Genomic DNA, 55,580 nt, shown 5'->3' on the forward strand with positions numbered 1-55,580 from the left:
ACGCTCTCGATCGAACCCGGTTGCACCGCTTCTCCCGCGGAACGCTCATAATCGCGTTTGCGACGAATCCGATGGTTCTGTTCCGCGATGTTGACCAGTTGAAAATAGATTGCGAATGCCCGAATAACCTGATGCCTAATATCAGGCTCCAAAGTTTTAACGGTGTTAATGAATCCTTCGTACAATTCAGGCAAATATTCGGCTCTGAGAGCCTTGCTCATTTCCCGAATTTTCTCAACATGTTCTAATAGTTCCCGACCACCCTGATGCACGAGCACTTCACCAAGAATATTACCTAGAAAGCGCACATCTCTACGCAGCAGATGATTGGAAGGAGAACGTTGTCCACTTGCCATTTCCGTCATCTCTTTCACCCCAAACAATGCATTTCAACAAAAAGCCCTTCTTTCTATGATACTACAACGAACGTTGAAAATCTTCTTTTTCTTCATCATTTAGTCATAAATCTTAGGTTTCATTATGCTGGCAGTTTGTGTAAGTCATTAATAAATCCGTTATTTCCATTGTTCACGGTCCATAAACTTATTAAAGGAGTGAAACGAAATGAACAGCAAATCGTTCCCCCTTAAAGAGTATCTGGTTATTCTTTCGTTAGCCGCGATCGTAAAAAAAGAACGTGAAAACAACAAAAAAAGCCTTCATGATAAAGGCTTTTACCGTTTGTCTAGTGGAGCGGGTGATGGGAATCGAACCCACGCTATCAGCTTGGAAGGCTGAAGTTCTACCATTGAACTACACCCGCGTGCGGTGCAATAGTGGTCGGGACGACACGATTCGAACATGCGACCCCCTGGTCCCAAACCAGGTGCTCTACCAAGCTGAGCTACGTCCCGACAGTATTGAAGTTAATCCCTTAAAAAAAAGCCCTAAGGCTTAAGAGATTCATTATGGAGCGGGTGATGGGAATCGAACCCACGCTATCAGCTTGGAAGGCTGAAGTTCTACCATTGAACTACACCCGCACGGTGTAAATAGGTGGTCGGGACGACACGATTCGAACATGCGACCCCCTGGTCCCAAACCAGGTGCTCTACCAAGCTGAGCTACGTCCCGACAGTGAATATGAAGTTGAAGATGGCGCGCCCTGAGAGATTCGAACTCCCGGCCTTTTGATTCGTAGTCAAACGCTCTATCCAGCTGAGCTAAGGGCGCAAATCATGGAGCGGAAAACGGGGCTCGAACCCGCGACCTTCTCGTTGGCAACGAGATGCTCTACCACTGAGCTATTTCCGCAACCTGTGGTAATAATGGTGCGCGTAGAGGGACTTGAACCCCCACGGTCGCCCGCCAGATCCTAAGTCTGGTGCGTCTGCCAATTCCGCCATACGCGCATAATAACAAGTGTACCATTCGTGAAAATGGTGAGCCATGAAGGACTCGAACCTTCGACACCCTGATTAAAAGTCAGGTGCTCTACCAACTGAGCTAATGGCTCAGAAATGGCTGGGGATCTAGGATTCGAACCTAGGAGTGACGGAGTCAAAGTCCGTTGCCTTACCGCTTGGCTAATCCCCAACGGTAAGCCAATCTTAAAGATTATGGTGGAGGCTGACGGGATCGAACCGCCGACCCTCTGCTTGTAAGGCAGATGCTCTCCCAGCTGAGCTAAGCCTCCATATGATGGTGACCCCTAGGGGATTCGAACCCCTGTTACCTCCGTGAAAGGGAGGTGTCTTAACCGCTTGACCAAGGGGCCGTGAATGGTATTGGATCTGGAGCTCTCAACCGGGATCGAACCGGTGACCTCATCCTTACCATGGATGCACTCTACCTACTGAGCTATGAGAGCATGGTCCCTATACCTATACACAGCGATAGAGATTAAAGCTTCCGGCCTGGCAACGTCCTACTCTCCCAGGACCCTGCGGTCCAAGTACCATTGGCGCTGGAGGGCTTAACGGTCGTGTTCGGGATGGGTACGCGTGGAACCCCTCCGCCATTATTACCAGACCGGATCTTAAACTCAAGGCTTACACCTTGAAAACTGGATGCGAACCCGTGCGACGAAGTCGTCACGGCCCCGTATACTTGCAGGCAGCAATGCTGTGCATTGCGGTGCAGGTATACGAAACAAAGCATGTAGGAAGAAGGTGAGTGTATCATTTGCCTTACTATGTCAATTCGTTTAGGATAAGCCCTCGACCGATTAGTACTCGTCAGCTCCACACGTTGCCGCGCTTCCACCCCGAGCCTATCAACCTGGTGTTCTTCCAGGGGTCTTACGAATTGGGAAATCTCATCTTGAGGCAGGCTTCGCGCTTAGATGCTTTCAGCGCTTATCCCTTCCGCACTTGGCTACCCAGCGGTGCTCCTGGCGGAACAACTGGTACACCAGCGGTGCGTCCATCCCGGTCCTCTCGTACTAAGGACAGCCCCTCTCAAATTTCCTACGCCCGCGACAGATAGGGACCGAACTGTCTCACGACGTTCTGAACCCAGCTCGCGTACCGCTTTAATGGGCGAACAGCCCAACCCTTGGGACCTACTTCAGCCCCAGGATGCGATGAGCCGACATCGAGGTGCCAAACCTCCCCGTCGATGTGGACTCTTGGGGGAGATAAGCCTGTTATCCCCAGGGTAGCTTTTATCCGTTGAGCGATGGCCCTTCCATTCGGTACCACCGGATCACTAAGTCCGACTTTCGTCCCTGCTCGACTTGTAGGTCTCGCAGTCAAGCTCCCTTATGCCTTTGCACTCTGCGCGCGATTTCCAACCGCGCTGAGGGAACCTTAGAGCGCCTCCGTTACTTTTTAGGAGGCGACCGCCCCAGTCAAACTGTCCGCCTGACACGGTCCTCCTACCCGGTAAGGGTAGTGAGTTAGAACTCCGATACGATCAGGGTGGTATCCCAACGGCGCCTCCACAGAAGCTTGCGCTCCTGCTTCATAGGCTCCCACCTATCCTGTACAGACCGTACCAAAGTTCAATATCAAGCTACAGTAAAGCTCCATGGGGTCTTTCCGTCACGTCGCGGGTAACCTGCATCTTCACAGGTACTAAAATTTCACCGGATCTCTCGTTGAGACAGCGCCCAAGTCGTTACGCCATTCGTGCGGGTCAGAATTTACCTGACAAGGAATTTCGCTACCTTAGGACCGTTATAGTTACGGCCGCCGTTTACTGGGGCTTCAATTCATAGCTTCGGGTTGCCCCTAACCACTCCTCTTAACCTTCCAGCACCGGGCAGGCGTCAGCCCGTATACTTCGCCTTGCGGCTTCGCACAGACCTGTGTTTTTGCTAAACAGTCGCTTGGGCCTCTTCACTGCGGCCCCCTCGTGCTATTCACACTACCGGGGCACCCCTTCTCCCGAAGTTACGGGGTCATTTTGCCGAGTTCCTTAACGAGAGTTCTTCCGCGCGCCTTAGAATTCTCATCTCGCCCACCTGTGTCGGTTTACGGTACGGGCACCTTCTCCTGGCTAGAGGCTTTTCTTGGCAGCGTGGGTACATGACCTTCGGTACTATGATTTTCCCTCCCCATCACAGCTTGAGGTTACAGTGTGCGGATTTGCCTACACACACCTCTCACTGCTTGGACGAGCATATCCATCAGCTCGCGTCGTTCCCCTCCTGCGTCCCCCCATCGCTCATAACGGATTACGGTGGTACAGGAATTTCAACCTGTTGTCCATCGACTACGCCTTTCGGCCTCGCCTTAGGTCCCGACTTACCCTGGGCGGACGAACCTACCCCAGGAACCCTTAGGCTTTCGGCGGACAGGATTCTCACCTGTCTTTTCGTTACTCATACCGGCATTCTCACTTGAATGCAGTCCACCAGTCCTTCCGGTCTGACTTCAACCCGCATTCAACGCTCCCCTACCCAAGTACCCTAAGGTACATGCCATAGCTTCGGTGGTGTGTTTAGCCCCGTTACATTTTCGGCGCAGAGTCACTCGACCAGTGAGCTATTACGCACTCTTTAAATGGTGGCTGCTTCTAAGCCAACATCCTGGTTGTCTTCGCAACTCCACATCCTTTCCCACTTAACACACACTTGGGGACCTTAGCTGATGATCTGGGCTCTTTCCCTCTTGACGACGGATCTTAGCACTCGCCGTCTGACTCCCGAGTATACATGCATGGCATTCGGAGTTTGACTGGACTTGGTAACCCTTGGCGGGCCCCGCACCCAATCAGTGCTCTACCTCCATGATGCTTCACCTCGAGGCTAGCCCTAAAGCTATTTCGGGGAGAACCAGCTATCTCCGAGTTCGATTGGAATTTCTCCCCTACCCCCACGTCATCCCAGAGCTTTTCAACGCTCACGAGTTCGGGCCTCCAGTGAGTGTTACCTCACCTTCACCCTGCACAGGGGTAGATCACACGGTTTCGGGTCTACGACCACGTACTTATTCGCCCTATTCAGACTCGGTTTCCCTTCGGCTCCGCCTCATCAGCTTAACCTTGCACGTGAACGTAACTCGCCGGTTCATTCTACAAAAGGCACGCCATCACCCCTAGATCGGGCTCTGACTTCTTGTAAGCGCACGGTTTCAGGTTCTTTTTCACTCCGCTCCCGCGGTGCTTTTCACCTTTCCCTCACGGTACTGCTTCACTATCGGTCGCCAGGTAGTATTTAGCCTTGGCAGATGGTCCTGCCGGATTCCCACGGGGTTTCTCGTGTCCCGCGGTACTCGGGATCCGTCTCGGAGAGAGAAGACTTTCGGCTACAGGGTTGTTACCTTCTGTGACGGGCCTTTCCAGACCTCTTCGCCTAACCTTCTCTTTTTTTACTCCATGTGAGACGTCCCACAACCCCAAGGAGCAAGCTCCTTGGTTTGGGCTTCTCCGCTTTCGCTCGCCGCTACTGACGGAATCACTATTGTTTTCTGTTCCTCAGGGTACTTAGATGTTTCAGTTCCCCTGGTGTGCCTCCAACGAGCTATGTATTCACTCGAGGGTAACTATCCATTACGATAGCTGGGTTTCCCCATTCGGAAATCTCCGGATCAAAGCTCACTTACAGCTCCCCGAAGCATATCGCTGTTCGTCGCGTCCTTCATCGGCTCCTGGCGCCTAGGCATCCTCCGTGCGCACTTATTAGCTTAACCAATGCTACGATGTATTACTTCTGATTCTCCGATGCGCGTTCGTTACCAGGCTCCCATCAGAGATGGGCGACAGTATCGCTCGTGCATGAGTCGAACATAAGCAACACATCTCCGCAGCATACAATTGATGACACTAGTAAGGCAGAGATGATACTCTTCTTCTTTCGCGCTTTGTTTCGCTATCCAGTTTTCAAGGTACAAGATATTACATATGAAAGGCTTAACCGCAAAGCGGTAATTGCTCTTTCAAAACTGAACCCGAGCGTAAGAAACGGTTTGCCACTTCGCTTGCGCGACCGTGGTCTTTTATAGCTCCGAAGAGCTCCTTAGAAAGGAGGTGATCCAGCCGCACCTTCCGATACGGCTACCTTGTTACGACTTCACCCCAATCATCTACCCCACCTTCGGCGGCTGGCTCCCTTGCGGGTTACCCCACCGACTTCGGGTGTTGTAAACTCTCGTGGTGTGACGGGCGGTGTGTACAAGACCCGGGAACGTATTCACCGCGGCATGCTGATCCGCGATTACTAGCAATTCCGACTTCATGCAGGCGAGTTGCAGCCTGCAATCCGAACTGAGACCGGCTTTGTTGGGATTGGCTCCACCTCGCGGTTTCGCAGCCCGTTGTACCGGCCATTGTAGTACGTGTGTAGCCCAGGTCATAAGGGGCATGATGATTTGACGTCATCCCCGCCTTCCTCCGGTTTGTCACCGGCAGTCAACCTAGAGTGCCCACCTTAACGTGCTGGCAACTAAGTTTAGGGGTTGCGCTCGTTGCGGGACTTAACCCAACATCTCACGACACGAGCTGACGACAACCATGCACCACCTGTCTCCTCTGTCCCGAAGGCCGCCTCTATCTCTAGAGGATTCAGAGGGATGTCAAGACCTGGTAAGGTTCTTCGCGTTGCTTCGAATTAAACCACATACTCCACTGCTTGTGCGGGTCCCCGTCAATTCCTTTGAGTTTCAGTCTTGCGACCGTACTCCCCAGGCGGAGTGCTTAATGTGTTAACTTCGGCACCGAGGGCATGATACCCCCAACACCTAGCACTCATCGTTTACAGCGTGGACTACCAGGGTATCTAATCCTGTTTGCTCCCCACGCTTTCGCGCCTCAGCGTCAGTTACAGTCCAGAGAGCCGCCTTCGCCACTGGTGTTCCTCCACATCTCTACGCATTTCACCGCTACACGTGGAATTCCGCTCTCCTCTTCTGCACTCAAGTTCCCCAGTTTCCAGTGCATCACGGGGTTGAGCCCCGCACTTAGACACCAGACTTAAAGAACCGCCTGCGCGCGCTTTACGCCCAATAATTCCGGACAACGCTTGCCCCCTACGTATTACCGCGGCTGCTGGCACGTAGTTAGCCGGGGCTTTCTTCTCAGGTACCGTCATCGGGCTAGCAGTTAACTAGCCCTTATTCTTCCCTGGCAACAGAGCTTTACGACCCGAAAGCCTTCCTCACTCACGCGGCGTTGCTCCATCAGGCTTTCGCCCATTGTGGAAGATTCCCTACTGCTGCCTCCCGTAGGAGTCTGGGCCGTGTCTCAGTCCCAGTGTGGCCGTTCACCCTCTCAGGTCGGCTACGCATCGTCGCCTTGGTGAGCCGTTACCCCACCAACTAGCTAATGCGCCGCAGGCCCATCCGCAAGCCACAGATTGCTCCGTGTTTCCCAAGCTCGCCATGCGGCTAGCTTGCGTATCCGGTCTTAGCATCCGTTTCCGAATGTTATCCCGATCTTGCAGGCAGGTTGCCTACGTGTTACTCACCCGTCCGCCACTAACCTCTTCGGGAGCAAGCTCCCTCAGAGATTCGTTCGACTTGCATGTATTAGGCACGCCGCCAGCGTTCGTCCTGAGCCAGGATCAAACTCTCCATAATAGTGAAGCCGAAGCTTCTTATTAAAGAGCCTTTGAGGCTCAATCTGTATTGCTGGTTTGCCTTCCGACGACCGAAGCCGTCTTCCGACGTTTGTTTGTTTCTTACGCTCGATGTTCAGTTTTCAAAGAACAATTGATGTTTCGTTTGTTGTCGTCCGCGCTAACGGCGACTTTTATAATATACCACAGCTGACTAGTACTTGGCAACAGGTATTTTTTGGTTACCGTTGTTGTTCCTTATTTCCTTCGTCCGCTCGTCCCCTCTAAAAGTGGGGCGAAAAATAATTTACCACAAAGATAGGCTATAGGTCAAGCATTTATTTAAACTTTTATCTCTGCGATTTTAAACCCATCGCATAACGGGACAATTCCCGGGGCGGCGCAATACGCGCATACATGCGAAAGATGATCTTGTACCGCTTGGAGATCGCTTCTTTGACCGGACCATCCAACCTGCGATCGCTCATATCCAGCAACATCTCGTCCATCTCTTTGCGCAATAAATAGTCGAATTCCTTGCATTCCTTTTCCGTAAACATCATACCGAGCATAGAGTGCGGATCCTCCTATGGACAAGCAGCGTTTACCGTCAGCTCCGCGTCAGGCAGGAACTCATCCGGTATGTTCTACTGTTATGCTCTTTTTTGATCCCGTTTATGACAGATCCGCCCTCTTGCGCGCAACTTTAACTCATCAACCAGAATGTAACCGTGCTTTCGACAACGCCTGCTACTAATAGCAGCACCAAAACAAGAATAACGGCGGGAACCGCTCCGATCGCCGTTCTTACGAACGGCTGCCACGCCTGCGATTTGCCGAAGGCAGAGCCGAATACCCCTTTAATCAAGGTCATCCCGAAACGCATTCCGAATGCGGCCGCCAAGAACACGGCGGACAGCTCGAAGATTCCATGCGGCAAAATTCCTTTTATTACGGAAGCCCATAAGTTATGGCCTTGCTCTGCCGCCTCTCCCAGCACGTAACCGATAACCATGCCGTTGGACACCAAGCTTATTACCGGCATAATGCCGGCTACGATCCCGAATGCCATGATCATTACCGCGGCGAAGACATTATTCAACGTGATTCGAACAAACGCGGTAAGTTCGGGATTATTCGACTGATTGATATCGTTCATGATCGATTCCAAGCCTTTAATCTGTTGTTCCAAGTATTGTTGAGGCGCGTTCGGAGATCCTCCGATAACGACTCCCGCAAAAAACAATATAATCGAAAAAATGAAATACGGACGAATCTCTTTCCACGATAACAGTAGCCCTGCGCGCGAAAACATATGCCTGCTCCCCTCATAACCATCCGAATAATATCATCTTTTTGTTTGCAGCCAGACCATATGAATAACTCTATGGGCCAAGCATACATTGATAGTATCCAAGCAACGTCCTGTCCATCCTTAGGAAGGGATAGGCGTAAAATCCCTACTCTGGAAGGAGCAGATTAATCCAATGAACCATTTTTTCGTATTTAACGGGCGGCGCATTAAGAAAATCTTTTTCCTCTCGGTAGCGGCAATTCTGTCTGTAGCCGTTATCTGGGTCGAGAAGAACAATCTCAGCGTGTTCGCCCCGCACCCGCCGGCTGCCGTTTACAGCGTGCCCACCGAGCGCAAAGTCGTCGCTCTCACCTTCGATATTAGCTGGGGAGAGAAGCGAGCCGAGCCTATACTCGAAATACTTAAAGCCAAGAACGTGAACAACGTCACTTTCTTCTTGTCCTCGCCGTGGAGCAAGACTCATCCGGATATCGTCAAGAAAATCACGGATTCCGGGTATGAAGTCGGCAGCCATGGCCACAAACACGATAACTATAGCCAATACAGCGACGAGGAGATTCGTAAGCAAATTACGGTAGCGGACGGCATCTTAAGAGATATGACCGGCAAATCGCCGAATCTGATACGGATGCCGAACGGAGACTTCGACAAAAGAGTGCTCAGAATCGCGGAAGATCTCAATTACAAGGTGATTCAGTGGGATACGGATTCGTTGGATTGGAAAAATCCAGGGGTCGACACCATCGTTAATCGCGTAGTAAACAAAGCCCATCCGGGAGATATTATTCTTCTGCACGCCAGCGATTCCTGCAAACAAACCCATGAAGCTCTGCCCGCTATCATCGATCAGTTGAGAGCCAAAGGATATGAGTTCGTGACGGTATCCCAAATGATCAACCAAACCGAAACGAACGGCAAAACCGTCGAGGACCGTTCCGCATGGAACGAATTGGCCTCTCCCTATTTTATTTAGCAGCCGCGACCGTAGGCGAGGCTTCCGCTGGCTTTCCTAGAATTTTATGCAATTGCATGATCTGATAAGCATTACAGATAAATAACGGGATCAATTGGTACAGAAGCGATGAAATATCCCCGGTCTTGAATACCGGCACGGATTCCATCGTCGTAATGGCTACCAGGAAGAAAATCGTCGGGATCCATGCTCCTGAGTTCGTTTGACTGACTTTCATCCACGCTACGGCTACGGAACCGATAACAAGCGCCGCCGGAACTCCCCAAAAGGTATGAGCAGGGAAATTCGTGTCGTAAGTCCAATATGCGATTTCCGCTAGGACGAACAACGCGATGAACCCTTGAATGGCCACCCAGGAATAAGGTCTTTTGAATATGCTTCGGGCGATATAATTCAACATCATATAGGCGAAGAAGCCCATATGGGAAAAAGCGCCGAACGTCATGCCGATCAGAGCCATCATCAGTATGTACGACAGCCATCCGCTTGCTTCGACGTTTCTGAAATCCGGGTTGAACAATTGGATCGTAACGCTGCCGATTACGGTAACGATGGCCCCGATTAATATGGTCGTGCCGAATAATTTCATCCATTTGCGTAAATTCAATTCCAGTAACCTCCTCATCTTGATCACCATTCATTTTACCATGATCCAGCTAAAAAGCCATGAACAAGCCCTTATATTCACAAGGTTGTCGAAGCATACTACAGCCATAACCCTACAGAAAGGGAGCTGATCGGTATGCTTCGTCGATTGCGGTGGTATGGGGGCTTATTGAGTATGTCATTGTTGCTCGCATCATGCGGACAAGAATCCGGGAGCAGCAGCGGCGGAGGGCAAATGAGCTATAAAGAAGTCAAATCGATGGTTATCGACATTCTTGGTTCGGAAGAAGCCCAAAAAGCAATGGAAAAAGCCTCTACTGCCCAATATGGAGAGAGTACCTTGCAAATGAAGAGCATGACGCCTTCAGACCAAGCTCAAGTCAGAATTGCCGTCAAAGACGTTCTTACGGCACCGGAATATTCAACCGTGCTGGAGAAAATCATGAAAGACCCGAAGTTCGCCGGAGAATTCGCCAAAGCTGTCAGCAAGGATAATAAGCAAATTCACAAGGACTTGATGAAAGATCCCGGATACCAAAAAGAACTTGTGGACATGTTCAAAACCCCGGAAATGGCCAAAATTATGTCGGACTCCATGAAGACTGCGGACGTTCGCAAAGTAATCATGAGCTCGGTGACGGAATCGATGCAAAATCCTCTCTTCAAGCTGGAGATCATGAAATTGCTTCAATCCGTCGTTAAAGACGAACTAACGCCGGAGCCGGAGAAGAAAAAAGAAGAGAAAAAAGAAGGCGGCGAGGATAAAGGCGGAGCGAAAGAAAGCGGACAGAGCAGTCCGGAGAGCAGTCCGACAAGCAGCGGCGAAAGCTCCGGTTAACAACAAAGCGGTTGAACGCGTGAGTCGCCTCACGTTCGTTCAACCGCTTTTATTTACCGATCACAATTAACAAACCTATTTCCCGCAACGATCGATTACCGCTTGCGCCAGCGCCAAATATTCTTTGCCTATTTCGGAATCGGCTTTGTACACCGAGGGAGAGTAATCCGGCTCGGACGGATGGTTGTCCGGTGCGCCTAGAGGGAACTGCGCCAGCAGCTCGGTGTTTAGCGTCTCGGCAAGCTTGCCTCCGCCTCCGCGTCCGAATACATACTCGCGAGCGCCTGTTTCCTTGCTCTCGAAATAGGACATATTCTCGACGACGCCGAGAATCTCATGGTTCGTCTTGATCGCCATCGCTCCGGCTCGCGCCGCAACGAACGCAGCCGTCGCATGAGGAGTAGTGACGATAATTTCTTTGCTTTGGGGAATCATCTGATGGACGTCAAGCGCCACGTCGCCCGTTCCCGGCGGAAGATCCAGCAGTAAATAATCCAACTCTCCCCACTCGATCTCGGCGAAGAAATTGCGAAGCATTTTGCCAAGCATCGGTCCGCGCCATACGATCGGACTATTATCTTCAACAAAGAAGCCCATGGAGATCACTTTAACGCCGAAACGTTCGACCGGTTTGATTTTGTTCCCGACTTGCTCCGGGCGCTCTTCGATGCCCATCATATCGGGCACGCTGAAGCCGTAGATGTCGCTGTCGATCAATCCGACCCGTTTGCCTTGGCGAGCCAACGCCGCGGCCAGATTAACGGTAACGGTAGACTTTCCTACTCCGCCTTTGCCGCTGGCGATCGCAATAAACTCTACGCCGCTCTCCGGATGAAGAATCGTATGCGACTCCAGCCCTTCTCCATGGCCTTTGATCGGAGCCGCTTTCTCGTCGCCTTGCGACGCAGGCCGCAATTTCGATATCGCATCCGCCTTCTCCGAATCCGTCATCGCGCGGAAACGGAAATGAGGATTAACCGCTTCAATGCCGCTCAACGCTTGAGATAAAACTCGTTCCAATAGCCCTGTTTGCTCCATGCTTTCCGGGTGAAGAACAATCGACATAGATACCGCGTTTTCCTTAACGACAACATCCCGGACCAATCCGAGGTCGGTCAGGCTATGCTTGAGCGTAGGCTCGTGTACAGATTGTAGCGTGTTTAGAACAGATTCCCTGGTGACCATAAATTCGACCCCCATCATCAGATTTACATTTTATCTATTATAGCACAGGCTTTTCCGATTCACCGGACGTATATCTCAATACTCCCCTGTAGATAGAGGCGGCAACCTTGCGTTGGTACTCTTCGTCCGCAAGCAGACTGGCTTCCTCCGGATGTGACAGAAATCCGACTTCTACAAGAGCGGTCGGCATATTCAATGTTTTGAGCAAATATATGGTATCGGCTTTCTTTGCTATCCGCTGCGTATTGCCCAGCATATCCCTCAATTCGGCTTGAATAATCGAGGCTAGCCGCTTGCCCTCTTCATTCTTCGTCGAGTAAAAAGTTTGCGCTCCCGACCATCTTGGCGATGGAATACTGTTCATATGGATGCTGATTGCAAGATCCGCTTGTTGCTTCCGAGCGCGGTCCGCCCTTTGCAGAAGATCCTCCGTTTTGCGCCGCGAGTTTCCTTTGGTTTCAGGCAAAGCGAGATCGTAATCGCCTTCCCGCGTAAGATGCACCAGCGCTCCTGCCTGTTGTAAGTAATCACGCAAATATAAGACGATCGCTAAGTTCAAATCTTTCTCGATTATGCCATCTCTGCTGACAGCTCCTCCGTCGGCGCCGCCATGACCGGCATCCAGCACGATAACTTTACCCGACAATGGCAATGACCAATGGCTCCAAGTTCTAGAAGACGGAATTTCGCTTAAAAACACAACCGCGGTTAACATCATTAAACAGACGACGATACCGAGCCTTAACAGCGCCCTCCGCGTCATCCATACGACCAAATGCTTGCGTCTTAAGATCGTCCAAAGCCGTCTACCATATCCATTAAACAATAAAATCCACCTCGCCCCGGGAAAACTCCCTACATTTTATGGGACAAGGTGGATATTTATGATTTAGATCGCGTAAGTTTTGCTCGCTTCGGCCATACCTTCGATCAGAATCTTAGCCACTTCCGGTCTGGAGAACTCAGGCGGCGGACAAACTCCGTCACGCAGCAAAGCGCGTACCTTCGTTCCGGACAAAGTCAAGTGGTGCTCCTTCTCGTGCGGGCAAGTTTTGCTTGATGCCATATTTCCGCATTTCGTGCAGAAGAAGCTGTGCTCGAAATACAATGGCGTAATGCCGAGTTCTTCCGCAGGTAAGGATTTCAACAAATCCTGTGCTTCGTAAGTGCCGTAATAGTCGCCTACGCCCGCGTGGTCTCTTCCGACGATGAAGTGGGAACAGCCGTAGTTTTTACGTACTAACGCATGGAAAATCGCTTCGCGAGGTCCCGCATACCGCATCGCTGCCGGGAACACGCCCAGGAAAACGCGATCCGTCGGATAATAATTTTCGAGAAGAGCGAGATAGCTCTTCATCCGCACGTTGGCAGGAACGTCATCCGATTTGGTCTCTCCCACCAAAGGGTTGAGGAACAAACCGTCGACGATCTCCATTGCGGCTTTCTGAATATATTCATGCGCTCTGTGCACCGGATTGCGGGTTTGGAAACCGACTACGGTTTTCCAACCTTTCTCCGCGAAGATACGCCGAGTTTCCGTTGGGTCAAAGTAAAATTCATTGAACTTCTCAGGCACGGGACGGTTCAACACTTGAATCGATCCGCCTACGTAATTGTCGGGACGGTCGAATAGCTTAACGACTCCCGGGTGCTCCATGTCGTCCGTCTTAAATACTTGAACGGCTTCATGACGCTTGTTAACTTTGTAAATGCTTTCGATGTTCATAACCGCGTATACTACGCCATCGTTCTCTCCAACAAGCGCTGCTTGTCGTCCGATTGCGAGATTGGCTGCTTGATCGTCCGTAACGGCGAGCGTAATCGGAATACTCCAGATTGCGCCGTTAGCAAGACGCATATTATTTACGACGGATAAATAGTCGTCTTCGTTCATGAAACCGGTCAGCGGGCTGAATGCGCCAACGCCGATAAGATCAAGATCCGATATCGTCCACGTGTTCACAGGGATAGATACCAGTTTAGCGGCTTGAGCAAGCAATTCGTCCCTTTGCTGCCCTTCTACTACTCTGTTAATCAATTGTCCGCCGTGCGGTTGAATTGCGCTCATGTTCTGAGTAGCTCCTTCTTGGCTTTTCTAGACTTAACGTAACGTTAGTCTGCTTATTTGTGAAGACCGCATTCCGTTTTTTCATTGCCGGCCCAACGTCCTGCGCGCGGATCCTCACCCGGCATTACAGGCTTCGTGCAATGTTCGCATCCGATACTTGGAAAGTTCTGGTCATGTAACGGATTGTAAATAATATCGTTAGCTCTAATGTACGCCCATACGTCTTCCGATGTCCAAGCCGCAAGCGGATTGAACTTCACTAGGCCGAATTTAGTATCATATTCAACCTTTTTCGCATTGGCGCGAGTAGGCGCTTGATCGCGGCGAATTCCTGTGATCCAAGCTTCGTATTGCGAAAGAATCCGCGTCAACGGCTCGACTTTGCGAAGGTTACAGCATGCCGTCGGATCGCTTTTCCATAGCTCTTCCCCATGCTCTGCCGCTTGTTGCTCAGGAGTAATCTTGGATTTCACTTCAACGAATTTCAAGTTGTACTTCTCAGCCATCCGATCGCGCGTTTCGTAAGTTTCTTTGAAGTGAAAGTCCGTGTCGAGATAGAAAATATCCGTGGACGGGCTGATTTTTTGAATCATATCCACAAGCACTACATCTTCCGCGCCGAAACTGCAGGCGAATGTGATATTAGGAAACGTTTCAATTGCCCATGCGATAACCGTTTCCGCCGACGCATTCTCGAACTCCTCCGCTTTTTGGCGAATGAGGTTTTCCTTTTCGATTAAATTCATCAAAATGACCTCCCGTGAAATCCTACTATTTAAGTATGAATAGATAATATTATACGCTTTGGGGCGTAATTGTTCAATCTTTTACATAAGAAAATGCCTTTCCCACCATCATATGTAATGGGAGAAAGGCATTTCGTATCGTGTGATAAATATTAACGTTTGGAGAATTGAGGAGCGCGACGAGCGGCTTTCAATCCGTATTTTTTACGTTCTTTCATACGCGGATCACGAGTCAGGAATCCTGCTTTTTTGAGAGCTGGACGAAGCTCAGGATCAGCTTTCAGAAGCGCACGGGAAATACCGTGACGAATTGCGCCAGCTTGACCGGAAGTACCGCCGCCGTGAGCCAAGATGAGAATATCATATTTGGTTACAGTGTCGGTCAGGTTCAACGGTTGCTTAACGATCAATTTCAAAGTTTCCAAATCGAAGTAATCATTGATTTCACGTTTGTTGATAACGATGCGGCCTTCACCCGGCACGAGTCGAACCCGCGCAACGGAGTGCTTGCGGCGACCCGTTCCTAAATATTGCACTTGAGCCATTCGAAAGTCCTCCTTTTTTTATCCGCGAAGTTCGTAAACTTCAGGCTTTTGGGCTTGGTGTGGATGATTTGGACCAGCGTAAACGTTCAGTTTACCTTGAAGCTGATGTCCGAGTTTGTTCTTAGGAAGCATACCGTAAACAGCCAGTTCGATAATGCGAGCAGGTTTTTTGTTGATCATTTCCTGCGCAGTAGTCGTTTTCAGACCGCCTGGGTAGTGAGAGTGAGTGTAGTATTTCTTTTGTTGCAATTTCTTGCCTGTAAGAACGATCTTCTCAGCATTGATGACGATAACGAAATCGCCAGTATCAATATGAGGTGTGAATTCAGGCTTGTGCTTGCCGCGGATAAGAGCTGCAGCTTCACTTGCCAGACGACCAAGGGTTTTGCCTTCGGCGTCGATAATATGCCATTTGCGCTCTACTTCAAGAGGCTTAGCCATATAGGTTGTACGCATGAAACATCCTCCTTCGGGTTAATTCCCTGCTTTTTATGTGGTACGGCTATAACGATCATTAACTTGATTTTATCTTAGTTGGTTGGGTAAATCTAAATGAGATCGAGTACTCGGATGAGAAGTCCTTTCCGTCAAACTCACCGCCAAACGTGACGTTCCTGCGCTGGGGCCGTGGGTAGCCACGCAGAAAGCACAAAATTTATTGTACATGAAATCGGGAGATTATGCAAGTCATTTAAAATCTATAAACGGCTTGCTCTTGCCTAACGGGATCCAGTTCTTCATAGCGTACTTCCCACAATGACAACCCATGCGGAACCGCTGTCGGTCCGGCTTTCGCTCTATCGCGGGCAGCCAGTATGGGCGCCATCTGCGCAGCCGTTTTCTTGCCTTCCCCTATATGAATCAATGTTCCGGCAATAATCCGTACCATATTGTACAGGAAACCCGTTCCCGTAACGTACAAATGGATCACTCCGCGCTGTTTGCCCGGATAGTATCGCTCGTCCCATGATTTGCCGCTTTCATTCAAGTGATTCGCCGGCGAAAAAGGATCCGTCTCGATCTCCAATCGTACATCAAGAATAGTGCGAACGTGACTTGGTTTGGTTGATTGGGGCGAAGTAAACGATGAAAAGTCATGCTCGCCCAGCAGATGCTCAAGACTTGCTCTCATCTCGGCGAAATCCAGCGGCGTCGGGTGATGAAATTCATACCGTCTGCGAAAGAGATCCGGAATTCGGTTGCAGTTGATCGTATATCGATAAGTCTTGCTAATCGCATGCCTTCTAGCATGAAATTCATCCGATACGTTTAACGCGCATTGAACGACTATATCTTGAGGCAGTCTCGTATTCAAGGCGATTGCCCAACGTTCGATCGGTATCGACGAAGAAGTCGTAAAGTTAACGATCTGGCACCTTGCGTGCACGCCTGCATCCGTTCGACCGGAGCCCGTCAGCTTAACGCGCTCTCGGGATAGCATGAAGATCGCGTGCTCCAGCTTATCCTGAATCGTATTGCCGCATGGCTGGCTTTGAAATCCGGAATAATCCGTACCATCGTAACTGACGATGAGAGCGATATTTCGCATCATTTCATTCCCCCGAATACGGAATCGTACCTAAAGGCTGCTAGCTGCGCAACGCCACAAAAAAAGGATGATCCGAATGCGTGATTCGGTCCATCCTTCTTTGCTCCGTTCTTACGCGCGATCAACGAGCTCAAGATACACCATTGGAGCTGAATCTCCACGGCGAGGTCCCAGCTTCAGGATGCGTGTATATCCACCCGGACGTTCCGCGTAACGCGGAGCCAATTCGGAGAACAGTTTTTGGATGGCGTCTTGTTCGCCGTTAAGGCTTTCGCGACGCACGAATGCAGATACCTGACGACGAGCGTGCAGGTCGCCGCGTTTAGCGAGCGTAATCAACTTTTCCGCGATGGAGCGCACTTCTTTAGCTTTCGCTTCAGTCGTTTGGATACGCTCGTACAGGAACAGGTCGGTGCACAGATCACGGAAAAGAGCTTTCCGCGAACTGGAGTCGCGACTCAGTTTTTGATATGCCATTTGTTTTCCCTCCCTCTTGTGCGAGTGATGAAGCAGCGCCTTAGCGTCTGCGTTCATTCGTCACGTGTTGCTAATAACGATGCTATTCCTCGAAACGGAGACCTAATCCCAGTTCTTCAAGCTTTTCTTGAACTTCTTCCAAAGACTTGCGGCCCAAGTTGCGAACCTTCATCATGTCTTCTTCCGTTTTCGTGATCAGCTCTTGAACGGTGTTAATTCCAGCGCGTTTCAAGCAGTTGTAGGAACGGACCGAAAGGTCGAGCTCTTCGATAGTCATCTCGAGCACTTTTTCCTTCTTGTCCTCTTCCTTCTCTTTCATCGTTTCGGTATCTTTGGCCTCATCCGTAAGACCCACGAACAAGGATAAGTGATCCGTCAGGATTTTCGCGCCCAGGCTAACCGCTTCTTCAGGTCGGATACTGCCATCGGTCCAAACTTCAAGCGTAAGCTTGTCATAGTTCGTTACTTGACCGACGCGAGTGTTCTCGACTTGATAGTTCACGCGGGTAATCGGCGTATAGATCGAATCGATCGGAATAACGCCAATCGGTTGATCTTCCTTCTTGTTACGATCCGAAGGGACGTAACCGCGTCCTACTCTGGCAAATATACGCATGTGAAGACGTGCGCCAGAAGCCAGTGTAGCGATGTGCAGGTCCGGGTTCAAGATTTCCACGTCGCTATCCGCGCGAATATCTCCAGCCGTAACTACGCCATCGCCTTCCGCATCGATCTCAAGCACTTTTTCCTCATCGGAATGAATCTTCAGCGAAAGACGCTTCAGATTGAGGATGATTTGCGTTACATCCTCAATAACACCCGGAATCGTGGAGAATTCATGAAGAACTCCGTCGATCTGAACCGATACAACGGCCGCGCCCGGTAAGGACGACAACAGAATACGACGAAGAGAGTTACCAAGAGTCATCCCATAACCGCGTTCCAGCGGTTCTACGACGAACCGGCCATACCTCTTGTCATCCTGAATTTCCACGGAATCGATTTTCGGTTTCTCGATCACTATCATAACCAAAACCTCCTTCAAAACGTCGCTGACGTTGCCATTGTTCACCCATGCTAAATGGTTCAGCCTTTAATAAGGAGAAATGTTTATGGGGTAAACCATGTAGTATGCCTAACCGTTACAACCATTATTCTCAAGTTGTTCTTGTTTGATACCACATTGCAACGAGACTATACGCGGCGGCGCTTCGGAGGACGGCATCCGTTATGCGGGATTGGTGTTACGTCTCTGATCATGCTGACTTCAAGACCAGCGGCTTGCAACGAACGAATCGCAGCTTCGCGGCCGGCGCCAGGACCTTTAACAGAAACTTCTACCAGACGCATTCCGTGTTCCATCGCAGCGCGGGCTGCAGATTCGGCTGCCATTTGAGCAGCGAACGGCGTGCTTTTACGGGAGCCTTTGAAACCAAGGTTACCGGAGCTCGCCCAGGAAACCGCGTTACCGTGCGGATCCGTAATCGTCACGATTGTATTGTTAAACGTGGAACGGATATGTGCCACTCCGCTGTCGATATTCTTCCGATCACGACGCTTGGTACGTACGACTTTCTTGCCTTTTTGTGCCATGTTTGTTATCCCCCCTTATTACTTCTTCTTGTTCGCTACTGTACGACGTGGACCTTTGCGTGTACGTGCGTTCGTTTTCGAACGTTGTCCGCGAACCGGCAGACCGCGGCGGTGACGGATGCCTCGATAGCAGCCGATTTCAATCAGCCGTTTGATGTTTAGTGCAATTTCGCGACGCAGGTCGCCCTCGACCTTTTGTTCTTTGTCGATCGTTTCACGAAGACGAGCCAGCTCATCCTCTGTCAGATCGCGAACGCGAGTGTCGGGATTGACGCCCGTAGTTGCTAGAATCCTCTGGGAAGTTGGTTTACCAATTCCGAAGATATACGTAAGGGCGATTTCCACGCGCTTGTCGCGCGGGAGGTCAACACCAGATATACGTGCCATAGTTAGGGGCACCTCCTTCTATATTAGCCTTGTTTTTGTTTATGCTTCGGATTCTCACAGATAACCATCACGTTGCCTTTGCGGCGAATGACTTTGCATTTTTCGCAAATCGGTTTGACCGAAGGTCTCACCTTCATGATAATACCCTCCTTAGTGTGTGACTGAAATAGCGTGCCTAGACGTCGCATGTCAGTCTCACGAATGCATCCAACGAAGCGGCGCCTTGCGATCGCGTGTTGGTTGACACGGTCCGATCGAACTTGCATGATGACGTTGTGTCAAAGCCGTTCGATCTTTTCGTGCATAGGTAGACCGAACGAACTTATTTACGGTAGGTGATACGGCCCCGCGTTAGATCGTAGGGTGACAACTGGATAACCACTTTATCCCCCGTTAGAATCCGTATGAAATGCATCCGAAGTTTTCCGGAAACATGCGCAAGGATTTGATGTCCGTTCTCGAGTTCGACCTTGAACATGGCATTCGGTAGCGGTTCAATAACCGTTCCTTCCACCTCGATGACGTCCTCTTTGGCCACCGTCATTCTCCTTTCTCTTCAGCATGCGTTTCGAGCCGTTGTTCGATTTGTCCGATAGCGTGCCGGAGCTTCGCGTTGGTGACGCGGCCGGTTTCGCGAAGGCTATTCGCTACTTCCTCGCTTCGGATCCCGATCGGTTCGAGATGCAGCACGTTTTTGCGTTTGGGCCGATCGAAGCGGCGTTTATCACCGTCGGCCACGAGCGCGAATCGCTCATCGACGAGGGCAATCACGATAATGAGCTGCCCTTCGTCTCTACCACGCCGGCTTCTCACGATATCTCCGGGCTCCAACTTAACGTTTACCGTCATTTCATTCACCTAGCTTTACGCACGGGTTAGTATTTCGTACCCGTCTTCGGTTACGGCAATCGTATGCTCGAAATGCGCGCACAGCGATCCGTCCACCGTGACGACCGTCCAATTATCGGACAATGTCTTCACGTAACGTTCTCCCACGATGACCATCGGCTCGATCGCGAGTGTCATTCCAGGTTTGAGCCGCGGACCGCGGTCAGGAACGCCATAATTCGGAATCTGCGGTTCCTCGTGCAGATCAGCTCCTACGCCGTGTCCGACGTATTCCCTGACTACCGAGAAGCCCGCCTCTTCGATCACTTTCTGTATTCCGTGGGAAACGGTAAACAGCCTCACGTCTGGACGAACCAGCTCCAATCCCGCGAAGAGCGACGCTTCCGTAACATCCAGAAGCCGTTGCGCTTCGTCGGAAATTCGACCGACACCGTACGTCCAAGCGGAATCTCCGTGATAGCCGTGGTACTGTGCGCCGATATCGATGCTGATGATATCGCCTTCTACTAGCTTCCGCGGACCGGGAAACCCGTGTACGAGCTCCTCGTTCGTTGAAGCGCATATGCTGGCCGGAAAACCGTTATAACCTTTGAAAGAAGGAACGGCACCTTGACTGCGGATGAAAGTATCGGCTATCCGATCTAGTTCGGCGGTTGTTACACCAGGCATGACCGCCTGTTTCATCAGGCGATGCGTCTCTGCTACAATCCGTCCCGCCTCACGCATCAAGTTTAATTCTTTTTCGGACTTGATAACGATCATGGCCGATTACCCTCTGAGAAGGGAAGCGATGTCGGCCGTAACCGCATCGATGTCCTTCTCCCCGTCTACTTCACGGAGCGAACCTTTGTCGCCGTAATACGTCAGAAGCGGAGCCGTCTTGCTCGTATACTCGTCAAGACGCGTGCCCACTTTTTCTTCCGTATCGTCGGAACGCTGATACAGCTCTCCCCCGTCTTTATCGCAGATGCCTTCCTGCTTAGGAGGGTTGAACATGACATGATACGTCGCACCGCAAGTTTTACAAATCCTTCTGCCTGTCAAGCGGGCGAGCAAGAAGCCGCGATCCACTTTGAGGTTGATGACATGATCAATCTTGCGACCCATTTCGGCAAGCATCCCGTCAAGCGCTTCGGCTTGAGCGAGCGTCCGTGGAAACCCGTCCAGCAAAAATCCTTTGGCGCAATCTTCGGCAGCCAAACGATCGCGAACGATTCCGTTCGTCACTTCATCGGGAACAAGCAAACCTTGGTCTACGTACTCCTTAGCTTTTTGTCCGAGTGGAGTGCCCTGCTTCATGGCTAAACGAAACGCATCACCGGTAGAGATGTGCGGAATGCCGAATTGCTCGACGATCCGCTCTGCCTGCGTTCCTTTACCGGCGCCAGGAGGCCCCATAAACAAAATGTTCATTGTCGTTCCTCCTGTCCGTCTCGATGGTTATTTATTGATAAACCCTTTGTAGTGACGTTTGATCAATTGGCTCTCGATTTGTTTCATCGTTTCGAGTGCGACCCCGATAACGATCAACAACGATGTACCGCCCAATTGTACGGATTTCGGCAAACCTGCCAATGAACCGAAGAACACGGGGATTACCGATATAAGCGCCAAGAACACCGCGCCTGCAAGCGTAATGCGAGTAATAACCCGCATCAGGAAACCCTGAGTCGGCTTGCCAGGACGAATGCCCGGGATATAACCGCCGTTCTTCTTCATATTATCCGCCAATTGCTGCGGATTGAATTGAACGAATGTGTAGAAGAAGGTGAATCCGATAATCAGCAACACGTACAACACCATGCCAAGCGGCTTGTCGTAGTACATGTTCTGGATAATCCATTGTGCCCAAGCTTGGTTAGCCCAGAACTGAGCGATCGTAATCGGGAACATCAGAAGGGAGACTGCGAAGATAACCGGAATTACGCCCGCGCCATTCACTTTAAGAGGAATGTGCGTCGATTGGCCGCCGTACATTTTTTGACCGACAACCCGTTTAGCGTACTGTACGGGAATTTTGCGCACGCCTTGCTGGATGAAGATTACGCCTGCAATAATCAGAACGATTACAAGCAGGATGATGACCATCTTAACGATATTAAGGAACAGTTGACTGGAATCCGTGAATTGATCCGCATAGATATCGCGAATATGTTTAGGGATTGCCGCAACGATTGCCGCGAAGATCAAGATCGAGATACCGTTGCCGATACCCTTCTCGTTGATTTGCTCACCCAACCACATAAGGAACGCTGTACCAGCCGTCAATACGATCGCAATCATAAGATACGTCGCCGTATTCGCGTCAATGACCATATCGTAGTTGTACATCCGGTTAAAACCGATTGCCGTCGCAAAAGCTTGGATAAGCCCCAGAATAATCGTTCCGTAACGAGTAATCTGTGCGAGCTTGCGTTTACCGTTCTCGCCTTCCTTCTGCCATTCCGAGAACTTCGGAATGACATCCATGGAAAGCAATTGAACGATAATCGAAGCCGTAATGTACGGCGTGATCCCCAGAGCGAAAATGGAGAAATTAAACAACGCACCGCCAGAGAACGTGTTCAGAAGGCCGAACAGGTCGGTACCTGTTTGGTCGGCCATCGTAAGAACGTCCTTGTTAATGTTCGGAACCGGAATAAAGGAACCGATTCTGTATACAAACAGGATGAAAAGGGTAAACAGGATCCTCTTGCGAAGGTCCTCGACTTTCCAAATGTTAGTGACGGTCGCGAACATTAGATCACCTCGGTTTTACCGCCGGCGGCTTGAATTTTTTCTGCTGCAGACTGAGAGAACTTATGAGCTTTAACAGTCAGCTGCACGTTCAAATCGCCATTGCCCAGAATTTTAATTCCATCTTTTGGATTTTTGAGAATCCCTTCGTTGAGAAGCAATTCTGGAGTCACTTCCGTACCAGCAGCAAAACGGTTCAGCTGGTCAAGGTTGACAATCGCAAAGACCGTAGCGAAACGGTCATTGTTGAATCCGCGTTTTGGTACCCGACGGTACAAAGGGTTTTGTCCACCCTCGAAACCGGGACGAACTCCGCCACCGGAACGAGCGTTTTGCCCTTTGTGACCGCGACCTGACGTTTTGCCGAGTCCGCTACCGGCACCGCGTCCTACCCGTTTACGGGTGAACTTCGAGCCTTCGTTCGGAGATAGCTCATGCAATTTCATCGTAAGTCGCACCTCCTTGAGAGTTTTGCTTATTATCTTAAACTTCTTTAACTTCGATCAAATGGTTAACTGTGTTGATCATGCCGCGAGTAGCGACATTATCTTCTCTTACTACGGACGAATGCAACTTGCCGAGTCCTAGAGATTTCACCGTTTGACGTTGATTCTCAGGACGGCCGATCAAGCTACGAACGAGGGTAATTTGAAGCTGTGCCATCTGTTTCCCCTCCTTAACGGAATAGCTCTGCTACGGTTTTGCCGCGCAGTTTCGCTACGTCTTCGGCGCGTTTGAGGCGGGATAAACCTTCCAACGTCGCATTGACCATGTTAATGGAGTTGGAGGAACCCAGCGATTTCGTCAAAATATCGCCGACTCCAGCTAATTCGAGCACCGCACGGACAGGACCGCCCGCGATAACTCCAGTACCTTCGGATGCTGGTTTCAGCAACACTTTGCCGGCGCCGAAACTTCCCGTAACGGCGTGTGGAATTGTTGTTCCAACGAGTGGTACGAATACTAGATTTTTCTTTGCGTCATCGACGCCCTTACGGATTGCGTCTGGAACTTCGGAAGCTTTACCGATTCCCGCGCCAACCCATCCTTTGCCGTCTCCGACAACGACGAGTGCGCTGAAACTAAAGCGACGTCCGCCTTTGACGACTTTGGAGACACGATTGATTTGAACCATTTTTTCGGTCAGTTCCAATGTATTCGGATCTACACGCAAGTCGTTTACCTCCTTGTGTCAAAAATGAATTAAAACTGTAATCCGGCTTCGCGAGCTGCGTCAGCCAGTGCTTGAATACGTCCGTGATACAGATAACCGCCACGATCGAACACGACGTTCTCGTATCCTTTTTCTTTTGCGCGTTTAGCGATCAATTCGCCAACTTTACGTGCAGACTCAACGTTACCGCCGTTGCCTACATCAGCAAGTTCTTTCTCAACCGTAGAAGCGCTAGCGATAGTAACGCCTTTAACGTCGTCGATCAGTTGAGCGTAGATATGCTTGGATGAACGGAACACGGACAGACGTGGACGTTCATTCGTCCCGCTGATTTTCTTACGTACCCGAAGGTGTCTTTTCAGACGCGCTTTGTTCTTATCGGCTTTAGTAATCATCCGCATGGTTCACTCCCTTCTTATTGAGTGCTTAAGCGGCATCACGCCGCTTTAAGCTTATTTCTTTTTACCTGCTTTACCTTCTTTACGAAGGATACGTTCGCCTTCGTACTTGATTCCTTTACCTTTATACGGTTCAGGCTCGCGTACGGAGCGGATTTTCGCTGCAGTTGCGCCGACAAGTTCTTTGTCGATGCCTTTAACGACGATTTTGTTTTGAGCCGGCACTTCGAATTCAATGCCGCTTTCCGGTACGATTTCAACCGGGTGAGAGTAACCCACGTTCAATACCAGCTTATCGCCGGATTTACTTGCACGGTAACCTACACCTACCAGATCAAGGTTTCTGATGTAACCTTCGGTTACGCCGCTTACCATGTTGGCAACTACGCTGCGAGTTGTTCCGTGCAGCGAGCGGTGAAGCTTGTTATCGGAAGGACGTTCAACAGTAATGACATCGGACTCGTAGGAAACCTTCATATCGCTGTGCAGAACGCGGGACAAAGTTCCTTTAGGTCCTTTGATCGTAATTACGTTGTTGTCCAGGTTCACGTTCACGCCGTTAGGCACCTGAATCGGTTTGCGTCCAATACGGGACATAGGTACACCTCCAATCGTGTGACAGTTAAATTACCAAACGTAGCAGAGCACTTCGCCGCCGGCTTTCCCTTGACGGGCTTCCTTGTCGGTGATGATGCCTTTAGATGTGGAAATGATCGCGATGCCGAGGCCACCCAGCACACGCGGAACTTCATTAGACTTCGTGTAAACGCGCAAGCCTGGCTTGCTAATGCGTTTAAGACCCGTGATAACGCGCTCGTTGTTCGGTCCGTATTTCAAGAAAATGCGGATCAAACCTTGCTTGTTATCTTCTACATATTCAGCGTCGCGGATAAAGCCTTCGCGTTTAAGGATTTCAGCAATTTGCTTCTTCACCGTAGACGCAGGCAACTCCACCGACTCATGACGCACGAGATTCGCGTTGCGAATCCGAGTCAACATATCTGCAATAGGATCAGACATAACCATGGGGTAAACCTCCTTCCCGAACTAGGCTGATTACCAGCTCGCTTTTTTGACGCCAGGAATCTGGCCTTTATATGCCAATTCACGGAAACAGATCCGGCAGATCTTGAATTTTTGCAAAACGGAATGCGGACGACCGCAACGCTCGCAACGCGTGTAAGCCTGGACTTTAAACTTCGGCGCGCGTTGTTGCTTGATTTTCATCGACGTTTTTGCCACTTGCTTTCACACCTCCATTAGGTACCTTTTGCTCATTGACCGGGCTATCGTCACTTCGCAAACGGCATACCCAATTGGGTGAGCAGCTCACGCGCTTCTTCGTCCGATTTTGCAGTCGTGACGATGACGATATCCATCCCGCGAACTTTATCAATCTTGTCATACTCGATTTCCGGGAAAATCAATTGCTCTTTCAATCCAAGCGTGTAGTTACCGCGGCCATCGAACGATTTCGTCGATACGCCGTGAAAGTCACGAACGCGAGGAAGAGAAATGTTGAACAATTTATCCAAGAAGTAGTACATACGCTCGCCGCGAAGAGTTACTTTAACTCCGATCGGCAAGTTCTCACGCAAGCGGAAGCCCGCGATCGATTTTTTCGAACGAGTGATTACTGGTTTTTGACCGGCAATCTTCTGCATGTCCTCAACTGCAAAATCCATGATTTTGGAGTTAGAAACCGCTTCGCCGACACCCATGTTGATGACGACTTTCTCGATTTTAGGCACTTGCATGACGGATTTGTAGCTAAACTTCTGCATAAGAGCAGGAGTAATTTCATTCAGGAAACGTTCCTTCATTCTTGCTGCCATGAGTCACAGTGACCTCCTTTCCGTTCTTACTGCGATTAGTCGATCATTTCTCCGGAGCGTTTAGCTACCCGGACTTTTTTGCCGTTATCAAGCGTTTTGTAACCAACGCGAGTTGGTTTGCCGCTCTTAGGATCGATATGCATAACGTTGGAAGCGTGAATTGGCGCTTCGCGTTCGATGATACCGCCTTGTTGGTTCGTCGGGTTAGGGCGAGTATGACGTTTGATCATATTGACGCCTTCGACAAGAACGCGATTTTCGCGCGGGTAAGCAGCGATAATGCGGCCTTTTTTGCCTTTGTCTTTGCCCGAGATGACGATGATGTTATCGTCTTTTTTCACGTGCAGTTTATGGTTGTGCGATTCAAGCACTTTTTTCAGACGGGGCATGGGTACACCTCCTTGAGTGTTTCTCCATCGGTGCGTTCCGGATAATTAAAGAACTTCCGGTGCCAGGGAAATGATTTTCATAAAGTCGTGTTCGCGAAGTTCACGAGCTACAGGTCCGAAAATACGGGTACCGCGCGGGCTCTTGTCTTCTTTTACGATTACAGCAGCATTCTCGTCGAATGCGATGTAAGATCCATCTTTACGGCGTACCGAACGTTTCGTACGAACGATAACACATTTGACTACGTCGCCTTTTTTGACAACGCCGCCTGGTGTTGCTTGTTTTACGGAACATACGATCATATCACCGATATGTCCTACGCGGCGTCCTGTACCGCCAAGCACGCGGATACACATCAATTCTTTAGCGCCGGAGTTGTCGGCAACAGCCAGACGCGTAAACGGTTGAATCATCGCAAGGTCCTCCTTTCAGTAAGAAAACTTCTTTCGAAGAGTCGCTTAGGCCAATACGGCTTTCTCGACGATTTCGACCAGGCGCCAAGTTTTGTCTTTCGACAACGGGCGGGTCTCCATGATTCTCACGGTGTCGCCGATTTGTGCTTCGTTGTTTTCGTCATGCGCTTTGAATTTCTTCGTGTATTTAATCCGTTTGTGGTAGAGGCTGTGCTTTTTGTAAGTTTCAACAGCTACCACAATCGTTTTATCCATTTTGTCGCTGACGACTTTACCAATCTGCACTTTACGATTGTTGTTGCGTTCGCTCATGGTAATCCTCCTTTTCCCGGGTATTAGCCGATGCCGAGTTCACGCTCGCGCAAAATGGTTTTAGCCCGAGCAATTTCTTTCCGCAGATCGCCAAGGCGGTGCGGGTTATCCAGTTGGCCAGTAGCCAGTTGGAAGCGGAGGTTGAACAGCTCATCCTTGAAGCCGGCGATCTTCTGTTCGAGTTCCGCCGATGTCAGGTTGCGAAATTCACTGGCTTTCATTTGCTTCACCACCCAGTTCTTCACGTTTCACAAACTTCGTCTTGATCGGCAACTTGTGTGCTGCAAGACGCATTGCTTCACGTGCGATCTCCTCGGATACCCCTGCGAGTTCGAACAATACTTTGCCCGGTTTCACAACGGCAACCCATGCTTCTACGTTACCTTTACCGCTACCCATCCGAACCTCAAGAGGTTTTTGGGTAATTGGTTTCGAAGGGAAAATTTTGATCCAAACTTTACCGCCCCGTTTAATATAACGAGTCATCGCGATACGCGCAGCCTCGATTTGACGGTTAGTTACCCAAGAAGGCTCCATAGCTTGCAGGCCGTATTCACCGAAATGAACCTCAGCGCCGCCTTTAGCTTGGCCTCTCATTTTACCGCGGTGTACTTTGCGGTGTTTTACGCGTTTAGGGACCAACATGATCAGTTGCCTCCTTCCTCAGCAGCTCTTTTCTTCGTCGGAAGGACTTCGCCACGGTAGATCCATACTTTTACGCCGATGCGGCCGTAAGTCGTATGTGCTTCTGCCGTTCCGTAATCGATATCAGCGCGGAGCGTGTGCAATGGCACTGTTCCTTCGCTGTATCCTTCTTGACGAGCAATTTCCGCTCCGCCCAGACGACCACTAACGGATGTTTTGATTCCTTTCGCGCCAGCGCGTTGAGTACGTTGCATAGCTTGTTTCATCGCGCGGCGGAATGAAACGCGGCGTTCCAATTGTTGCGCGATGCTCTCGGCAACCAGGATAGCGTCCAATTCCGGGTTTTTGATCTCGGAGATGTTAATGTGCACTTTTTTGCCGTTCGTGATTTTCGTAAGTTGGCCGCGAAGCACTTCTACTTCAGCGCCGCCTTTACCGATTACGATACCCGGCTTAGCAGTGTGAATCGTAACGTTAACGCGATTAGCCGCACGTTCGATTTCGATTTTGGATACTGCTGCTTCCTTCAACTTCGTCTTAAGGAATTCGCGGATTTTGACATCTTCGATAAGAAGGGAGCCGAAATCTTTGTCAGCATACCATTTGGATTCCCAATCACGGATGATGCCGATGCGAAGACCGACGGGATTTACTTTTTGACCCACACGTTGTCCCTCCTTATTTCTCAGATACGACCAGCGTAATGTGGCTGGAGCGCTTGAAAATACTGAATGCGCGACCTTGGGAACGAGGTTGGAATCGTTTCATCGTTGGACCTTCGTTAACGAAGGCTTCGGACACGACCAATTTGTTCACGTCGAGCTGGTAGTTGTGTTCAGCGTTCGCAATGGCAGAGTTCAACAATTTCTCCAAAACAGGAGATGCCGAACGCGGAGTGTGACGCAGAATAGCAACAGCATCGCCGACTTTCTTACCGCGGATCAGATCAACGACCAGGCGGACTTTACGAGCCGGAATGCGAATGTTATTCACAACAGCTTTCGCTTGCTGAGACATCGATGTACCTCCTCCCTTACGTTACGTTCGTTGCGATTAATCAGCGTCACCTCGGTCACGCTTTAATCAATCGCACTTCGTAGGGTTAAAATTAACGCTTGCCCGTTTTTTTATCGTCGTCCGTATGACCTTTGAACGTGCGCGTTGGCGCGAATTCACCAAGCTTATGACCAACCATATCTTCCGATACGTATACTGGCACGTGCTTGCGTCCATCATATACCGCGAACGTTTGACCCACGAATTGTGGGAAAATCGTCGAGCGGCGAGACCACGTTTTGATAACGACTTTCTTATTCGAACCGGATAGTTCTTCCACTTTTTTCAGTAGATATCCATCCACGAAAGGTCCTTTTTTCAAACTGCGACCCATGGAATGCTCCTCCCTTCAACGCGGTTTTCACCCCAAAAAGTGAAGCCGATGCTTCGAACCGTATTCCGATTACTTTCCGGGGACCCCATATCAGATCTCATTCGTTCATGCCGCCAAGCAATTACTTGCTGCGACGACGAACAATATATTTGCTCGAAGCTTTTTTCTTCTTGCGTGTTTTGTAACCGAGCGTTGGTTGACCCCATGGAGAAAGCGGGGATTTGCGACCGATTGGAGCGCGGCCTTCGCCACCACCGTGCGGGTGATCGTTCGGGTTCATAACAACCCCACGAACTGTCGGGCGTTTGCCTAACCAACGGTTGCGTCCAGCTTTACCAACGTTCAGCAACTCATGGTCTTGGTTACCAACCGTACCGATTGTTGCACGGCAAGTTTTGAGAATGCGGCGAATCTCGCCGGATGTCAAACGAATGGTAACGTAAGTTTCTTCTTTACCGAGCAATTGAGCGCTAGTACCCGCAGCGCGAACCATTTGGCCGCCTTTGCCTGGTTTCAGCTCAATGTTGTGGATAACTGTACCGACTGGAATGTTCTCCAACGGAAGCGCATTACCCACTTTGATGTCGGCAGTAGGACCGGACATGATCACATCGTCGACTTTAAGGCCTTTCGGTGCGATAATGTACGTTTTCTCGCCGTCTGCATAGTTGATCAGAGCGATGTAAGAAGTACGGTTCGGATCGTATTCGATCGAAGCCACGCGGCCGGGAATGCCGTCCTTAGTGCGCTTGAAGTCGATGATCCGGTACTTACGCTTATGACCACCGCCGTGATGGCGAACGGTAATTTTACCTTGGTTGTTACGGCCTGCACGTTTGAATAACGGCGCGAGCAAGGATTTTTCCGGCTCATTCGTCGTAATCTCTTCGAACGTTGCGATCGTCATTTGACGACGGCTGGCCGTTGTCGGATTAAACTTTTTGACTGGCAATTGGATTCCCTCCTTACTTTAGAGACTTATTATACAGAGGATTCGAAGAACTCAAGCGGCTTGCTGTCTGCGGAAAGCTGCACGATTGCTTTTTTCCATTCAGAAGTATAACCGCTATGTCTGCCGTAGCGTTTAGGCTTAGCAGGCATTCTGAGAGTATTAACGCCAACGACTTTTACTTTGAAGATCTGTTCGATGGCTTGTTTGATTTCGGTTTTGTTCGCTTTCAAATCGACTTCAAAAACGTATTTGTTCTGTTCCAAGAAGTCGCTTGTGCGTTCGGTAACAACCGGCCGTTTGATTAGATCGCGGGGGTTCTTCATTACGCGAACACCTCCTCAACTTTAGCGACTGCATCCTTCGTGATGATCAATTGATCATGTTTCATCACGTCAAGCACGTTGATTCCTTCAGCGGAAACGAATTTAACGCCTGGGATATTACGCGCGGACAGAGCCACGTTATTATCAAAGTCAGCCGTCACTACTAGAGCTTTACGGGATACTTTGAGGTTGTTCAGGATCTTAGCGATGTCCTTCGTTTTCGGTTGGGACAAGCTCAGCTGATCAAGAACGATGATTTGGTTATCCACAACTTTGCTGGACAACGCGGATTTGATTGCCAAACGACGTACTTTACGCGGCAATTTGAAACCGTAGCTGCGTGGCGTTGGTCCGAATACGATACCGCCGCCTTTCCATTGCGGCGAACGAATACTACCTTGACGAGCGCGGCCAGTTCCTTTTTGTTTCCAAGGCTTGCGTCCGCCTCCGCGAACTTCCGAACGACCTTTCGTATCGTGCGTTCCGGAGCGAAGCGAAGCTTGTTGAAGCAATACAGCGCTGTGCAGAACGTGTACGTTCGGCTCTAAACCGAATACTCCTTCTGCCAGATCCAATTGTCCAACTTCTTTGCCGTCTACGTTAAATACGGATACTTTCGGCATGAGTGGTCCTCCTTTCCTCATACATTACGTATTATTTCTTCACCGCTGAGCGGATTTTGAGAAAGCTGTTACGAGCGCCCGGTACGGAACCTTTAATCAACAATACATTACGCTCTAAATCGACTTTAACGATTTCAAGGTTTTGTACGGTGATCGTTTCGCTACCCATGCGGCCGTGCATTTTCTTACCTTTTGGTACGCGGTTTGCGTCACGGATTGTCGCGAGCGAACCGTTACCGCGGTGATACTTGGAACCGTGCGTCATTTTACCGCGTTGGAAGCCCCAACGTTTGATTGCGCCTGTCGTTCCTTTACCTTTGGAAATACCCGTTACGTCAACGATATCGCCTTCGGAGAATTGGTCAACCTTAAGTTCCTGGCCAACTTCCAAGTCAGCTGGCGTAAGTCCGCTAACTTCGCGAATGAAGCGCTTGGGTGCCGCGCCCGCTTTTTTAGCGTGGCCGATGGCTGGTTTAGTTGCTAGCTTTTCGCGTTTGTCCGCGAAGCCGAGCTGTACTGCTTCGTATCCGTCGTTATCCGCGGATTTCTTTTGCAATACGACGTTCGGAGTTGCCTCTACCACAGTAACCGGCACTACGTTGCCGTCAGCTGCGAATATTTGAGTCATTCCGAGTTTACGTCCCAAGATTCCTGACATGTTGACACCTCTTTTCTGATGGATCTAATTTACTTGTTGTTGCAATTAAAGCTTGATTTCGATATCAACGCCGGATGGCAGGTCAAGGCGCATAAGCGCGTCGACTGTTTGCGGCGTAGGATTGACGATATCAATCAAACGCTTGTGCGTACGCATTTCGAATTGCTCACGCGAATCCTTGTATTTGTGCACCGCACGCAGGATCGTGATGATCTGCTTCTCGGTCGGCAACGGGATCGGACCGGATACACCTGCACCAGTACGTTTCGCCGTTTCTACGATTTTCTCCGCGGATTGATCCAGGATACGGTGGTCGTAGGCTTTCAAACGGATACGGATTTTTTGCTTAGCCATAGAATTCCCTCCTTCATTCGCCCAATTTTGGAATCGGACATACTCCGTGAGAATAACCCGACAATCACCTATTGGCATCCTTTATGGCAAAGGGGCCGGGTGTGTCGGCAACCTCTCACATCAACGCACAGTCACAGACCAACATTCACTATTATAGCGATCTGCCCAATTGAATGCAACATTTTTTTTCGAAAGAGTGCATAATGCCTTTTCGGTGCGTATTTTTGCGTTTCATGGGTTTTAATCGGATAAGAAACAATGAAACGGACGGGTTTTACCGCTATGCTCCCAAGCGTGTATTACGGAGATACACACTATGCCGGATTGGCTTGAACAAGCTTTATTTAGATCACTATGACGAAGATGCTACAGCGCATTAACCATAAATATTCCAGTTCCTCGTCATGGACCTTCCATGTCTTCCATATAGATAAGACAGGCCACGGTGAAGGGACTGATTTGCTTGTTTTCGCTCCAAAAAGTCATAGTCATCATTGTCGGTAGCATGCTAATAGCTATGGGCATCGACTTTTTCCTGATGCCTATCAAAGTGCTTGATGGCGGTTTGATAGGCATCGCTCTTATCGGTAATTATCTATTCGGTCTGAAAGTCGGCCTTCTCCTCATTCTCTGCAGCTCGCCTGTATTCATTTATACATGGTTCAAAGATAAGACCTTCTTTTTTCACAGCTTGTTCGGGATGATCTTCTTGTCTTACTTTATAGATCTGTTCGATCCTTATAACCCGCTTGGATCTTTAGTCAGCCAATACCCCTTTATCGCTTCCATCGTTGGCGGTCTCTTCATAGGAATCGGTTTCGGTATTTTACTCCGATTCGATACGAGCACCGGCGGAATTGACTTGCTCGCCAAATTGCTCGCGGGCAAGCTTAGAATCAATGTCGGAATTCTGATTCTTCTTATGGATGCTATCGTCGTAAGCATGGGCGGACTTTTATTCTCCGTAGATACTTTCTTCCTCTCCGTTGCCACGATCAGTTCCGGCGGTTTGGCCACCAGCTTATGTACGACAAAGTACTTCTCATACTGACGCGACAGAACGCCATTATAATAGAAGAAAGAAAAAAAGAGCTATCTTGGCTTAAACGCCATGATAGCTCTTTCTTTATTGGAAAGTCGCTTATTTTTGGATCGAAGCAACCGCGCCAGCGCCTACAGTACGTCCGCCTTCGCGAATAGCGAAGCGAGTACCTTCTTCGATAGCGATTGGGGAGATCAGTTGAACGGTTACAGTGATGTTATCACCAGGCATAACCATTTCTGTTCCTTCTGGCAGGTTGATGATGCCAGTTACGTCTGTTGTCCGGAAGTAGAATTGCGGACGGTATCCTGTGAAGAAAGGCTTGTGACGGCCACCCTCAGCGGAAGTCAGAACGTAGATTTGAGCAGTGAACTCAGTGTGCGGTTTAACGGAACCTGGTTTCGCGATTACTTGGCCGCGCTCGATGTCTTTACGGTCTACACCACGAAGCAATGCTCCGATGTTGTCGCCGGCTTGAGCTTGATCAAGCAATTTGCGGAACATTTCTACGCCCGTTACAACGGATTTGCGAGTTTCTTCTTGCAAACCGATGATTTCAGCCTCGTCACCAACTTTGATGATACCACGCTCAACGCGGCCTGTAGCAACCGTACCACGACCAGTGATCGTGAACACGTCCTCAACTGGCATCAAGAAAGGCTTGTCAGTTGCGCGCTCAGGAGTTGGGATGTAGCTGTCGATAGCTTCGAACAACTCGACGATTTTGTCAGCCCAAGGGCCGTCTGGGTTTTGCAGAGCTTCACGAGCAGCGCCGCGGATGATTGGAGTGTCATCGCCTGGGAATTCATATTCGCTAAGAAGATCGCGAACTTCCATCTCAACAAGCTCAAGCAACTCTTCGTCTTCAACCATGTCGCATTTGTTCAAGAATACGACGATGTAAGGAACGCCTACTTGACGGGAGAGAAGGATGTGCTCGCGCGTTTGCGGCATAGGGCCGTCAGCAGCGGATACAACCAGGATAGCTCCGTCCATTTGAGCAGCGCCAGTGATCATGTTTTTAACATAGTCAGCATGTCCTGGGCAGTCAACGTGCGCATAGTGACGGTTAGGAGTTTCGTACTCAACGTGTGCAGTGGAAATTGTAATTCCACGCTCGCGCTCTTCTGGAGCTTTGTCGATTTGGTCAAACGCTACAGCAGCACCGCTACCGTATTTTTTGTTCAATACCGACGTGATTGCAGCAGTAGTAGTTGTTTTACCGTGGTCAACGTGACCGATCGTACCGATGTTAACGTGTGGTTTATTACGTTCGAATTTAGCCTTAGCCATGGATACTGTTCCTCCTTAATGTTTAAAAGGATTATATTTGGTGGAGGGCCGGGGGTGCATGATGCAATCCCACGTCCCTTCCGCTTTCTAAATCATTACGCGCCTTTGTGTTTCGAAATGATCTCTTCCGAAATCGACTTAGGCACTTCTTCGTAGTGGGACAGTTCCATCGAGAACACCCCACGGCCTTGCGTACCGGAACGAAGCGTTGTGGAGTATCCGAACATCTCAGCCAACGGCACCTTCGCACGAACGATTTGTGCGCCGAAACGCATATCCGATCCTTCGATGCGGCGCGACGGGAGCTCAACATGCCCATAACATCTCCGAAGTACTCTTCGGGAACCGTTACTTCAACCTTCATGATTGGCTCGAGCAACACAGGATTACATTTGTCCTTCGCTGCTTTAAGCGCCATCGATCCGGCGATTTTGAACGCCATCTCCGAGGAGTCGACGTCATGGTAAGATCCGTCGAAGATTGTAGCTTTGATATCTACGAGCGGGAAGCCGGCGAGTACGCCGTTTTTCATCGACTCTTCGATACCAGCTTGTACCGGCGCGATAAACTCGCGTGGTACTACGCCGCCGACGACTTTGTTCTCGAACAAGAAGCCTTCGCCTGGCTCGCGCGGTTCGAACTCGATCCAGCAATGGCCGTATTGACCGCGTCCACCGGATTGGCGAACGAATTTACCTTCGACTTTCGCAGCTGTACGGAACGTTTCACGGTAAGCAACTTGCGGTTTACCGACATTCGTCTCCACTTTGAATTCGCGAAGCATACGGTCAACAAGGATTTCCAAGTGAAGCTCGCCCATACCGGAGATGATCGTTTGGCCGGTTTCTTCGTCCGTGTGAGCACGGAACGTAGGATCTTCCTCGGCCAGCTTCTGCAGAGCGATACCCATTTTATCTTGGTCGGCTTTAGTTTTCGGCTCAACCGCGAGTTGGATAACCGGCTCTGGGAAGTTCATCGATTCCAGGATTACAGGGTTTTTCTCGTCACAAAGCGTGTCGCCTGTTGTCGTGTCTTTCAGACCGACGGCAGCAGCGATGTCACCGGAATAAACTTCGCTGATTTCTTGACGGCTGTTCGCATGCATTTGCAGAATACGACCAACGCGTTCGCGTTTGCCTTTAGTCGCGTTAACAACATAAGAGCCTGCGCTCAGTACGCCGGAGTAAACGCGGAAGAAGGTCAAACGACCAACGTAAGGGTCAGTCATGATTTTGAATGCAAGAGCAGCGAACGGCTCGTTGTCAGCGGATTTGCGAGTTGTTTCCGTGCCATCGTCCAAGATTCCTTTGATATCAGGAACATCGACTGGGGAAGGCAGGAAGTCAACTACGGCATCCAGCATCGGTTGAACACCTTTGTTACGGTAAGAGGAACCGCATACGACTGGGAAGATTTTAACTTCGCAGACGCCTTTACGAAGAGCCGCTTTGATTTCAGCAACGGAAAGCTCTTCGCCTTCCAGGTACTTCATCGTCAATTCTTCGTCAAGCTCGGCAACTTTCTCTACCAAGATGTTGCGCAGTTCTTCCGCTTGATCCGCGTATTCTGCAGGAATTTCAATTTTCTCTGGGTCTTTGCCTTGATCGTCTTTGTATTTATAAGCAACCCGTTCAATCAGGTCGATCATACCTACGAAAGTATCTTCGGCGCCCATCGGCAATTGAATTGCTACAGCGTTAGCGTTCAAGCGCTCTCTCATGTCTTTAACAACATTGAGATAGTCCGCACCGATAATATCCATCTTATTAACATAAGCGATACGCGGTACGCCGTAACGGTCGGCTTGACGCCATACCGTCTCGGATTGTGGTTCTACACCTTCTTTGGCGCTAAATACGCCAACGGCCCCATCCAATACGCGCAAGGAGCGCTCAACCTCTACCGTAAAGTCAACGTGACCCGGAGTGTCGATAATATTGATACGGAGACCCTTCCACTGAGCGGTTGTCGCGGCAGACGTAATCGTGATACCGCGCTCTTGCTCTTGCTCCATCCAGTCCATCGTAGCGGCGCCTTCATGCACTTCGCCGATTTTGTGAACGCGTCCGGTGTAGAACAAAATCCGTTCAGTAGTCGTGGTTTTACCCGCATCAATATGCGCCATAATCCCGATATTACGCGTATTTTGCAAGGAGAACTCTCTAGCCATCGATACAGTCTCCCTTCATTTGTCTTGCTTAAGCGAATCCTACCAACGGTAGTGAGCAAACGCTTTGTTCGCTTCCGCCATTTTGTGAGTATCCTCACGTTTCTTAACGGCTGCTCCAGTGTTATTGGAAGCATCCAGAATTTCAGCTGCTAAACGCTCTTCCATCGTTTTCTCGCCGCGGTTGCGGGAGTAGTTAACGAGCCAGCGCAGTCCAAGGGACGTGCGGCGTTCAGGCTTAACTTCAATCGGAACTTGATAGTTGGCTCCACCTACGCGGCGAGCTTTAACTTCAAGCACCGGCATGATGTTCTTGATTGCTGCTTCAAAAACCTCCATTGGATCTTTACCGGAGCGCTCTTGAATCAATTTGAATGCATCATAGAGAAGTTGTTGGGCAACGCCCTTCTTCCCGTCGATCATGATGCGGTTTACTAGACGAGTAACAAGTTTGCTGTTGTACAGCGGATCCGGGAGTACATCCCGTTTCGGAACTGGTCCTTTACGTGGCATCGAAGTTCCTCCTTTCTCATTCATGTTGTTCTGCGTCAGGCGACGATGTCGCCTATCCGCTTATTAGGATTTCTTGACTTTCGGTCTTTTCGTACCGTATTTGGAACGAGCTTGCTTACGGTTGTTAACGCCCGCGGTATCCAAAGCTCCGCGTACGATATGATAACGAACCCCCGGCAAGTCTTTAACCCGGCCTCCGCGAACAAGAACAACGCTGTGCTCTTGCAAGTTATGGCCGATACCCCCGATGTAGGCGGTCACCTCAACGCGGTTGGTCAAACGGACCCTCGCGTATTTACGAAGTGCGGAGTTCGGTTTTTTCGGAGTCATCGTTCCTACACGAGTGCACACACCGCGCTTTTGAGGAGCGCTGATGTCCGTTTCAACGCGTTTCAACGCGTTAAAACCTCTTTGAAGAGCAGGAGATTTCGATTTAACGACCTTCGATTGACGGCCTTTACGAACTAGCTGGTTAATTGTTGGCATGCTGCCACCCCCTTCCCATAATCGTTAAGAAAATAATTAGTAAACGACTCAATCGATACCTTATTGCGAAGCCCACAGATCCAGGTGGTTCATTTTAAGAGACGAGAAAGGGCCCGACCGGTCACCTTCGCACATGAAAATCGCTTTTCCGCGTTCGTTGACCGAATCAAACCCATCAATCTTATTCTCTAACGGTCATAGCATTGAGCTATGCCGATACAATGTCGCACTCTTTGCCTAGGTCCGCACCGTATCGATGTACGTCAGTTTGACGCACGTCTGGCACACACTAGAACATATTATCACTTGGAATTGGGTGTGTCAAGAAGTTTAGATTCACGTTTGCCTATTGCTTATAACAGCTTTTTTTCATTTTCACGAGAAAAACCCAGAACAACAAAAGACTATAAATCAACGGCGCAAGCAGAGAAATCGTTATCTCGCCGTAGGTTGCCTCCTCGTAATGATTAAGCATTTCCATCGTATGAGATATCGGAGGTATTACCCATGCCATCGGGCGCACGGCTTCCGGCAACGCGCTCTCAATCCCTGCGCCGGCCAGCGAAAGAGCAATTACCATGAACAATCCTAGAATGGCGTACCCCAGCTTCTGTACCAGTTTGTTCGTAAATAGCAGGGATACCGACATTCCCAATAATGACAACGAGACATGACTGATTATTGATACTACGATTTCCGCAGCGTTTGGTTGTCTTACGAACTTATCGAAAGCAATCGGGTACAACACGCACATAATCGACAAAGCACTAACGATAATGACCATAACCAGTAGCTTGCTTATGTAGTATTTGGATAAGTTCCCTATGTGCATAACGGTTATTTGCTGCTGCGTCTCGTCCTCGACATCGATATAGCTGAATGATAGCCAAGCGGAAACAACGAACAACAGAGTAGCCGTGAACGAATAGCTCGGCATTACCGGATTAGGAACAACGCTATATATGAAATACAAACTCAAACCGAAAATCAAAAGCGGTGCGACATACCTGTAGGAACGTGTATAGTACCGCAATGAGAATCCCATCGTTGCCCTCATATTGCGCCCCCCTGATCCGGCTTGATGAACGAACTCGACTTTTCGGGGATCGAAGTTACGGACACGATAGACGCCCCGGCAAGGAGAATGTCGCGCAGGAATACATCGCTCTTCTCCGCCGCCACTTCGACTCTCCAGTTACGATTCTCTCTTGTCCAAGACGTGATCCCGTCTCCGTTGTCGATGTAATGCCTTGCTTCCTTTTCTCCGAGATCGAAAATAATCGATTTACCTTGAGGTGCCCCTGATGATATCCGGTTATCGGTTGCGATTCCCCCGCCTGCGAGAACGACGACGCGATCGGCTACTCGTTGGATGATTTCCTTCTCGTGCGTGGTCAGGACGATGGCGATGCCTTGCCTTTTCAACTGAAGGAGCACGTTCATCAGTTCCTCCTGAGTTCCGATATCCAATCCGGACAACGGCTCGTCCATCAGGAGAAGATCCGGCTTCTCGAGCAAAGCTTGAGCAAGGTTTACCTTCTGGAGCATGCCTTTGGAGAAGTGTCGAAGCTGTTGCGCGGTCGAACGATCCAGTCCGAGCTGGTTCAATAACCCGGATATTGTTGCGTCTAATCCGCTTCCGTCCATTCCTCTTATTCTTCCCATGCTCCGCAAATATTCCATTGCCGTAAACCTCAATTTAGGAAGCCTATCCGGAGCAAAACCGATCGACAATTTTTTACCCGTCAATGTTTCTATTCTGCTTCCGCCCGTAAAGGCTCCTAATCCGCTAATTATCTTTAGTAAAGTACTCTTACCTGTACCATTACTCCCGACGATAGCCATGACTTCTCCTTCGTAAACGGTTAACGAAAGCTTATTCAGAACTTCCTTATGAGCGAAATTGCACGAGATGTTGTCTAACGAAATTACGGATCGACTCATTGATGCAACTCCCAACTAAAAATGGTTCTAAAAAAAAGGCGAATACCGTTGCCGGTATCCGCCCTTTGTCGATGCTTGTTTTAATGCTTTCGTTAAATCGGTTTACTCAACGCCAACCGGCTCGAGCTCTGCCGCTTCGTCCGTCGGTTCGTCAAAAGGCGACACGACGCGAATGTTGCGGTAACGAGCCATACCCGTACCAGCCGGAATGAGCTTCCCGATAATGACGTTCTCCTTGAGTCCGAGCAATCTGTCGACTTTGCCTTTGATAGCAGCATCGGTCAGAACGCGAGTCGTCTCTTGGAAAGACGCCGCCGATAAGAAGGAATCGGTTTCGAGCGAAGCCTTCGTGATCCCGAGGAGCACTGGACGCGCTACTGCGGGCTCTTTATCGGCAAGGATTGCGTCGCGGTTAGCCGCTTCGTATTCGTGCAGATCCACGAATGCGCCAGGGAGCAGAACCGTGTCGCCCGGATCAACGATGCGAATTTTGCGAAGCATCTGCTTGATCATAACTTCGATGTGCTTATCGTTGATTTCAACGCCTTGGTTACGGTAAACGCGTTGAACCTCTTGCAGAATGTAGTTCTGCACCCCGCGAATTCCTTTAATCCTCAGCATTTCTTTCGGATCGATCGAACCGTCGGTCAATTCGTCGCCTGCTTCGACCTGTTGGCCTTGAACGACGCGAATACGGGAACCGTAGCTGACCGGGTAGATTTTGGATTCCGCTCCGCCCTGCAACTCGATTTCGCGGCGATCCTTCGTTTCGCGAATTTCTTTAACTACGCCGTCAAGCTCGGAGATAATGGCTTGACCTTTCGGATTCCGAGCTTCGAACAGCTCTTGGATCCTCGGCAAACCTTGCGTAATATCGTCTCCGGCAACACCGCCGGTATGGAACGTACGCATCGTGAGCTGAGTTCCCGGTTCCCCGATCGATTGCGCGGCGATAATACCGACCGCTTCCCCGATTTCGACTTTCTTGCCCGTTGCCAGATTGCGTCCGTAACACAGCTTACATACGCCATGACGGGCACGGCAGCTAAGCACGGAACGAATCTGTACTTTCTTAATGTCGGCACGAATGATCTCTTCCGCGATAGGCGTGTCGATCAGATCGTTGCGATTGGCGATAATTTCTTTCGTCTCCGGATGGCGGATCGTTTCGAACGCGTAACGGCCTTCGATACGGTCGAACAAGTCCTCGATAACCTCTTTGCCATCCTCGATACGGGATACCGTAATCCCTTTATCCGTTCCGCAATCGTCCTCGCGAACGATTACGTCTTGGGCTACGTCTACGAGACGACGAGTCAAGTAACCGGAGTCGGCTGTCCTTAGCGCCGTATCGGCAAGACCTTTCCGCGCTCCATGCGTGGAAATGAAGTATTCCAATACGGTGAGGCCTTCGCGGAAGTTCGATTTGATCGGTAACTCGATGATACGTCCGGACGGGTTGGCCATCAGACCGCGCATACCGCCCAATTGGGTGATTTGCGATTTGTTACCCCGCGCTTTGGAGTCGACCATCAACATGATGCTGTTGTAGCGATCCATGGACTTCATCAGAATGTCGGTCAATTCGTCCTTCGTTTTGCTCCAGATCTCGATAACGCGATCGCGGCGCTCTTCGTTCGTGATCAAACCGCGACGGTATTGCGTAGCTACGACGTTAACGCGCTCTTCGGACTTCGCGAGAATTTGTTGCTTCTCTTGAGGAACGATAACGTCGGATACGCCGATCGTAATTCCGGCGCGCGTCGAGTACGTGAATCCGAGCTGCTTGATTTTATCCAAAATAACCGATGTTTCCGTCGTGTGGTAGATACGGAAGCATTCGCCGATGATGTTACCCAAGTATTCTTTACCTACGGCTCCCGGAATTTGCGGATCCTCGATATATTTGCTCAGGTCGGCGCCTTTTTCGTAGATGAAATATTTATCCGGCGTACCTTTAACGAGGTTTTCTTTCGTCGCCTCGTTAATGTATGGGAACGTATCCGGGAAGATTTCATTGAAAATAATTTTTCCGATCGTCGTAACGATCAGAGCTTCTTGTTGCTCCGGAGTAAAGGTCTTTTTCTTCAACTCTTTAACCGGAATGATAACCCGAGCGTGCAGGGAAATGCCTGCAGTGCTGCGTTGGTATGCGGAGACAGCCTCGTTCACGTTCGCGAAGCGAAGACCCGTTCCGTAGGATTTGTTGTTGTCCATCGTGAGATAGAAGCATCCAAGAACCATATCCTGGGACGGAGTAACTACCGGCTTACCGTCTTTAGGGTTCAAGATGTTACCCGCCGCAAGCATGAGCAAGCGTGCTTCGGCTTGCGCTTCCGCGGACAACGGTACGTGAACCGCCATTTGGTCGCCGTCGAAGTCGGCATTATAAGCCGTACAAACGAGCGGGTGAAGCTTGATAGCGCGGCCTTCGACCAAGATCGGTTCGAACGCTTGGATACCCAGTCTGTGAAGCGTTGGCGCACGGTTGAGCAGTACCGGATGTTCCTTGATTACTTCTTCGAGTACATCCCATACTTCAGGGCTCACGCGTTCGACTTTGCGCTTCGCGCTCTTAATGTTATGAGCAAGGCCTTTAAGCACAAGCTCTTTCATAACGAACGGCTTGAACAGCTCCAACGCCATCTCTTTAGGAAGACCGCATTGGTACATTCTCAGGCTTGGTCCGACAACGATAACCGAACGTCCGGAGTAATCGACGCGTTTACCGAGCAAGTTCTGACGGAAACGTCCTTGTTTCCCTTTCAGCATGTGGCTGAGGGATTTCAACGGACGATTACCTGGGCCGGTAACCGGACGGCCGCGACGGCCGTTGTCGATCAGGGCATCGACGGCTTCTTGAAGCATCCGCTTCTCGTTCTGCACGATGATATCCGGCGCTCCCAGATCGAGCAAACGTTTCAACCGGTTGTTCCGGTTGATAACGCGACGGTACAGATCGTTCAAATCGCTTGTCGCGAAACGTCCGCCGTCCAATTGAACCATTGGGCGCAATTCCGGAGGAATAACCGGCAGAACGTCGAGAATCATCCAATCCGGCAAGTTGCCGGAGTTACGGAACGATTCCACCACTTCAAGGCGTTTGATCGCGCGATTGCGACGTTGGCCTTGAGCGGTGCGCAAGTCTTCTTTCAGCATTTCGAGCTCGCGGTCCAGGTCGATGTCCTGAAGCAGTCTCTTGACCGCTTCGGCACCCATCCCGGCATGGAACGCGTATCCGTATTTATCACGGTAGCTGCGGTATTCCTTCTCGGAGAGAAGCTGTTTCTTCTCCAGCGGCGTGTCGCCCGGATCCGTAACGACGTAGGAAGCGAAGTAGATGATCTCTTCGAGCGAACGAGGAGACATATCCAGCGCAAGACCCATGCGGCTTGGAATCCCTTTGAAATACCAGATGTGCGATACGGGCGCCGCTAATTCGATGTGGCCCATCCGTTCGCGGCGAACTTTCGCGCGCGTAACTTCGACTCCGCAACGATCGCAGACAACGCCTTTGTAACGAACTCTTTTGTATTTGCCGCAATGACATTCCCAGTCCTTGGTCGGCCCGAAAATCTTCTCGCAGAACAGGCCTTCTTTTTCCGGCTTCAAGGTCCGGTAGTTTATCGTTTCCGGCTTCTTGACTTCGCCTCTTGACCAAGACCGGATTTTGTCCGGGGAAGCCAAACCGATTTTCATAAACTCAAAGTTATTGACGTCTAACAAGGAGCAAGCCCTCCTTCATCGTTGCTAAGATTTCAGATCTTAACGACGGCCCCGAAGGCCCGGCGTCATGCGACTGCGGAACGCAGCCAAAGCTGCGTATCCGTTTATTCGACGCCGACCTCAGAACCCTCAAGGTTAAGGTTTAGCTTATCTCCAGCGGCATCGTCTTCGTCGTCCATTTCCTTCATTTCGATCTCTTGTTCGTCTCCGGACAAGATCTTCACGTCCATACCCAAGCTTTGAAGTTCCTTGATCAATACCTTGAAAGATTCCGGAACGCCTGGTTCTGGCACGTTCTCGCCTTTGACGATCGACTCGTAGGTTTTGACGCGACCGACGACATCATCGGATTTCACGGTCAGAATTTCTTGAAGCGTATAGGCGGCGCCATAAGCCTCGAGCGCCCAAACCTCCATCTCCCCGAAACGTTGTCCGCCGAACTGGGCTTTACCGCCCAACGGCTGTTGCGTAACGAGAGAGTAAGGTCCAGTGGAACGAGCATGGATTTTGTCGTCGACCATGTGAGCGAGCTTGATCATATACATAACGCCGACGGTAACTTCGCGTTCGAACAGTTCTCCGGAACGCCCGTCGCGCAATTGCCATTTACCGTTACGTTTCATGCCTGCTTCTTCCATGGCGTCGAAGACGTCCGTTTCACGAGCTCCGTCGAATACCGGCGTGGCGGAGTGAATTCCGAGCAGCTTACAAGCCATGCCCAAGTGAACTTCGAGCACTTGACCGATGTTCATCCGGGAAGGTACCCCCAGCGGATTCAGAACGACCTGTACAGGCGTGCCATCCGGCAGGAACGGCATATCTTCTTCCGGCAAGATGCGGGCGATAACCCCTTTGTTACCATGGCGTCCGGCCATTTTATCGCCTTCGGAAATTTTCCGTTTTTGCGCGATATAAGCACGTACCAATTGGTTAACGCCCGGAGGAAGCTCGTCGCCGTTCTCGCGGGTGAATACTTTAACGTCAACGACGATTCCGTCCGTACCATGCGGCACGCGCAGGGAAGTATCGCGGACTTCGCGAGCCTTCTCTCCGAAGATCGCATGGAGCAGGCGTTCTTCCGCCGTAAGCTCCGTTACGCCTTTCGGAGTAACTTTACCTACCAAGATATCTCCGGCGCTAATCTCGGCGCCCACGCGGATGATTCCGCGCTCGTCGAGGTTGCGAAGCGCGTCTTCGCCCACGTTCGGAATATCGCGGGTAATTTCTTCAGGTCCAAGCTTCGTATCGCGCGCTTCGGATTCGTATTCTTCGATGTGAATCGAAGTGTATACGTCTTCGCGCACCAATTTCTCGGAGAGCAGGATGGCATCCTCGTAGTTGTAACCTTCCCAAGTCATGAAGGCAACGACGACGTTGCGTCCGAGAGCGAGTTCGCCCGTATCCGTGGATGGACCGTCGGCCATGATGTCGCCTTTCTTGATGACATCGCCGCGGCGAACTAGCGGTCTTTGGTTGATACATGTTCCTTGGTTAGAACGCATAAACTTTTGCAGCTTATGTTTTACGATATCGCCTTTGACTTCTTTGCCGTCAATGATCTCGACGCGGCGCAGTTGGATTTCATTAGCAGAAACTCGCTCGATGAATCCGTCATATTTGGATACAATACATACCCCGGAGTCTTTAGCGGACTTGTGCTCCATGCCGGTTCCTACGAAAGGAGCTTCCGGAATAAGCAAAGGCACGGCTTGACGTTGCATGTTCGATCCCATGAGCGCGCGGTTGGAGTCATCGTTCTCGAGGAACGGAATCATCGCGGTAGCGACGGACACGACTTGCTTAGGAGATACATCCATGAAGTCAACGCGATCGCTAGGAAGCGTCAGGATATTATCCGTTTGCTTGTTATAACGAACGATCGTTTCCTTCTCCGCGAAAGATCCGTCCGGATTCAACTTCGCGTTCGCTTGCGCGATGATATAGTTGTCCTCTTCATCCGCGGTCATGTAGATGATTTCGTCCGTGACGCGGTTAGTATGAGGATCTACTTTACGATAAGGCGCCTCGATAAAGCCGTACTCGTTAATCCGCGCGAAGGAGGACAAAGAGTTGATCAACCCGATGTTCGGCCCCTCAGGAGTCTCGATCGGGCACATCCGGCCATAGTGCGAGTGATGGACGTCGCGAACTTCGAAGCCTGCGCGTTCGCGCGTCAAACCGCCCGGTCCGAGCGCGGACAGACGACGTTTGTGCGTCAGTTCCGCGAGCGGATTCGTTTGATCCATAAATTGCGACAACTGGGAAGATCCGAAGAACTCCTTGATCGCCGCGATAACGGGACGAATGTTGATCAGAGCCTGAGGCGTGATCGCGTTCTGATCCTGAATGGACATCCGTTCGCGTACGACGCGTTCCATACGGGATAGACCGATACGGAATTGGTTTTGCAGCAATTCGCCGACGGAACGCAGACGACGGTTGCCGAGATGGTCGATATCGTCCGTGTTGCCGACGGATTGCAGCAGGTTCATGAAGTAGTTAATGGACGCGATAATATCCGCAGGCGTAATGTTCTTCACCGACTTGTCGATGATGCCGTTGGAAATAACCTTGACCACTTTGCCATCTTCGACAGGCGAGAATATGCTAACGGATTGCAATGGAATATCTTCGGACTCATATACCGCTCCCGTTACGCGATAATTTTTGAATCCGACGTTCTTCTCCAGCGCAGGGAGAATTTGATCCAGCAATCTACGGTCGATCATTTGACCGGCTTCGGCGATAATTTCGCCCGTGGACGGATCCACGAGGGTTTCCGCCAACCGTTGGTTAAACAACCGGTTCTTAATATGCAGCTTTTTGTTTACTTTGTAACGACCGACATTCGCCAAGTCATAACGCTTAGGATCGAAGAAACGTGCGATCAGCAAGCTGCGCGCGTTCTCCAGAGTCGGAGGTTCGCCGGCGAAGACGCTCGTAGATCTCGATGAGCGCTTTTTCGGTAGAATCCGTGTTATCCTTCTCCAGCGTATTGCGAATGTACTCGTCTTGTCCGAGCAAGTCCAGAATCTCCGCATCGGTTCCGAATCCAAGCGAACGCAGAAGTACCGTTACGGGGATTTTGCGCGTACGGTCGATACGCACGTAAATGATATCTTTAGCATCCGTCTCAAGCTCAAGCCAAGCTCCGCGGTTAGGAATGACGGTTGCCGTGTAATTTTTCTTGCCGTTCTTATCTACCTTCGTACTGAAGTAGACGCTCGGGGAGCGCACCAATTGGCTGACGATTACGCGTTCCGCACCATTGATAATGAACGTACCCGTTTCGGTCATGAGCGGGAAATCTCCCATAAATACTTCCTGCTCTTTCACTTCTCCGGTCTCTTTATTAAGCAACCGAACTTTAACGCGAAGTGGAGCCGCATAGGTAACGTCGCGTTCTTTCGATTCGTCAACGGAATACTTCGGTTCACCCAAGCTATAGTCGATAAACTCCAACACTAGATTGCCGGTAAAATCCGAGATTGGCGAAATGTCCTGAAAAATCTCACGCAAACCCTCGTCCAAAAACTTTTGGTACGACTGCTGCTGGATTTCGATCAGGTTCGGAACGTCCAACACTTCATTAATGCGGGCGTAGCTGCGCCGTGTACGGCGGCCATACTGAACAAGATGTCCTGCCAACTTAACCTCACCCCTTAAGTCTGCTCCAACACATAAATAAAGAAAAGCCCTTATGCGCCGGTTGGCGGCACAATGGCAACTCATCCTGCCTTTACCCCAAAACAAACCCATTATACGTCAAGACGCGTTCATTTATTCCTGGGAAAGGATCAGAGTTTACAGATCTATTGTGTTGAAGACAATTAGCCCATCCTAATACTGACATTTTTTAATAATACCACAGCCAAAATGTCAAGTCAAATATTTTTCATATTCACTTGCGCGTACAGCAATAAAGCCTGAATCCCTTATCCTTACCGACTTCTTCCACTTGGTCTTCGCCATAAATTTCTTCAAGCTTCGCTCTTGCGGAAGGCGCGCCTTGTTTGTTCTGGATCACGACCCAAGTCGTTCCGCCCGGATTCAGATGTTGCCTGGATTCCGAGAATAGCCGATGCACGACGGCTTTCCCCGCCCGTATTGGCGGATTGGAGAGAATCACATCGAAGGTTTCGGCAGCAACGGCAGCGAACAAATCGCTCTGCGCGAAGGAGACATTACGAATCCCGTTCGCTTGCGCATTGTGGCTGGCCAGTTCAACCGCCCGCTCGTTAATATCGATCAGCTTGACATGTCCTTGCGGCGCAAGGCGGGCAGCAATTAATCCAATCGGACCATACCCGCAACCGATATCCAGCACTTGGGCATTTGCCGGAATCTCCATGTGTTCGATAAGCACCCGACTGCCAAAGTCCACCCCGTCCCGCGAAAACACGCCAGCATCCGACGTCAATCGGAGTTTCATCCCTCGAAGCACCGTTTCGAATTCCCGCCGGTTGCTCGCCGACTTAGGTTTATCCGTGTAGTAATGATCGTTCACCCAATTTCCTCCATCATTACGGCATAGGACGCCTTCAATAAAGGGGAGTTTCAAAAAGCCGGTTTTTGAACTTCCACTTTCAGCATGATCAAGTTTCGACATGAACAAACCCCTCGAAGAAAATCTTCAAGGGGTTTGATGATCTGCTTCTTACTTAACTTCTACTTTAGCGCCAGCTTCTTCAAGCTTAGCTTTAACTGCGTCTGCTTCTTCTTTAGCAACTTTTTCTTTGATCGGTTTAGGAGCGCCGTCAACAAGCTCTTTCGCTTCTTTCAAGCCAAGGCCCGTGATTTCGCGAACAGCTTTGATAACGTTGATTTTGGAAGCGCCAGCGTCAGTCAGAATAACGTCGAACTCGGATTGCTCAGCAGCAGCTTCAACAGCTCCGCCGCCTGCAACTACAGCAACCGGTGCTGCAGCAGTTACGCCGAATTCTTCTTCGATTGCTTTAACCAGATCGTTCAGTTCGAGAACAGTCATCGCTTTGATGGCTTCTAAGATTTGCTCTTTACTCATTTGAATATCCTCCATTATTTGAGATCATATGATCTTCTTATTTTGATAATCGATTGTCTTACGCGCTTGCTTCGTTCTTGTCCGATACCGCTTTGACAGCGAGCGCGAAGTTGCGAACCGGTGCTTGAAGCACGCTAAGCAACATCGACAGCAAGCCTTCGCGGGACGGAAGGTCCGCAAGTGCTTTTACTTGAGCCGCGTCGTAGAAACGTCCGTCTACGATACCGCCTTTGATTTTCAATGCGTCGTTCTTCTTCGCGAAATCGCTCAGAATTTTAGCCGGAGCTACCGCATCGGCGCCGAACGCAACAGCAGTCGGTCCCGTCAGAACGGAATCAAGTTCGCTAAGCTCAGCGTTTGCAGCAGCACGGCTTACCAAAGAGTTTTTCAACACTTGGAATTCAATGCCGGCTTCACGCAATTGCTTACGAAGCAATGTTACTTGAGCCACGTTCAAACCGCGGTAATCCGCTACGACCGTGCTAGAGCTTTCACGCAGTTTCGCTGCGATCGCATCAACTTCTTGCTGTTTGGCTTGAATGATTTTTGCATTTGCCATTGTGTACACCTCCTAAGTCTTGGCATTACCGTATTATCCTCTTCCAACGAGCCGGAGGCATAAGAAATGCCCCCGCAGACATCGCGGAGGCATGACGTGATCTTGCTCTTATGATCAAAATGCGCAGCACTTTGCATAAAAGAAAAACTCTATCCACACACCTCGGTAGGAAATTAAGCTCGCACGACAGAATTCTGCGCGCTGCACCTACGGTCTACGGTATCCATATTCATTTATCAGCTTCATCAGCTTATCATTAAGACGAGCTAATGTCAAAGTAAGTTTTTACCGTCCGATTCGCTCAAGAGCTCATTCGGATTAGCGATATACAGCAGCATTTACGCGCGCGCCTGGTCCCATCGTCGAAGAGATCGAGATGTTTTTCAGGTATACGCCTTTGGAAGATGCCGGTTTCGCGCGGCTCAACGCATCGATCAAGGCTTTCAAGTTTTCGTCGAGCTTTTGGGCATCGAACGATACTTTACCGATCGGAGCGTGAATTTGTCCGGCTTTGTCCAGACGGTATTCGATTTTACCGGCTTTAATCTCGGCGATGGCTTTTGCAACGTCATTCGTTACGGTGCCCGCTTTAGGGTTCGGCATCAAACCTTTACCCCCGAGAATACGGCCCAGTTTACCGACTTCGCTCATCATGTCCGGAGTAGCGACGCAGACGTCGAACTCGAACCATCCTTGTTGGATTTTTTGGATGAGGTCGGCATCCCCTACGTAATCCGCGCCAGCTGCTTCGGCTTCTTTCAGCTTGTCACCTTTCGCGAATACGAGGACGCGTTGCGTTTTGCCGGTGCCGTGAGGCAGGACGACTACGCCGCGCACTGCTTGATCTTGTTTTCTCGGATCAACGCCGAGGCGGACAGCTGCTTCAACCGTTTCGTCGAATTTAGCTGTAGCTGCTTTCTTCACGAGCTCGATCGCTTCCAACGATTCGTAGGTAGCGTCGCGGTCGATCAGCTTAGCGGATGCTGCATATTTCTTACCGTGTTTAGCCAAGTTGTTTTCCTCCTTTTGTGGTTTTAACGGAAGTTTCCTCCCACAAGCGGTTCTAGGAACCGCAGTACGATTGTCCTCCTAATGAGACGCAATCGATTAGTCTTCGATAACTACGCCCATGCTGCGGGCAGTTCCTTCGACCATACGCATAGCCGCTTCAACGGACGCCGCGTTCAGATCTTGCATTTTTTGCTCTGCAATGTCACGAACTTTAGCGCGTTTAACTGTAGCTACTTTTTTCTTGTTCGGCTCGCCGGAACCTTTTTGGATTCCTGCTGCTACGCGAAGCAATACCGCTGCTGGCGGAGTCTTCGTCTCGAACGTAAAGGAGCGATCCTCGTACACGGAAATAACGACCGGAATTACCAATCCAGCTTGGTCCGCAGTGCGAGCATTGAACTCTTTACAGAATTGCATGATGTTAACGCCAGCTTGACCTAGTGCAGGACCGATTGGCGGCGCAGGGTTAGCTTTACCCGCGTTAACTTGCAACTTTACCAACTTGATGACTTTCTTTGCCATGTTGCACACCTCCCTAACCCATAATGCGGTTTAACGGAACATCCGTCCCTCCCGCTCATTCAAGAAACCCAAACGCACAAAGATACTTATATCTTTTCCACTTGAGTGAAATCCAACTCAACCGGGGTTTCCCTGCCAAACATGTTGACGTGCACCTTAAGCTTGCTCTTGTCGGGCAGAATCTCTTCTACGGAACCGACGAAGTTAGCGAAAGGACCGACCTTAACGCGGACATTCTCTTTAAGCTCGAAATCGATAACAGGCTTAGGCTCATCCATGCCCATATGACGCAGAATTCCTTCTACTTCATCTGGCAGAAGCGCCGTCGGCTTAGATCCCGATCCGGTAGAGCCTACAAACCCGGTAACGCCCGGAGTATTGCGGACCACGTACCAAGAATCATCCGTTTGGACCATCTCTACAAGGACGTAGCCAGGATATACTTTACGCATAACCGTCTTTTTCTTGCCGTCCTTATTGACGATCTCTTCTTCCATCGGAACAAGCACGCGGAAGATCTTATCCTGCATACCCATAGATTCCACGCGTTTCTCCAAGTTAGCCTTAACCTTGTTCTCGTAACCGGAGTACGTGTGCACTACATACCATCTTTTCTCCATGGAAAAGCCACCTTTGGTTCCTGCGTCAGATGATGAGATCGACGAGGGATGAAATACCGATGTCCAGACCCCAGAAGTAGATCGTTACCAACACCACAGTCACGATAACAATGATTGTGTAGCTGACGAGCTCTTTCCGGCTGGGCCAACGGACTTTCTTTAATTCGCTCCAGCTATCTGCGAAAAACGAAAAAAAGGACCCAAAGTTTTGTTTCATCTTGGCCAGGAAAGTCACGTTCATACCTCCTAGGAGTTAGCGCGTTTCGCGATGAGGAGTATGTTCATTGCAAAATTTGCAGAACTTCTTCAACTCGATGCGATCGGCGTGCGTCCGTTTGTTCTTGCTCGACGTGTAGTTCCGTTGCTTGCAGTTCGTACAAGCTAGAGTGATGATCACCCGCATCCCTTCCACCTCCCGGGACCTAACTTCATAAAAATACAACCATACGGCGGAAACCCCAGCTTGGCGAACCAAGGCTGCGTCGGAACCGCGGCCCGATGACAAGTCATCAAGACAACAATTCCTGGTGTTTCGCCGATGATTCAGACCAGCGCATAAGAAACCACGTTAAGGTTACTAAAATAATTTATCACAGGGGGAAATCGATGTCAACGAAAAGTGTCGTTAGCCTACGATCGAAGATCGGTAACCGACACCTGGATTCCGCGAAAGATCTAGCCCACTCTAGCATCCTTGTAACCATTCTTCCATATTTTCGCCATTCTTAACCCCACGGAACGAAGAATATTCCAAGTTAAACAAACGAAATGGCCCCGAAAAAAATAAAAAGCAGCTCCGATGAGGCTGCTCGTGTCTTTAACTATGAATAGGAGTGCGATGAGTGCTAGGTTCCGATATCCCTGACTTCCAAGTATCGTTCCAACTTGCGCTTAACGCGCTGCAAGGCGTTGTCGATCGATTTCACGTGCCTGTCGAGATCGACGGCGATCTCTTGATAAGAGCGTCCGTCCAAGTAAAGCATGAGCACTTTGCGCTCGAGATCGCTTAAGATTTCCGACATCTTGTCCTCAAGGCCGTAAAACTCCTCTTGGTTGATGATCATCTCTTCCGGGTCGCATACCCTGGAGCCGCAGATGACGTCCAGCAGCGTTCGGTCGGAATCTTCATCGTATATCGGTTTGTCCAAAGAGACATAGGAATTAAGAGGAATATGCTTCTGACGGGTAGCGGTCTTGATCGCGGTAATAATCTGCCGGGTAATGCACAACTCCGCAAAAGCCTTGAACGAAGCTAACTTATCTCCTTTGAAGTCACGGATCGCCTTGTAAAGGCCGATCATTCCTTCCTGAACGATATCTTCCCGTTCCGCGCCTATCAGAAAGTAAGAGCGCGCCTTAGCCCGCACGAAATTTCGATATTTATGAATAAGGTACTCCAACGCTTCGCTGTCGCCCGTACGAACGAATTCCACGATGTCCTCGTCGGCCTTGAAGTCATACTCACGCGTTGCCAGTCTCTCCAAGTCGACACTCACGAACATCCCCCCGGTCTGCGTTGGCGTACTGGAACCTCGAACTCTACCAAACTATAAACAATATACTTGATCTGACGCATAGCGTCAATGGATTTACCGTTTTTAGGGGCTTATCCACAGTGGTAAAATTGGCAATTATAGCCACATTTCATCGACTTTCTTCTAACTTTCATCTAAACCTCTTCTCATTCGCTCCAACCGACGCTGCACATCTTCCGGCAAAATTCCGTCCAGAGGATTTTTTTTAAGCTGTGATTCGCTCTTAATAGCGGTTTGGATATCCATCCGGCTTTGCCGTACTTCCAACCTCAATTCGCGCGCCGACACCCGCAACGCGCCGCGTCCGAACGCGACATGCTGTTCAACCTGATCGGAGGTAGCGACGTAAATATTGCGCTTTACGGACGTCCACTCCCCGACTAGACGCTCGATGCATTCGTCGGCGGTCTCGCGCTCGCGCGTATAGACGACCCGCAATTTCTTGCGATGGCGGTATTCCGCTCCGGCGCCCTGGACGCGGAAAGCATCGAACACGACGATCACGATTAACCCCGCATAGCTTTGGTAATCCGACAGCAAGTCCAACAACCGGTCCCTGGCATCCTCCAGCTTCTCGTTCTTGAGAATCTCCAGCTCCGGCCAAGCCCCGATCATGTTGTAACCGTCTACTAGCAGAACGTCCTCGCGTTGGAACATGCGTTTCTCACGCATGTTCCGGCGTCGTAACGCTTGTCGACGCGCCTCTTTTCTTCAGAGCTTCGCCGCGTTGGCGAACGACTTCGTACAAAATGACTCCCGCGGCCACGGATGCGTTAAGCGAGTTGATCTGCCCTACCATAGGAAGCGATAGGATGAAATCGCATCTCTCCCTGACCAACCGGGATAGCCCCTGGCCCTCGTTGCCGATTACGATCGCTAACGGACCGGTCAAATTCGTCTCGTAGAAGCCTTCTTTAGCACCTGCATCCGCACCGGCGATCCACAAGCCGGCCTCTTTGAGCTTCTCCATCGTTTGTACCAGATTAGCGACCCTTGCGACCGGGACGTATTCTACCGCGCCTGCGGAAGTTTTAGCGACGACCGCGGTCAAACCCGCGCTTCTGCGCTTCGGAACGATTACGCCGTGCACGCCCGTACAATCGGCCGTCCGCAGCACGGAGCCTAAATTATGAGGGTCTTCTACTTCGTCTAGCAAGACGATAAGCGGCGCTTCCCCGCTCGCCTTGGCGCGTGCCAACAGCTCGTCCACTTCTACGTAAGCGACGGCCGCCGCTTGAGCGACGACGCCTTGATGCTGCATATCCGGAACAAGCCGATCGAGCTTGCTCTTATCCACTTGCTGAACGACGATTCCCCGGGCTTTGGCTTCCTCCATGATCGGTTGGATGAGATGCCGTTGAGCTTGATTGGACAAGAATATTTTATTAATCGAACGTCCGGCCTTCATGGCTTCCAGCACGGGATGTTTGCCCGCCAAGTACTCGTCGTCGCCTTTCAAGGCGCTATCTTCGGCCCATAGCTCGTTGTCCGCCGCCGACTCCTTACTCGCAGTCGCCGCGTGATGACGTTTGTCTCTATCTTTGTGCCCGTTGCCCGAAGAATTCCATCCGCCTTTGCGCTCGCCTTGCGCGAACGGTTTTGCGCCTCCGGCGGAACGGTTACCCGGCGTTCTCGGATTGTGATTGCCCATTTTTGCATCTTCCTTTGTGTGTTATTGCGACCCGTCTATTGCGGTTTATCTTCGAATGCGTAATCCATTAGTTGTTCGAGGCGATCTTTCGCCCCTTGATAGTAGAGGTACCCAACGAGACACTCCAGCGCGGTTGCATGACGGTAGTCCGCGGGATCCGCGTTCTTCGGCGGTTGCCCCGATTTGGTATTGCGTCCGCGCCGTACGATATCCGCTTCTTCTTCCGTGAGTATCGGCATCCACTTCTGCAGCAGCCTCGCCTGGGCGGCAGCGCACACATACGACGTCGCGACGCGGTGCAACTCGTGCGGCTTACGGCTTGAACCGGCGATTAACCGCTGGCGGATGTAAATCTCGAACACGGCATCCCCGATGTAGGCCAGCACGACCGGCGACAGCAGATGAACCGGAACATCTGTCGGGATAACCGGAGAAATGACCGGAGGTAACGGCTGACTCGACCGCTCCGTCATTTGCGCCGCCACCGAATGCCTTGCGGAGTATCCTCCAGTAGAATTCCCCGGTTCGCCAATAAATCGCGAATCTCGTCCGCACGGGCAAAGTGACGGTTAGCGCGCGCCGCCGTCCGCTCGGCGATCAGCGCATCAACCTCTTCATCCAGCAACTCGGCCTCATCGTTCGCAGGCAGAAGTCCCATGATTCCGTTCATCTCGTCGATCTGAGCCAAGATGAGCAGCAAATCGGTTTCGCTTACGATTTCCCGCTGCAAATAAGCGTTCGCTTCGGACACGAGGCCAAACCAAGCGGTAATCGCATCCGGCGTGCTGAAGTCGTCTTCCATTCGCGAATGGAATTCGGTATTCAACTGCTTTAATCGTGCCTGAAGTTCCGAGTCCCCCGCTAAAGATAGATTTCCCTTGGCGACGGAGGTCAACCGGTGTTTCACGTTGTCCCGGCAATTCGTCAGCCGCTCGACGCTGTTGGTCGCTTGACGGATCGTCTCGTCGCTGAAGTTAAGAGGGCTGCGATAATGCGTCGCCAGCATCAAGTACCTGATCGCATATTTGCTAGTCCCTTTGAGCAGTTGCCTGACATTGACTCCGTTGCCTAGAGACTTCGACATTTTCTCGTTATTGATATTGACGAAGCCGTTATGCATCCAATAGCGGGACAACGGCTGACCCGTCAAAGATTCGGATTGGGCAATCTCGCACTCGTGGTGCGGGAACTGCAGATCGTGCCCGCCGCCGTGGATA

Annotated in this window: 64 protein-coding genes, 12 tRNA genes, 3 rRNA genes, 2 pseudogenes and 1 other annotated feature (2 of these 82 running past the window's edge); of the genes and pseudogenes, 3 read left to right on the top strand and 78 right to left on the bottom strand. The window is 50.4% G+C overall.

Annotated features, from left to right (window positions below):
- The 18 genes from ppc to FPL14_RS10390 all read right to left on the bottom strand — a co-directional run.
- A protein-coding gene (ppc, locus tag FPL14_RS10305) for a phosphoenolpyruvate carboxylase (protein WP_182302892.1) crosses the window boundary here: on the bottom strand, nt 1-365 show its 5' end (the start). It extends 2,428 nt beyond the left edge of the window; only the first 365 of its 2,793 coding nucleotides appear in the window; its start codon is at nt 363-365; its stop codon lies beyond the left edge, outside the window.
- 324 nt (nt 366-689) lie between these two features.
- Nucleotides 690-763, bottom strand: a tRNA-Gly gene (locus tag FPL14_RS10310).
- A gap of 14 nt (nt 764-777) precedes the next feature.
- A tRNA-Pro gene (locus FPL14_RS10315) sits at nt 778-854 on the bottom strand.
- Between the two features lie 55 nt (nt 855-909).
- Nucleotides 910-983, bottom strand: a tRNA-Gly gene (locus FPL14_RS10320).
- Between the two features lie 14 nt (nt 984-997).
- A tRNA-Pro gene (locus tag FPL14_RS10325) sits at nt 998-1,074 on the bottom strand.
- A gap of 22 nt (nt 1,075-1,096) precedes the next feature.
- Nucleotides 1,097-1,173: transfer RNA gene (locus tag FPL14_RS10330), tRNA-Arg, on the bottom strand.
- A gap of 6 nt (nt 1,174-1,179) precedes the next feature.
- Nucleotides 1,180-1,254: transfer RNA gene (locus FPL14_RS10335), tRNA-Gly, on the bottom strand.
- Between the two features lie 15 nt (nt 1,255-1,269).
- Nucleotides 1,270-1,352 (bottom strand) — tRNA-Leu (locus FPL14_RS10340).
- Between the two features lie 28 nt (nt 1,353-1,380).
- Nucleotides 1,381-1,456, bottom strand: a tRNA-Lys gene (locus tag FPL14_RS10345).
- A gap of 5 nt (nt 1,457-1,461) precedes the next feature.
- Nucleotides 1,462-1,536, bottom strand: a tRNA-Gln gene (locus FPL14_RS10350).
- 24 nt (nt 1,537-1,560) lie between these two features.
- A tRNA-Val gene (locus tag FPL14_RS10355) sits at nt 1,561-1,636 on the bottom strand.
- Nucleotides 1,637-1,642: 6 nt separating this feature from the next.
- Nucleotides 1,643-1,717: transfer RNA gene (locus FPL14_RS10360), tRNA-Glu, on the bottom strand.
- A gap of 17 nt (nt 1,718-1,734) precedes the next feature.
- Nucleotides 1,735-1,810 (bottom strand) — tRNA-Thr (locus tag FPL14_RS10365).
- 44 nt (nt 1,811-1,854) lie between these two features.
- Nucleotides 1,855-1,971, bottom strand: a 5S ribosomal RNA gene (gene rrf / locus FPL14_RS10370).
- Nucleotides 1,972-2,147: 176 nt separating this feature from the next.
- Nucleotides 2,148-5,075 (bottom strand): 23S ribosomal RNA (locus tag FPL14_RS10375).
- A gap of 330 nt (nt 5,076-5,405) precedes the next feature.
- A 16S ribosomal RNA gene (locus FPL14_RS10380) occupies nt 5,406-6,959 on the bottom strand.
- The 16S, 23S and 5S rRNA genes sit together here with 12 tRNA genes alongside, the layout of an rRNA operon.
- A gap of 328 nt (nt 6,960-7,287) precedes the next feature.
- On the bottom strand, nt 7,288-7,509 hold the full coding sequence (locus tag FPL14_RS10385; protein WP_182302893.1) for a hypothetical protein: 222 nt from the start codon (nt 7,507-7,509) through the stop codon (nt 7,288-7,290).
- A gap of 134 nt (nt 7,510-7,643) precedes the next feature.
- On the bottom strand, nt 7,644-8,252 hold the full coding sequence (locus FPL14_RS10390) for a stage II sporulation protein M (protein ID WP_182302894.1): 609 nt from the start codon (nt 8,250-8,252) through the stop codon (nt 7,644-7,646).
- Nucleotides 8,253-8,424: 172 nt separating this feature from the next.
- On the opposite strand from FPL14_RS10390, the gene pdaB reads away from it, so the two are divergent.
- A complete protein-coding gene (gene pdaB, locus FPL14_RS10395; RefSeq protein ID WP_182302895.1) occupies nt 8,425-9,225 on the top strand; it encodes a polysaccharide deacetylase family sporulation protein PdaB in 801 nt (266 codons plus the stop codon).
- Here pdaB and FPL14_RS10400 read toward each other — a convergent pair.
- Nucleotides 9,218-9,832, bottom strand: coding sequence for a KinB-signaling pathway activation protein (locus tag FPL14_RS10400; protein ID WP_182302896.1), 615 nt, complete (start codon nt 9,830-9,832; stop codon nt 9,218-9,220). The genes pdaB and FPL14_RS10400 overlap by 8 nt on opposite strands.
- Before the next feature lie 174 nt (nt 9,833-10,006).
- On the opposite strand from FPL14_RS10400, the gene gerD reads away from it, so the two are divergent.
- The gene (gene gerD / locus FPL14_RS10405; protein WP_229263863.1) at nt 10,007-10,669 is read left to right on the top strand and encodes a spore germination lipoprotein GerD; all 663 of its coding nucleotides are present in this window, start codon (nt 10,007-10,009) and stop codon (nt 10,667-10,669) included.
- A gap of 75 nt (nt 10,670-10,744) precedes the next feature.
- On the opposite strand, the gene FPL14_RS10410 is transcribed toward gerD, so the two are convergent.
- From FPL14_RS10410 to rpsJ, 38 genes are all read right to left on the bottom strand, one after another.
- The gene (locus FPL14_RS10410; RefSeq protein WP_182302898.1) at nt 10,745-11,854 is read right to left on the bottom strand and encodes a P-loop NTPase; all 1,110 of its coding nucleotides are present in this window, start codon (nt 11,852-11,854) and stop codon (nt 10,745-10,747) included.
- Nucleotides 11,855-11,891: 37 nt separating this feature from the next.
- Entirely contained in the window at nt 11,892-12,617 is a 726-nt protein-coding gene (gene cwlD, locus FPL14_RS10415; RefSeq protein ID WP_182303938.1) for an N-acetylmuramoyl-L-alanine amidase CwlD, read from the bottom strand.
- Nucleotides 12,618-12,743: 126 nt separating this feature from the next.
- The gene (gene sat, locus FPL14_RS10420; RefSeq protein ID WP_182302899.1) at nt 12,744-13,922 is read right to left on the bottom strand and encodes a sulfate adenylyltransferase; all 1,179 of its coding nucleotides are present in this window, start codon (nt 13,920-13,922) and stop codon (nt 12,744-12,746) included.
- A 53-nt stretch (nt 13,923-13,975) separates the two neighbouring features.
- Nucleotides 13,976-14,668, bottom strand: a complete 693-nt coding sequence (locus FPL14_RS10425) for a phosphoadenylyl-sulfate reductase (protein WP_182302900.1) — start codon at nt 14,666-14,668, stop codon at nt 13,976-13,978.
- A gap of 152 nt (nt 14,669-14,820) precedes the next feature.
- Nucleotides 14,821-15,213 (bottom strand): 30S ribosomal protein S9, encoded by a 393-nt coding sequence (gene rpsI, locus FPL14_RS10430; protein ID WP_182302901.1) that lies wholly within the window; start codon nt 15,211-15,213, stop codon nt 14,821-14,823.
- An 18-nt stretch (nt 15,214-15,231) separates the two neighbouring features.
- Nucleotides 15,232-15,669: a 50S ribosomal protein L13 gene (gene rplM, locus FPL14_RS10435; protein WP_182302902.1), complete on the bottom strand. Its 438-nt coding sequence runs from the start codon at nt 15,667-15,669 to the stop codon at nt 15,232-15,234.
- Nucleotides 15,670-15,904: 235 nt separating this feature from the next.
- A complete protein-coding gene (gene truA / locus FPL14_RS10440) occupies nt 15,905-16,762 on the bottom strand; it encodes a tRNA pseudouridine(38-40) synthase TruA (protein WP_182303939.1) in 858 nt (285 codons plus the stop codon).
- 111 nt (nt 16,763-16,873) lie between these two features.
- On the bottom strand, nt 16,874-17,239 hold the full coding sequence (gene rplQ / locus FPL14_RS10445) for a 50S ribosomal protein L17 (protein ID WP_182302903.1): 366 nt from the start codon (nt 17,237-17,239) through the stop codon (nt 16,874-16,876).
- A gap of 82 nt (nt 17,240-17,321) precedes the next feature.
- Nucleotides 17,322-18,266, bottom strand: coding sequence for a DNA-directed RNA polymerase subunit alpha (locus tag FPL14_RS10450; RefSeq protein WP_169281332.1), 945 nt, complete (start codon nt 18,264-18,266; stop codon nt 17,322-17,324).
- Between the two features lie 167 nt (nt 18,267-18,433).
- Entirely contained in the window at nt 18,434-18,832 is a 399-nt protein-coding gene (rpsK, locus tag FPL14_RS10455; protein WP_094050605.1) for a 30S ribosomal protein S11, read from the bottom strand.
- A gap of 18 nt (nt 18,833-18,850) precedes the next feature.
- Entirely contained in the window at nt 18,851-19,219 is a 369-nt protein-coding gene (rpsM, locus tag FPL14_RS10460; protein ID WP_182302904.1) for a 30S ribosomal protein S13, read from the bottom strand.
- 23 nt (nt 19,220-19,242) lie between these two features.
- On the bottom strand, nt 19,243-19,356 hold the full coding sequence (rpmJ, locus tag FPL14_RS10465) for a 50S ribosomal protein L36 (protein WP_003333770.1): 114 nt from the start codon (nt 19,354-19,356) through the stop codon (nt 19,243-19,245).
- 185 nt (nt 19,357-19,541) lie between these two features.
- On the bottom strand, nt 19,542-19,757 hold the full coding sequence (infA, locus tag FPL14_RS10470; protein ID WP_035121186.1) for a translation initiation factor IF-1: 216 nt from the start codon (nt 19,755-19,757) through the stop codon (nt 19,542-19,544).
- A 2-nt stretch (nt 19,758-19,759) separates the two neighbouring features.
- Complete coding sequence (locus FPL14_RS10475) at nt 19,760-20,068, bottom strand: KOW domain-containing RNA-binding protein (protein WP_182302905.1); 309 nt, start codon at nt 20,066-20,068, stop codon at nt 19,760-19,762.
- A 15-nt stretch (nt 20,069-20,083) separates the two neighbouring features.
- A complete protein-coding gene (gene map, locus FPL14_RS10480; RefSeq protein WP_182302906.1) occupies nt 20,084-20,830 on the bottom strand; it encodes a type I methionyl aminopeptidase in 747 nt (248 codons plus the stop codon).
- Between the two features lie 6 nt (nt 20,831-20,836).
- Nucleotides 20,837-21,481: an adenylate kinase gene (locus FPL14_RS10485; protein ID WP_182302907.1), complete on the bottom strand. Its 645-nt coding sequence runs from the start codon at nt 21,479-21,481 to the stop codon at nt 20,837-20,839.
- 27 nt (nt 21,482-21,508) lie between these two features.
- Nucleotides 21,509-22,807, bottom strand: coding sequence for a preprotein translocase subunit SecY (gene secY, locus FPL14_RS10490; RefSeq protein WP_182302908.1), 1,299 nt, complete (start codon nt 22,805-22,807; stop codon nt 21,509-21,511).
- Complete coding sequence (gene rplO, locus FPL14_RS10495) at nt 22,807-23,250, bottom strand: 50S ribosomal protein L15 (RefSeq protein WP_182302909.1); 444 nt, start codon at nt 23,248-23,250, stop codon at nt 22,807-22,809. Before rplO ends, secY begins: the two co-directional genes overlap by 1 nt.
- Before the next feature lie 37 nt (nt 23,251-23,287).
- Nucleotides 23,288-23,467, bottom strand: a complete 180-nt coding sequence (gene rpmD / locus FPL14_RS10500) for a 50S ribosomal protein L30 (RefSeq protein WP_182302910.1) — start codon at nt 23,465-23,467, stop codon at nt 23,288-23,290.
- 13 nt (nt 23,468-23,480) lie between these two features.
- A complete protein-coding gene (gene rpsE / locus FPL14_RS10505) occupies nt 23,481-23,978 on the bottom strand; it encodes a 30S ribosomal protein S5 (RefSeq protein ID WP_094050613.1) in 498 nt (165 codons plus the stop codon).
- A 29-nt stretch (nt 23,979-24,007) separates the two neighbouring features.
- Nucleotides 24,008-24,373 carry a 50S ribosomal protein L18 gene (gene rplR, locus FPL14_RS10510; RefSeq protein ID WP_182303940.1) on the bottom strand — a complete coding sequence of 122 codons (366 nt, stop codon included), beginning with the start codon at nt 24,371-24,373 and terminating at the stop codon, nt 24,008-24,010.
- 57 nt (nt 24,374-24,430) lie between these two features.
- Nucleotides 24,431-24,973, bottom strand: a complete 543-nt coding sequence (gene rplF / locus FPL14_RS10515) for a 50S ribosomal protein L6 (RefSeq protein ID WP_182302911.1) — start codon at nt 24,971-24,973, stop codon at nt 24,431-24,433.
- Nucleotides 24,974-25,003: 30 nt separating this feature from the next.
- Complete coding sequence (gene rpsH, locus FPL14_RS10520) at nt 25,004-25,402, bottom strand: 30S ribosomal protein S8 (protein WP_090117902.1); 399 nt, start codon at nt 25,400-25,402, stop codon at nt 25,004-25,006.
- Between the two features lie 30 nt (nt 25,403-25,432).
- Complete coding sequence (locus FPL14_RS10525) at nt 25,433-25,618, bottom strand: type Z 30S ribosomal protein S14 (RefSeq protein WP_027087364.1); 186 nt, start codon at nt 25,616-25,618, stop codon at nt 25,433-25,435.
- 50 nt (nt 25,619-25,668) lie between these two features.
- Nucleotides 25,669-26,211, bottom strand: a complete 543-nt coding sequence (rplE, locus tag FPL14_RS10530; protein WP_182302912.1) for a 50S ribosomal protein L5 — start codon at nt 26,209-26,211, stop codon at nt 25,669-25,671.
- A gap of 35 nt (nt 26,212-26,246) precedes the next feature.
- On the bottom strand, nt 26,247-26,600 hold the full coding sequence (gene rplX / locus FPL14_RS10535; protein WP_220471232.1) for a 50S ribosomal protein L24: 354 nt from the start codon (nt 26,598-26,600) through the stop codon (nt 26,247-26,249).
- A gap of 45 nt (nt 26,601-26,645) precedes the next feature.
- Nucleotides 26,646-27,014 (bottom strand): 50S ribosomal protein L14, encoded by a 369-nt coding sequence (gene rplN, locus FPL14_RS10540; protein ID WP_169281344.1) that lies wholly within the window; start codon nt 27,012-27,014, stop codon nt 26,646-26,648.
- A 45-nt stretch (nt 27,015-27,059) separates the two neighbouring features.
- Nucleotides 27,060-27,326, bottom strand: a complete 267-nt coding sequence (rpsQ, locus tag FPL14_RS10545; protein ID WP_182302913.1) for a 30S ribosomal protein S17 — start codon at nt 27,324-27,326, stop codon at nt 27,060-27,062.
- A gap of 23 nt (nt 27,327-27,349) precedes the next feature.
- Nucleotides 27,350-27,547 carry a 50S ribosomal protein L29 gene (rpmC, locus tag FPL14_RS10550; protein ID WP_041066918.1) on the bottom strand — a complete coding sequence of 66 codons (198 nt, stop codon included), beginning with the start codon at nt 27,545-27,547 and terminating at the stop codon, nt 27,350-27,352.
- On the bottom strand, nt 27,534-27,971 hold the full coding sequence (rplP, locus tag FPL14_RS10555; RefSeq protein WP_182302914.1) for a 50S ribosomal protein L16: 438 nt from the start codon (nt 27,969-27,971) through the stop codon (nt 27,534-27,536). Before rplP ends, rpmC begins: the two co-directional genes overlap by 14 nt.
- A 2-nt stretch (nt 27,972-27,973) precedes the next feature.
- Nucleotides 27,974-28,636: a 30S ribosomal protein S3 gene (gene rpsC, locus FPL14_RS10560; protein WP_182302915.1), complete on the bottom strand. Its 663-nt coding sequence runs from the start codon at nt 28,634-28,636 to the stop codon at nt 27,974-27,976.
- Between the two features lie 13 nt (nt 28,637-28,649).
- Entirely contained in the window at nt 28,650-28,988 is a 339-nt protein-coding gene (gene rplV, locus FPL14_RS10565; protein WP_169281348.1) for a 50S ribosomal protein L22, read from the bottom strand.
- 91 nt (nt 28,989-29,079) lie between these two features.
- The gene (gene rpsS, locus FPL14_RS10570; protein WP_135153599.1) at nt 29,080-29,361 is read right to left on the bottom strand and encodes a 30S ribosomal protein S19; all 282 of its coding nucleotides are present in this window, start codon (nt 29,359-29,361) and stop codon (nt 29,080-29,082) included.
- A gap of 121 nt (nt 29,362-29,482) precedes the next feature.
- Nucleotides 29,483-30,313: a 50S ribosomal protein L2 gene (gene rplB, locus FPL14_RS10575; protein ID WP_182302916.1), complete on the bottom strand. Its 831-nt coding sequence runs from the start codon at nt 30,311-30,313 to the stop codon at nt 29,483-29,485.
- Nucleotides 30,314-30,342: 29 nt separating this feature from the next.
- Complete coding sequence (gene rplW, locus FPL14_RS10580) at nt 30,343-30,636, bottom strand: 50S ribosomal protein L23 (RefSeq protein ID WP_182302917.1); 294 nt, start codon at nt 30,634-30,636, stop codon at nt 30,343-30,345.
- The gene (rplD, locus tag FPL14_RS10585) at nt 30,636-31,259 is read right to left on the bottom strand and encodes a 50S ribosomal protein L4 (RefSeq protein WP_182302918.1); all 624 of its coding nucleotides are present in this window, start codon (nt 31,257-31,259) and stop codon (nt 30,636-30,638) included. The genes rplW and rplD overlap by 1 nt, the downstream gene beginning before the upstream one ends.
- A gap of 31 nt (nt 31,260-31,290) precedes the next feature.
- A complete protein-coding gene (rplC, locus tag FPL14_RS10590) occupies nt 31,291-31,917 on the bottom strand; it encodes a 50S ribosomal protein L3 (RefSeq protein WP_182302919.1) in 627 nt (208 codons plus the stop codon).
- Between the two features lie 45 nt (nt 31,918-31,962).
- Nucleotides 31,963-32,271, bottom strand: a complete 309-nt coding sequence (gene rpsJ / locus FPL14_RS10595) for a 30S ribosomal protein S10 (RefSeq protein ID WP_027087350.1) — start codon at nt 32,269-32,271, stop codon at nt 31,963-31,965.
- A gap of 463 nt (nt 32,272-32,734) precedes the next feature.
- Here rpsJ and FPL14_RS10600 point away from each other — a divergent pair, with 463 nt between their 5' ends.
- Nucleotides 32,735-33,322, top strand: a complete 588-nt coding sequence (locus FPL14_RS10600) for a YitT family protein (protein ID WP_182302920.1) — start codon at nt 32,735-32,737, stop codon at nt 33,320-33,322.
- Nucleotides 33,323-33,412: 90 nt separating this feature from the next.
- Here FPL14_RS10600 and tuf read toward each other — a convergent pair whose 3' ends face one another.
- The 21 genes and pseudogenes from tuf to cysS form a co-directional block, all read right to left on the bottom strand.
- On the bottom strand, nt 33,413-34,606 hold the full coding sequence (gene tuf, locus FPL14_RS10605; RefSeq protein WP_182302921.1) for an elongation factor Tu: 1,194 nt from the start codon (nt 34,604-34,606) through the stop codon (nt 33,413-33,415).
- 95 nt (nt 34,607-34,701) lie between these two features.
- A pseudogene (gene fusA / locus FPL14_RS10610) lies at nt 34,702-36,776 on the bottom strand (elongation factor G).
- A 39-nt stretch (nt 36,777-36,815) separates the two neighbouring features.
- A complete protein-coding gene (rpsG, locus tag FPL14_RS10615; protein WP_182302922.1) occupies nt 36,816-37,286 on the bottom strand; it encodes a 30S ribosomal protein S7 in 471 nt (156 codons plus the stop codon).
- Between the two features lie 63 nt (nt 37,287-37,349).
- Nucleotides 37,350-37,772, bottom strand: coding sequence for a 30S ribosomal protein S12 (gene rpsL, locus FPL14_RS10620; protein ID WP_182302923.1), 423 nt, complete (start codon nt 37,770-37,772; stop codon nt 37,350-37,352).
- 346 nt (nt 37,773-38,118) lie between these two features.
- Nucleotides 38,119-38,829, bottom strand: coding sequence for a hypothetical protein (locus FPL14_RS10625; RefSeq protein WP_182302924.1), 711 nt, complete (start codon nt 38,827-38,829; stop codon nt 38,119-38,121).
- Entirely contained in the window at nt 38,826-39,716 is an 891-nt protein-coding gene (locus tag FPL14_RS10630) for an ABC transporter ATP-binding protein (RefSeq protein WP_182302925.1), read from the bottom strand. Before FPL14_RS10630 ends, FPL14_RS10625 begins: the two co-directional genes overlap by 4 nt.
- A gap of 102 nt (nt 39,717-39,818) precedes the next feature.
- Entirely contained in the window at nt 39,819-43,442 is a 3,624-nt protein-coding gene (gene rpoC / locus FPL14_RS10635) for a DNA-directed RNA polymerase subunit beta' (protein ID WP_182302926.1), read from the bottom strand.
- Nucleotides 43,443-43,546: 104 nt separating this feature from the next.
- Nucleotides 43,547-47,090, bottom strand: a pseudogene (gene rpoB, locus FPL14_RS10640) (DNA-directed RNA polymerase subunit beta).
- Between the two features lie 253 nt (nt 47,091-47,343).
- The gene (locus FPL14_RS10645; RefSeq protein WP_182302927.1) at nt 47,344-47,949 is read right to left on the bottom strand and encodes a class I SAM-dependent methyltransferase; all 606 of its coding nucleotides are present in this window, start codon (nt 47,947-47,949) and stop codon (nt 47,344-47,346) included.
- A 150-nt stretch (nt 47,950-48,099) separates the two neighbouring features.
- Nucleotides 48,100-48,465: a 50S ribosomal protein L7/L12 gene (gene rplL, locus FPL14_RS10650; RefSeq protein ID WP_182302928.1), complete on the bottom strand. Its 366-nt coding sequence runs from the start codon at nt 48,463-48,465 to the stop codon at nt 48,100-48,102.
- A gap of 58 nt (nt 48,466-48,523) precedes the next feature.
- Nucleotides 48,524-49,024 carry a 50S ribosomal protein L10 gene (gene rplJ, locus FPL14_RS10655; RefSeq protein ID WP_182302929.1) on the bottom strand — a complete coding sequence of 167 codons (501 nt, stop codon included), beginning with the start codon at nt 49,022-49,024 and terminating at the stop codon, nt 48,524-48,526.
- 53 nt (nt 49,025-49,077) lie between these two features.
- Nucleotides 49,078-49,262, bottom strand: a sequence feature (ribosomal protein L10 leader region).
- Nucleotides 49,263-49,342: 80 nt separating this feature from the next.
- On the bottom strand, nt 49,343-50,035 hold the full coding sequence (gene rplA / locus FPL14_RS10660) for a 50S ribosomal protein L1 (protein ID WP_182302930.1): 693 nt from the start codon (nt 50,033-50,035) through the stop codon (nt 49,343-49,345).
- A gap of 96 nt (nt 50,036-50,131) precedes the next feature.
- Nucleotides 50,132-50,557, bottom strand: a complete 426-nt coding sequence (gene rplK / locus FPL14_RS10665) for a 50S ribosomal protein L11 (RefSeq protein ID WP_182302931.1) — start codon at nt 50,555-50,557, stop codon at nt 50,132-50,134.
- Nucleotides 50,558-50,643: 86 nt separating this feature from the next.
- Nucleotides 50,644-51,177 (bottom strand): transcription termination/antitermination protein NusG, encoded by a 534-nt coding sequence (nusG, locus tag FPL14_RS10670; RefSeq protein WP_182302932.1) that lies wholly within the window; start codon nt 51,175-51,177, stop codon nt 50,644-50,646.
- A 25-nt stretch (nt 51,178-51,202) separates the two neighbouring features.
- The gene (secE, locus tag FPL14_RS10675) at nt 51,203-51,412 is read right to left on the bottom strand and encodes a preprotein translocase subunit SecE (RefSeq protein WP_182302933.1); all 210 of its coding nucleotides are present in this window, start codon (nt 51,410-51,412) and stop codon (nt 51,203-51,205) included.
- An 18-nt stretch (nt 51,413-51,430) separates the two neighbouring features.
- A complete protein-coding gene (rpmG, locus tag FPL14_RS10680) occupies nt 51,431-51,580 on the bottom strand; it encodes a 50S ribosomal protein L33 (protein ID WP_182302934.1) in 150 nt (49 codons plus the stop codon).
- Between the two features lie 442 nt (nt 51,581-52,022).
- Nucleotides 52,023-52,673 (bottom strand): RNA polymerase sporulation sigma factor SigH, encoded by a 651-nt coding sequence (sigH, locus tag FPL14_RS10685; protein WP_182302935.1) that lies wholly within the window; start codon nt 52,671-52,673, stop codon nt 52,023-52,025.
- A gap of 162 nt (nt 52,674-52,835) precedes the next feature.
- Complete coding sequence (locus tag FPL14_RS10690) at nt 52,836-53,369, bottom strand: NYN domain-containing protein (protein WP_182303942.1); 534 nt, start codon at nt 53,367-53,369, stop codon at nt 52,836-52,838.
- Nucleotides 53,370-53,376: 7 nt separating this feature from the next.
- Nucleotides 53,377-54,171, bottom strand: coding sequence for a 23S rRNA (guanosine(2251)-2'-O)-methyltransferase RlmB (rlmB, locus tag FPL14_RS10695; protein ID WP_267875435.1), 795 nt, complete (start codon nt 54,169-54,171; stop codon nt 53,377-53,379).
- 227 nt (nt 54,172-54,398) lie between these two features.
- Nucleotides 54,399-54,836, bottom strand: coding sequence for a Mini-ribonuclease 3 (locus tag FPL14_RS10700; RefSeq protein WP_182302937.1), 438 nt, complete (start codon nt 54,834-54,836; stop codon nt 54,399-54,401).
- Nucleotides 54,833-55,580: the 3' portion of a cysteine--tRNA ligase gene (cysS, locus tag FPL14_RS10705; protein WP_182302938.1), read on the bottom strand. Its footprint extends 665 nt past the window's final position; only the last 748 of its 1,413 coding nucleotides appear in the window; its start codon lies beyond the right edge, outside the window — the gene reads right to left on this strand; it ends in the stop codon at nt 54,833-54,835. The genes FPL14_RS10700 and cysS overlap by 4 nt, the downstream gene beginning before the upstream one ends.

The sequence above is a fragment of the Cohnella cholangitidis genome (assembly GCF_014107495.1).
GTDB classification, from domain to species: Bacteria; Bacillota; Bacilli; order Paenibacillales; family Paenibacillaceae; genus Cohnella; species Cohnella cholangitidis.

Coding starts and splice junctions, on each gene's coding strand:
- pdaB (WP_182302895.1), top strand. CDS start 8,425: ATGAACCATTTTTTCGTATTTAACGGGCGGCGCATTAAGAAAATCTTT.
- rplP (WP_182302914.1), bottom strand. CDS start 27,971: ATGTTGGTCCCTAAACGCGTAAAACACCGCAAAGTACACCGCGGTAAA.
- rplL (WP_182302928.1), bottom strand. CDS start 48,465: ATGAGTAAAGAGCAAATCTTAGAAGCCATCAAAGCGATGACTGTTCTC.
- tuf (WP_182302921.1), bottom strand. CDS start 34,606: ATGGCTAAGGCTAAATTCGAACGTAATAAACCACACGTTAACATCGGT.
- rplC (WP_182302919.1), bottom strand. CDS start 31,917: ATGTCAGGAATCTTGGGACGTAAACTCGGAATGACTCAAATATTCGCA.
- rplW (WP_182302917.1), bottom strand. CDS start 30,636: ATGAAGAACCCCCGCGATCTAATCAAACGGCCGGTTGTTACCGAACGC.
- rplQ (WP_182302903.1), bottom strand. CDS start 17,239: ATGGCATATCAAAAACTGAGTCGCGACTCCAGTTCGCGGAAAGCTCTT.
- FPL14_RS10410 (WP_182302898.1), bottom strand. CDS start 11,854: ATGGTCACCAGGGAATCTGTTCTAAACACGCTACAATCTGTACACGAG.
- rplR (WP_182303940.1), bottom strand. CDS start 24,373: ATGATTACTAAAGCCGATAAGAACAAAGCGCGTCTGAAAAGACACCTT.
- FPL14_RS10450 (WP_169281332.1), bottom strand. CDS start 18,266: ATGATAGTGATCGAGAAACCGAAAATCGATTCCGTGGAAATTCAGGAT.
- rplN (WP_169281344.1), bottom strand. CDS start 27,014: ATGATTCAACCGTTTACGCGTCTGGCTGTTGCCGACAACTCCGGCGCT.
- rpmG (WP_182302934.1), bottom strand. CDS start 51,580: ATGCGGGTGATCATCACTCTAGCTTGTACGAACTGCAAGCAACGGAAC.
- rpmC (WP_041066918.1), bottom strand. CDS start 27,547: ATGAAAGCCAGTGAATTTCGCAACCTGACATCGGCGGAACTCGAACAG.
- nusG (WP_182302932.1), bottom strand. CDS start 51,177: ATGGAGAAAAGATGGTATGTAGTGCACACGTACTCCGGTTACGAGAAC.
- rplM (WP_182302902.1), bottom strand. CDS start 15,669: ATGCGTACAACCTATATGGCTAAGCCTCTTGAAGTAGAGCGCAAATGG.
- secY (WP_182302908.1), bottom strand. CDS start 22,807: ATGTTCGCGACCGTCACTAACATTTGGAAAGTCGAGGACCTTCGCAAG.
- rplX (WP_220471232.1), bottom strand. CDS start 26,600: ATGCCCCGTCTGAAAAAAGTGCTTGAATCGCACAACCATAAACTGCAC.
- FPL14_RS10485 (WP_182302907.1), bottom strand. CDS start 21,481: ATGAACATTTTGTTTATGGGGCCTCCTGGCGCCGGTAAAGGAACGCAG.
- FPL14_RS10630 (WP_182302925.1), bottom strand. CDS start 39,716: ATGAGTCGATCCGTAATTTCGTTAGACAACATCTCGTGCAATTTCGCT.
- FPL14_RS10425 (WP_182302900.1), bottom strand. CDS start 14,668: ATGAATTTAATCGAAAAGGAAAACCTCATTCGCCAAAAAGCGGAGGAG.
- FPL14_RS10390 (WP_182302894.1), bottom strand. CDS start 8,252: ATGTTTTCGCGCGCAGGGCTACTGTTATCGTGGAAAGAGATTCGTCCG.
- rpsH (WP_090117902.1), bottom strand. CDS start 25,402: ATGGTTATGTCTGATCCTATTGCAGATATGTTGACTCGGATTCGCAAC.
- rplD (WP_182302918.1), bottom strand. CDS start 31,259: ATGCCGAAAGTATCCGTATTTAACGTAGACGGCAAAGAAGTTGGACAA.
- rplK (WP_182302931.1), bottom strand. CDS start 50,557: ATGGCAAAGAAAGTCATCAAGTTGGTAAAGTTGCAAGTTAACGCGGGT.
- rplE (WP_182302912.1), bottom strand. CDS start 26,211: ATGGCAGCAAGAATGAAGGAACGTTTCCTGAATGAAATTACTCCTGCT.
- rpsK (WP_094050605.1), bottom strand. CDS start 18,832: ATGGCACAAAAAGGCAAGAAAGTCGTACGTACCAAGCGTCGTGATCGG.
- rplF (WP_182302911.1), bottom strand. CDS start 24,973: ATGTCCCGTATTGGACGCAAACCGATTCAGGTGCCTAACGGCGTGAAC.
- FPL14_RS10385 (WP_182302893.1), bottom strand. CDS start 7,509: ATGCTCGGTATGATGTTTACGGAAAAGGAATGCAAGGAATTCGACTAT.
- rplJ (WP_182302929.1), bottom strand. CDS start 49,024: ATGGCAAATGCAAAAATCATTCAAGCCAAACAGCAAGAAGTTGATGCG.
- FPL14_RS10700 (WP_182302937.1), bottom strand. CDS start 54,836: ATGACGGAGCGGTCGAGTCAGCCGTTACCTCCGGTCATTTCTCCGGTT.
- FPL14_RS10475 (WP_182302905.1), bottom strand. CDS start 20,068: ATGACGGTAAACGTTAAGTTGGAGCCCGGAGATATCGTGAGAAGCCGG.
- sat (WP_182302899.1), bottom strand. CDS start 13,922: ATGAGCGCAATTCAACCGCACGGCGGACAATTGATTAACAGAGTAGTA.
- rpmJ (WP_003333770.1), bottom strand. CDS start 19,356: ATGAAGGTGAGACCTTCGGTCAAACCGATTTGCGAAAAATGCAAAGTC.
- truA (WP_182303939.1), bottom strand. CDS start 16,762: ATGCGAAATATCGCTCTCATCGTCAGTTACGATGGTACGGATTATTCC.
- rpsM (WP_182302904.1), bottom strand. CDS start 19,219: ATGGCACGTATATCTGGTGTTGACCTCCCGCGCGACAAGCGCGTGGAA.
- rplV (WP_169281348.1), bottom strand. CDS start 28,988: ATGTCTCAGCAAGCGAAAGCTGTTGTGAATAACATTCGCATTCCGGCT.
- rplO (WP_182302909.1), bottom strand. CDS start 23,250: ATGAAATTGCATGAGCTATCTCCGAACGAAGGCTCGAAGTTCACCCGT.
- rpsS (WP_135153599.1), bottom strand. CDS start 29,361: ATGGGTCGCAGTTTGAAAAAAGGACCTTTCGTGGATGGATATCTACTG.
- gerD (WP_229263863.1), top strand. CDS start 10,007: ATGTCATTGTTGCTCGCATCATGCGGACAAGAATCCGGGAGCAGCAGC.
- cwlD (WP_182303938.1), bottom strand. CDS start 12,617: ATGACGCGGAGGGCGCTGTTAAGGCTCGGTATCGTCGTCTGTTTAATG.
- rpsI (WP_182302901.1), bottom strand. CDS start 15,213: ATGGCTCAAGTGCAATATTTAGGAACGGGTCGCCGCAAGCACTCCGTT.
- rpsL (WP_182302923.1), bottom strand. CDS start 37,772: ATGCCAACAATTAACCAGCTAGTTCGTAAAGGCCGTCAATCGAAGGTC.
- map (WP_182302906.1), bottom strand. CDS start 20,830: ATGATCGTTATCAAGTCCGAAAAAGAATTAAACTTGATGCGTGAGGCG.
- rpmD (WP_182302910.1), bottom strand. CDS start 23,467: ATGGCACAGCTTCAAATTACCCTCGTTCGTAGCTTGATCGGCCGTCCT.
- rpsG (WP_182302922.1), bottom strand. CDS start 37,286: ATGCCACGTAAAGGACCAGTTCCGAAACGGGATGTACTCCCGGATCCG.
- rpsJ (WP_027087350.1), bottom strand. CDS start 32,271: ATGGCTAAGCAAAAAATCCGTATCCGTTTGAAAGCCTACGACCACCGT.
- rpsQ (WP_182302913.1), bottom strand. CDS start 27,326: ATGAGCGAACGCAACAACAATCGTAAAGTGCAGATTGGTAAAGTCGTC.
- FPL14_RS10625 (WP_182302924.1), bottom strand. CDS start 38,829: ATGAGGGCAACGATGGGATTCTCATTGCGGTACTATACACGTTCCTAC.
- FPL14_RS10690 (WP_182303942.1), bottom strand. CDS start 53,369: ATGTTCCAACGCGAGGACGTTCTGCTAGTAGACGGTTACAACATGATC.